At 70.7% G+C, this 44,878-nt stretch carries 32 protein-coding genes and 2 pseudogenes; 17 read left to right on the plus strand and 17 right to left on the minus strand.

Annotation, left to right across the window (positions count from 1 at the left end):
* A pseudogene (locus OO54_RS32795) lies at window positions 1-164 on the minus strand (aminopeptidase P family protein); the annotation flags it as partial.
* A 366-nt stretch (window positions 165-530) separates the two neighbouring features.
* Between OO54_RS32795 and OO54_RS32800 the strand changes: the two are divergent.
* The 4 genes from OO54_RS32800 to OO54_RS32820 all read left to right on the plus strand — a co-directional run bounded on the left by OO54_RS32800 (window position 531) and on the right by OO54_RS32820 (window position 6,002).
* Window positions 531-1,895 (plus strand): MFS transporter, encoded by a 1,365-nt coding sequence (locus OO54_RS32800; protein ID WP_234439532.1) that lies wholly within the window; start codon window positions 531-533, stop codon window positions 1,893-1,895.
* Window positions 1,896-1,960: 65 nt separating this feature from the next.
* Window positions 1,961-3,304: a hydantoinase/oxoprolinase family protein gene (locus tag OO54_RS32805; protein WP_033209721.1), complete on the plus strand. Its 1,344-nt coding sequence runs from the start codon at window positions 1,961-1,963 to the stop codon at window positions 3,302-3,304.
* Entirely contained in the window at window positions 3,301-4,422 is a 1,122-nt protein-coding gene (locus OO54_RS32815; RefSeq protein ID WP_078905460.1) for a DUF917 domain-containing protein, read from the plus strand. Before OO54_RS32805 ends, OO54_RS32815 begins: the two co-directional genes overlap by 4 nt.
* A complete protein-coding gene (locus tag OO54_RS32820) occupies window positions 4,416-6,002 on the plus strand; it encodes a PucR family transcriptional regulator (protein WP_033209727.1) in 1,587 nt (528 codons plus the stop codon). The genes OO54_RS32815 and OO54_RS32820 overlap by 7 nt, the downstream gene beginning before the upstream one ends.
* Here OO54_RS32820 and OO54_RS32825 read toward each other — a convergent pair.
* From OO54_RS32825 to OO54_RS32835, 3 genes are all read right to left on the minus strand, one after another.
* Window positions 5,991-7,670, minus strand: coding sequence for a hydantoinase B/oxoprolinase family protein (locus tag OO54_RS32825; protein WP_033209730.1), 1,680 nt, complete (start codon window positions 7,668-7,670; stop codon window positions 5,991-5,993). The two genes, OO54_RS32820 and OO54_RS32825, sit on opposite strands and share 12 nt — an antisense overlap.
* Window positions 7,667-9,715, minus strand: coding sequence for a hydantoinase/oxoprolinase family protein (locus OO54_RS32830; protein WP_033209733.1), 2,049 nt, complete (start codon window positions 9,713-9,715; stop codon window positions 7,667-7,669). The genes OO54_RS32825 and OO54_RS32830 overlap by 4 nt, the downstream gene beginning before the upstream one ends.
* 114 nt (window positions 9,716-9,829) lie before the next feature.
* A complete protein-coding gene (locus tag OO54_RS32835; protein ID WP_033209734.1) occupies window positions 9,830-10,306 on the minus strand; it encodes a YybH family protein in 477 nt (158 codons plus the stop codon).
* A 503-nt stretch (window positions 10,307-10,809) separates the two neighbouring features.
* Between OO54_RS32835 and OO54_RS32840 the strand changes: the two genes are divergently transcribed.
* Window positions 10,810-11,922: a tyrosine-type recombinase/integrase gene (locus OO54_RS32840; RefSeq protein ID WP_106970143.1), complete on the plus strand. Its 1,113-nt coding sequence runs from the start codon at window positions 10,810-10,812 to the stop codon at window positions 11,920-11,922.
* 967 nt (window positions 11,923-12,889) lie between these two features.
* Here OO54_RS32840 and OO54_RS32845 read toward each other — a convergent pair.
* Complete coding sequence (locus OO54_RS32845; protein WP_159391646.1) at window positions 12,890-15,772, minus strand: LuxR C-terminal-related transcriptional regulator; 2,883 nt, start codon at window positions 15,770-15,772, stop codon at window positions 12,890-12,892.
* Between the two features lie 729 nt (window positions 15,773-16,501).
* Complete coding sequence (locus OO54_RS32850; protein ID WP_051787403.1) at window positions 16,502-16,861, minus strand: DUF2255 family protein; 360 nt, start codon at window positions 16,859-16,861, stop codon at window positions 16,502-16,504.
* Window positions 16,862-17,577: 716 nt separating this feature from the next.
* Between OO54_RS32850 and OO54_RS42630 the strand changes: the two genes are divergently transcribed.
* The gene (locus OO54_RS42630; protein WP_078905462.1) at window positions 17,578-18,039 is read left to right on the plus strand and encodes an SsgA family sporulation/cell division regulator; all 462 of its coding nucleotides are present in this window, start codon (window positions 17,578-17,580) and stop codon (window positions 18,037-18,039) included.
* 598 nt (window positions 18,040-18,637) lie between these two features.
* Here OO54_RS42630 and OO54_RS32860 read toward each other — a convergent pair.
* Window positions 18,638-21,493, minus strand: coding sequence for an ATP-binding protein (locus tag OO54_RS32860; RefSeq protein WP_234439534.1), 2,856 nt, complete (start codon window positions 21,491-21,493; stop codon window positions 18,638-18,640).
* Window positions 21,494-22,512: 1,019 nt separating this feature from the next.
* Between OO54_RS32860 and OO54_RS32865 the strand changes: the two genes are divergently transcribed.
* Complete coding sequence (locus OO54_RS32865) at window positions 22,513-25,287, plus strand: AAA family ATPase (protein ID WP_063738351.1); 2,775 nt, start codon at window positions 22,513-22,515, stop codon at window positions 25,285-25,287.
* A gap of 162 nt (window positions 25,288-25,449) precedes the next feature.
* On the opposite strand, the gene OO54_RS32870 is transcribed toward OO54_RS32865, so the two are convergent.
* The 4 genes from OO54_RS32870 to OO54_RS32885 form a co-directional block, all read right to left on the minus strand.
* Complete coding sequence (locus OO54_RS32870; protein ID WP_051787409.1) at window positions 25,450-28,185, minus strand: ATP-binding protein; 2,736 nt, start codon at window positions 28,183-28,185, stop codon at window positions 25,450-25,452.
* A 531-nt stretch (window positions 28,186-28,716) separates the two neighbouring features.
* The gene (locus OO54_RS32875) at window positions 28,717-29,685 is read right to left on the minus strand and encodes a pirin family protein (protein ID WP_033209735.1); all 969 of its coding nucleotides are present in this window, start codon (window positions 29,683-29,685) and stop codon (window positions 28,717-28,719) included.
* A gap of 4 nt (window positions 29,686-29,689) precedes the next feature.
* Window positions 29,690-30,196 (minus strand): GNAT family N-acetyltransferase, encoded by a 507-nt coding sequence (locus OO54_RS48615; protein WP_324611699.1) that lies wholly within the window; start codon window positions 30,194-30,196, stop codon window positions 29,690-29,692.
* Window positions 30,085-30,390 (minus strand): SCO4225 family membrane protein, encoded by a 306-nt coding sequence (locus OO54_RS32885; RefSeq protein WP_033209737.1) that lies wholly within the window; start codon window positions 30,388-30,390, stop codon window positions 30,085-30,087. The genes OO54_RS48615 and OO54_RS32885 overlap by 112 nt, the downstream gene beginning before the upstream one ends.
* Before the next feature lie 218 nt (window positions 30,391-30,608).
* Between OO54_RS32885 and OO54_RS32890 the strand changes: the two genes are divergently transcribed.
* The 3 genes from OO54_RS32890 (at window position 30,609) to OO54_RS32900 (ending at window position 32,515) form a co-directional block, all read left to right on the plus strand.
* Window positions 30,609-31,082 (plus strand): MarR family winged helix-turn-helix transcriptional regulator, encoded by a 474-nt coding sequence (locus OO54_RS32890; RefSeq protein ID WP_033209739.1) that lies wholly within the window; start codon window positions 30,609-30,611, stop codon window positions 31,080-31,082.
* Window positions 31,083-31,185: 103 nt separating this feature from the next.
* Window positions 31,186-31,473: an Atu4866 domain-containing protein gene (locus OO54_RS32895; RefSeq protein WP_033209760.1), complete on the plus strand. Its 288-nt coding sequence runs from the start codon at window positions 31,186-31,188 to the stop codon at window positions 31,471-31,473.
* Window positions 31,474-32,008: 535 nt separating this feature from the next.
* The gene (locus OO54_RS32900) at window positions 32,009-32,515 is read left to right on the plus strand and encodes a hypothetical protein (RefSeq protein ID WP_033209740.1); all 507 of its coding nucleotides are present in this window, start codon (window positions 32,009-32,011) and stop codon (window positions 32,513-32,515) included.
* Between the two features lie 111 nt (window positions 32,516-32,626).
* Here OO54_RS32900 and OO54_RS44180 read toward each other — a convergent pair whose 3' ends face one another.
* On the minus strand, window positions 32,627-32,995 hold the full coding sequence (locus OO54_RS44180) for an RNA polymerase sigma factor (protein WP_425348025.1): 369 nt from the start codon (window positions 32,993-32,995) through the stop codon (window positions 32,627-32,629).
* A 73-nt stretch (window positions 32,996-33,068) separates the two neighbouring features.
* The gene (locus OO54_RS32905) at window positions 33,069-34,271 is read right to left on the minus strand and encodes an acyl-CoA dehydrogenase family protein (protein ID WP_051787411.1); all 1,203 of its coding nucleotides are present in this window, start codon (window positions 34,269-34,271) and stop codon (window positions 33,069-33,071) included.
* 335 nt (window positions 34,272-34,606) lie between these two features.
* Between OO54_RS32905 and OO54_RS32910 the strand changes: the two genes are divergently transcribed.
* The 5 genes from OO54_RS32910 to OO54_RS32925 all read left to right on the plus strand — a co-directional run bounded on the left by OO54_RS32910 (window position 34,607) and on the right by OO54_RS32925 (window position 40,137).
* The gene (locus OO54_RS32910) at window positions 34,607-37,555 is read left to right on the plus strand and encodes an AfsR/SARP family transcriptional regulator (RefSeq protein ID WP_051787413.1); all 2,949 of its coding nucleotides are present in this window, start codon (window positions 34,607-34,609) and stop codon (window positions 37,553-37,555) included.
* Between the two features lie 27 nt (window positions 37,556-37,582).
* On the plus strand, window positions 37,583-37,735 hold the full coding sequence (locus tag OO54_RS45330) for an ATP-binding protein (RefSeq protein ID WP_106970142.1): 153 nt from the start codon (window positions 37,583-37,585) through the stop codon (window positions 37,733-37,735).
* 105 nt (window positions 37,736-37,840) lie between these two features.
* Window positions 37,841-38,146 carry a hypothetical protein gene (locus tag OO54_RS42635; protein WP_157856546.1) on the plus strand — a complete coding sequence of 102 codons (306 nt, stop codon included), beginning with the start codon at window positions 37,841-37,843 and terminating at the stop codon, window positions 38,144-38,146.
* Window positions 38,143-38,607 (plus strand): hypothetical protein, encoded by a 465-nt coding sequence (locus OO54_RS42640; protein WP_033209745.1) that lies wholly within the window; start codon window positions 38,143-38,145, stop codon window positions 38,605-38,607. Before OO54_RS42635 ends, OO54_RS42640 begins: the two co-directional genes overlap by 4 nt.
* Window positions 38,608-38,736: 129 nt before the next feature.
* On the plus strand, window positions 38,737-40,137 hold the full coding sequence (locus tag OO54_RS32925; protein WP_033209747.1) for an amidohydrolase family protein: 1,401 nt from the start codon (window positions 38,737-38,739) through the stop codon (window positions 40,135-40,137).
* A gap of 72 nt (window positions 40,138-40,209) precedes the next feature.
* Here the strand turns inward: OO54_RS32925 and OO54_RS32930 are convergent, their stop codons facing one another.
* A complete protein-coding gene (locus OO54_RS32930) occupies window positions 40,210-40,575 on the minus strand; it encodes a DUF2255 family protein (RefSeq protein WP_051787415.1) in 366 nt (121 codons plus the stop codon).
* A gap of 226 nt (window positions 40,576-40,801) precedes the next feature.
* On the minus strand, window positions 40,802-41,089 hold the full coding sequence (locus OO54_RS32935; protein WP_051787417.1) for a DUF1330 domain-containing protein: 288 nt from the start codon (window positions 41,087-41,089) through the stop codon (window positions 40,802-40,804).
* 158 nt (window positions 41,090-41,247) lie between these two features.
* On the opposite strand from OO54_RS32935, the gene OO54_RS32940 reads away from it, so the two are divergent.
* Window positions 41,248-41,589, plus strand: coding sequence for an ArsR/SmtB family transcription factor (locus tag OO54_RS32940; RefSeq protein WP_033209748.1), 342 nt, complete (start codon window positions 41,248-41,250; stop codon window positions 41,587-41,589).
* On the opposite strand, the gene OO54_RS32945 is transcribed toward OO54_RS32940, so the two are convergent.
* Window positions 41,583-43,208 carry a S8 family serine peptidase gene (locus OO54_RS32945; protein WP_159391647.1) on the minus strand — a complete coding sequence of 542 codons (1,626 nt, stop codon included), beginning with the start codon at window positions 43,206-43,208 and terminating at the stop codon, window positions 41,583-41,585. The two genes, OO54_RS32940 and OO54_RS32945, sit on opposite strands and share 7 nt — an antisense overlap.
* Window positions 43,209-44,006: 798 nt before the next feature.
* Here OO54_RS32945 and OO54_RS32950 point away from each other — a divergent pair.
* Window positions 44,007-44,483 (plus strand): GNAT family N-acetyltransferase, encoded by a 477-nt coding sequence (locus OO54_RS32950; RefSeq protein ID WP_157856547.1) that lies wholly within the window; start codon window positions 44,007-44,009, stop codon window positions 44,481-44,483.
* Between the two features lie 74 nt (window positions 44,484-44,557).
* Here the strand turns inward: OO54_RS32950 and OO54_RS32955 are convergent.
* Window positions 44,558-44,725 (minus strand): annotated as a pseudogene (locus OO54_RS32955) (transposase); the annotation flags it as partial.
* Window positions 44,726-44,878 lie beyond the last annotated feature (153 nt).

Genomic DNA, 44,878 nt, shown 5'->3' on the forward strand with positions numbered 1-44,878 from the left:
ATCGGCTCCAGACCGCGCAGCTCGGTGTCGGCCCAGCCGGACTTCATGTTCTCGGCCAGCTCGTCGGAGACGCCCGGGTACAGGCCGTTCTTCCGCTGCCGGACCGGCTCCCCGGATGAGGGCACACCGCTCTTCGGAACCGGAGGGAGAGCATTCTTCTGCATCTCGTCCGAGACGCGCGTGTGCGAGTGGGTCATGGAGATCCTTCCATCCTTCATGAGCACGCCGCTTCCCTGTGAGCGCCGCTTCGGCCGCACACGATGTCCCATGCCATGGGCTGCTCCGCTGTGCCACATGCACAGCGGAGCGCGGCGAGCGGTGCGCCGGGCACGACGCGTGGAAGCCCCGCGACTCCGGCGATCACCCGAAGGCAGGGATCGTCGTGATCGGGTCGGTCCTGGGCGTTCGGCCCGGTCGCATGCGGCTCGCCTGTGCGCGGTGCACATGGCCGCCTCCCGGCTGCTTCCTAGAGTGCCGCCACCCCTCAGTCAGGAGGGACAGGGCCGATGATGAGGCATGGAGGGCAGTCGATGAGTGCCGTGCACGAGGCGAGACCAGGGGCAGTGGAGCAGGCGGGGGCGGCGCAGCCGCTTCCGGTCGGGCATTGGTTCGAGGACATGCCGCTCCGGCGCGCGCACCTCCTCGCGGCGTTCGCGCTCTTCATGGCGTTCGTCATCGAGTCGTGGGAACAGCTGGCCCTGGTCTACGTCTCCGGGGACCTCGGTACCGCCTTTGGTATCGGCGAGGGCCGGATCGGCTGGGCCCTGTCGGCGGTGGCGCTGGGGATGATCCCCGGCTGCCTGGTCTGGGGACCCGTCTCCGACCGGATCGGCCGCCGCGGCGTGTGCCTGTGGTCGCTGGCCGCATACGGCGTCTTCGCCCTGGCCAGCGGGCTCTCGCCGAGCTTCACCGTGCTCATGGTGACGAGGTTCCTGTCGGGCCTCGCCCTCGCGGGCATCTACACCGTCACGTTTCCCTATTTCCTGGAGCTGCTCCCGTCCCGGCTGCGGGGCCGGGCCGCCGTCTATCTGTCTATCGGATGGCCCGTCGGTGTGCTGCTTGCCGTGGGGGCCACGCAGCTTCTCGGTGGGCTGGGCTGGCACGTGGTCGCCCTCGCGAGCGGTCTCGCCGGGGTCTGGGTCATCGCGATCCGCGCCTGGGTGCCCGAGTCCCCGTACTGGCTGGCGGAACGCGGCCGCCATGCCGAGGCAGCCGCCGTGCTGCGCCGGCTCGGAGCCGACGTGCCCGAGGGGACGGTCTTCGCCTCCGGCGGTGACGACTCGGGCGGGCAGCGGCGTTCGGGGCGGACGACCGACCTCTTCCGCGGTCGGCTGCTGCGCCTGACGCTCCTGATGCTCGTCGTGAACTTCAGCTTCAACTGGGGCTACTGGGGCCTGCAGACCTGGCTGCCCACCCTTCTGCAGGACAAGGGGCTGAGCATGTCCGCCAGCCTCGGTTTCGTCGCCCTGAGCGCGGTGTGCATGATCCCCGGCTATGTGTCGGCGTCGCTGCTGACGGGCCGGTTCGGACGCAGGAAGGTCTTCCTGCCGTACGTCGCGCTGGCTGCCCTCTCCGGCGTGGCCTTCGCCTACGCGGACACCCTCACCGAGATGTACGTCGCCAACTTCGCCCTGTCCTTCTTCTGCCTGGGGGCATGGGGCGTGTGGAACACCTGGAACGGCGAGTTCTACCCGACGTCGCTGCGAGCGACGGGATACGCGTGGGCCACGGCCGCGCAGCTGGGCGCCACCTCACTCGCCCCGTCCGTGGTCGGCTACCTCCTCGGCCGGGCAACGGGCTACTCGTCGACGATCCTGTTCATCATGGCCTTCCTGGCCGTGGCCCTGCTGTGCGCGATGCCGCTGCCGGAGACCGAGGGCAAGGACCTGGAGTAGTGCGAGACGTCCAGGGCCCGCTGCGTGGATCGGTGGGTCCTGGACGTCGGTGGAAGGATGGTGGCGTGAGACTTGCCATCGACCTGGGGCGGGCCACCTGCGTGGCGGTTCTCGTCGACCGCGACGGGCGGACCGTGGCGGAGGCTGTCGTGGACAGCAGGCCCGGGGTGGCGGAGTCGGTACGGGGCGTCCTCGCGGAGCTGGGCCCCCTCGCCCCGGCGGCGGAGTCGGTCGTCCTCGTCACCGATCTCGCCCGGCGGTCCCCCCGTCCGCGGCGGGTCGCCCTGTTGCGCATCGCGCCCACCAGTCACCCGGCCCTCGCCCCGCTCGCCGACTGGCCCGCGTCGGCACGGGCCGCCGTCGACGCGCTGACCGCCCAAGTCCCCGGGGGCGCCACGCTGACCGGACGGCCGCCGGCGCCCCTGGACAGGGACGCTGTCGCCGCCTTCGCACGGCGCGCCCGGGAAGCGGAGATCTCGGCTTTCGCCGTCTGCGCGGCCGGGGCGCCCGCGGAGCCAGGGCCCGAGCTGGACGCCGCGGCCGCCCTCGCCGACACCGTGCCGGGCGCTGCCATCAGCCTCTCGCACGAGATCGGCTCCGTGGGCCTGCGGGAACGCGAGAACGCCACGGTCGTCAACGCGGCACTCGGCGGCTGGGCTACGGAGCTGGCCGTCGAGGCCACCCGGGCACTGCGCTCGGCCGGGCTGACGGCGCCCTTGTACTTCGCCAGGGACGACGGGGGTCTGATCTCCGCCGAATACTTCCGGCGCCATCCGGTGATCGCCACCGCTCCCGCCACGACCTGCGCCGCCCGTGGGGCCGCCGCCCGCGCGGGCGTCGCCGACGCGGTCGTGGTCGACGCCGGCGCCCGCTCAGTCCGCTGTCTCACCCTCGGTGACGGCCACCCGGAGCGCTCCGTGCGGCCCGGGCAAGGCCCGCTGGGCGTTCCCGTGCACCTCGGGTCCCCGGTGATCCATGAGGTGGGGCCGGGTGTCCGTGACACGCTGCCGGCCGACCCGAACGCCATCGCCCGCATCGCCGCGCGGCAGCTGGAGCGCGTCGCGGGTGCCGTACTCCTGCATACCGGCGGGGGAGCGGGTGACATGGGGGCCCCGCCCGCCGCAGCCGAAGTGCGCGCTCGGCTGACCGACGCCGCCCGGTTCGCCGCCACCTCGGTGTGCCGTATCGCGTCCGAGCGGCTCGTCACGGCGGCCGGACGCGCAGAGTTCGAACTGATGCTCGCCACGGCATGCGACCGTGCCCTGTCCCGCGTGGTGGCTGCGGGCGCGGCTCCCGCCACGGCCCGCATCGAGAGCGTCAGCCACGCGCCGGTGGCCTACCTGCCGGCCGGAGTGCACCGCGTGACGGTGCACGCGGTGGGGCAGCCGGCAGCGGGAGTGCCCGCATGAACGTCGCCCGGCCAGAGGCTCCCTCGCTGCCGATGCTGACCAGCACTGATCTGGGGCGGCTGGCGGTGGGGGCACGGGTGCTCGCCGCAGGCACGGAGGAATCCGCCTACCGAGTCGCCCTGGACTGGGCGGGCGCCGAACTCGCCGCACACGGTCCGGTGCCACTGCTGCCGCCCGAGCGGCTCGGCGGGGTCGGACTGTGTGTCTGCGTGACGCTGGTCGGCGCCTCGGCAGCCCTCGCCGAGCACCTCCCCACGGGCGTGGAGCCGCTCAAGGCCGTCGCCGCGGTCGAACGCGTCGTCGGGCGTCCCGTGGAGGCGGTCGTGGCCCTCAACACCGCCGCCGAGAACGCCCTGATCGCCCTGGCGACGGCCGCCCGGTGTCGGCTCCCACTCGTCGACGGGGACGGCTGCGGGCGCGTACTGCCCCTGCTGGAGCAGACCGTCTTCACCCTCGCGGGGGTGGCCCCGGCCCCGCTCGCCCTCGCCACCTGCGACGGGGACGTGATCACGATCGAGTCGGCGGGGAGTCGCGTGGAGGAACTGGTACGCCCTCTGGTGCTGGCCGTCGGCGGCTGGGCCGTTGCCGCCGCCTACCCCATGGACGGCACCGCCCTGGCCGGCTGCCTGGTGCCGTCCACCGTCAGCCGTGCCCTCGCGGCGGGCTCGGCGACCGAGCGTGAGCGGTTCGCACCGTGGCGGCCGAAGAGGCTGTGCCGAGGCCGGATCACCGCCGTGGAGCAGGCTCCGGACACCATGCACGACGAGGGATCCGGCGCGGCCCGCGGCTTCCTGGACGCCGCCGCACTGCCCTCCCGGCCGACCAGTGTGGTGATCTCCGAGGCCGAGGGGCTGCGTCGCCGGTTCCGACTGGAGGCCCACAACGAGGTGCTCCTGGCCCTCGGTGACGGCGCCGTCGTGGCCGCGGCTCCCGACCAGATCCTCATCCTGTCCGCCGCGGACGGAAGCGTCGTGGACGTCGAGCGTGCGGTCCCCGGAGCAGAGGTCGAGGTGGTCGTCATCGAGGCGGCGCCGCCCTGGCACACGCGTGACGGCCGGGCCTTGGCCCGGATGGGCGTACCGGCGCTGATGGAGCGGAACGGAGGTGGCCCATGGTGAGGGAACCGGTTGCCGCGGACCGCTACCTGACCCTCGCCGAGCTCGTCCAGCACGGGCCTCTCGCCGGTGTCACCGTGTACGGGCCGGCCGATCGCGCGGTCGACGTGCGGGCCGTACGCATCGCCGACCACCTCGACGCGCTGGACGAGCTGCAGCCGCACACCGCCGTCGTCCTGACCAGCCTCGCCGCGTCGGCGGCGTGGACCATCGAGATGGCCCTGCGCAAGGCGTGGGAGCACGCCGCGGCCTGCGTGGTCGTCGCTCGAGGCGCTGGCAACGCGGAATCCGCCGCGGATCTGGCCGAGCGGCTCGGTGTGCCGCTGCTCGTGGTGGCGGGCAGTGCCCTGGACGCCGCCGTGCGGATCGCCTCGGCCGTGGCCCAGCCCGAGGCGGGCCGCACGGCACTGCTGGCGACGGCGGCCCGGCGCATCACCGCGGCCGGACCGCGCCCGGTGCGCATCGTCTCGGCCCTGCACGCAGTGCTGCCGTCGACCGATGTCGCGCTCGTCGCGCCGTCCGGCGAGGTGATCGCGGGCCGGTCCGCCGCGCTCGACACGCCCGTCGGCGCGGTGGGCGTGCGGGTGGAGGTACCCGACCCTGAAGGCGGTCCGCTCGCCGTGCTGGCCGCGTCTTCCCGGTCCCGCGTCGCGGGCTGGGAGTCGACGGTCCGAGAGGTTCTGGGGCTGGCCGTCGCTCCGCTGACGGCCTGGGCGGCGCGGGAGCGCCTGACCTCGGAGCGCCTGGGCCTGCACGCGTCGGGACTCCTCGTGGAGCTCGTGGACCGGGGAGGGGCCGCGCCGACGCCACAGGACCATGAGCAAGGCCAGGATCAGGGCCGGCACTCGGCCCAGGAGCAGGAGCCGGGACCGGCCGAAGAGCGCGACCCGCTGCTCGTGCAGGCCGTGGCGCTGGGCTGGCCCGTGCGCGGTCCCTTCGTGGTGTATGTCGTACGGTCCGCAGAACAGGACCGCGGCGGCGCGCTGCTGGCCTCCTGGTGGAGCCGGACGGGCCCGGGCGGGCCGCTCGTGGCCTACGAAGGGTGCTGGGTGGCCTGGGAGCAGCAGGATGACCTGCCGCCGGCGCGGGACCCCCTCGCCCGTGCCGGCGACAAGTTGCGGGCCGCGCTGGTCCATCCGTCCCTGCTGGTGCCGCTGGCCGGGGCGGTGGCCGGTCCGGCCACGGACCTCGCGGGCCTCGGGCCGGTGTTCGCCGACGCGGTGGCCGCCGTGAGCGTCACGCGACCCGGCACGGTCGTGCGGGCCGACCGGACGGGCCCGGAGCAGCTCCTGGCCGCTGTGCCGCGTGACGTGCTGCGCGGCCCGGCCGAGTCACTGCTCGCCGCGCTGCTGGAGGCCGACAGGGACGGCAGTCTGCTGCGCACCCTCGCCGTGGTCCTCGACGTCGCCACCCCGTCGGCGGCCGCGGCCAGGCTGGGGGTGCACCGCAATACGGTCACCGCCCGCGTGGAGCGGCTGCGGGCCCTCGGCTGCGACCCCGAGGACCCGAGCCTGAGGCTGGCCCTGCACCTGGCCTGCCGCGTTCTGCTCGACGATCCTTCTGGCGGACCGTCAACGAGCTGACAGGTAGTCGGCCTCTGCCCGTACCGCGCTGAGCAGCCCCTGACGGATGTCATCGGCGACCGCTTCGACCGTGCGCTCCGACGCCGGACCGAAGCCGCCGCCCCCGCCGCTCTCGCAGCGCAGCACATCGCCTTCCCGAACCGGGAGGGCATTGGTCTTCAGCAGGGAACGCTCGTCGCCCCGGCCGGGGTTGAGCGTGACCCTGGGCGGGGCGCCCGCCTCGCCGCCGAAGAGGCCCCATGCCGGGGTCACCGACCGTTCCCACCACAGCGACAGGTCCTGGTCCGCGGTGAACCGGTACTGGCGTACGACGCCGTTGCCACCACGAGTGCGGCCCGCTCCCGCCGAGTCGACGCGGACGGCGTACTCCTCCACCCGCACCGGGAAGAGTGTCTCCAGGACCTCGACCGGCATGTCGCGCAGGGAGCCGTTGACGTTGTTGATCAGGCACGTCTCGCCGTCGCCGGTCTGCCAGGCGCCCCAGCCGCCGACGGTGGCCTCCTGGGAGACGAACAGCTTGTCGGTGCGCGGGTCGACCCCGGTGAACTGCACGATCATCGAGTCGCCGTACGAGGCCGCCGCCGCCTTCTCCGGCAGCGCGGGCGCGAGGGCCCTGACCACCAGGTCGATGACGAGGCCCAGGTGCGAGTAGTAGTACTGGCACGCCGCCGGCTCCACCGCGGCGAGCATCGAACCCGGCCGGGTAAGGACGTCGAGTGGCTTGAACGAGCCGCCGTTCAGCGGGACCTCGCCGCTGACCAGCAGCTTGTAACCGACCCGGCAGGCGGCGACGGTCTGTGCGGCGCCGCAGTTGACCGGCCCGGTGGCCTGGTCGGCGCAGTCGGTGACGTCCATGGTCATTCGGTCGCCGTCCACAGTGACCCGGACGGTGACATGCAGGGGCGTGCCGAGGTCGATGCCGTCGTTGTCGAGCTGCCCCGTGGCCTCGTACACGCCGTCCGGGATCGCGGCGATCTGCTCGCGCTCCAGGCGCTCGGTCTGCTCGAAGATCGCGTCACGCGCTGCCAGCAGGGTGTCCGTGCCCCAGCGCTCCACGATCTCCCCCAGGCGTCGGCCGCCGGTGAGCGCACAGGCGACCTGGGCGCGCATGTCGCCGAGCGTGGGCTGCGGGAAGCGGACCTGCCGGGCGATCAGATCCTGCGTCAGCACGCAGGGCACGCCGCGCTCGTAGATCTTCAACGGCCCCATGCGCAGGCCCTCTTGGTAGATCGTCGTGGAGTCCATGGACCCGCCGGGGTCCTTCGACCCCATGTCGATCCAGTGCGCCCGGGACGCCGCGAAGCCGACCAGCTCGCCGCCGACGTGGATGGGCGCGTAGACGGTGACGTCGTTGAGGTGGGTGCCGCCGATGTAGGAGTCGTTGAGCACCCAGACATCGCCCTCCTGCCACACCTCCCGGCCGTACATGCGCTCCGTCGCGCGCGTGCACTCCTCCAGGTTGCCGAGGAAGATCGGCAGTCCGGACGACTGGCCCAGCACGTGGTGATCCCGGTCGAGGAGCGCGACCGCGCAGTCCTTGGCCTCGTAGATCGTGGGTGTGTAGGCCGACCTGATCAGAGTCGTGTTCATGTCCTCGGCGGCCTGGAGCAGGGCGCAGCGGATGATCTCGGTGGTGACCGGATCGATCACGGGGGTAGGGGCGTTCACGCGTTGCCTCCGAGCTTGACGACGAGAAAGCCGTGCGGGTCGACGGCGACGGTCGCGTCCGGTGGGACGACCGTGGTGGAGGTGGCTTCGACGACGACTGCGGGACCGGCGAACTGATCGCCCGCCGCGAGGTGTTCCCGCCGGAGCACGGGCGTCTCGTACGCCCGGCCGCCGAACACGACGGGCTTGGTGCGGCCGACCCAGGGGTCTTGGCCGTCCTGCGGCCCGTACACGGTGGGCTCGGTCTCGGGCAGGGCGCCGAGCCCCGTCGTCCGCAGCGTGACGAACTCGACCGGGGCATCGGGGGTCGCGTGCCCGTAGCGGCGCTCGTGCAGCGCGGCGAACCTGGCCGCGGCGCGCGCGAGGAAGTCCTCGTGCAGGGGTTCCTCGGCGGCGTCGAGCGGAACGGTCAGGGTGTAGTCCTGGCCTTCGTACCGCATGTCGGCGGCGTGCTCGACCCGGCTGCGCCCGGCGGGCACACCCTGCTCGGCCAGCGCGGCCAGGGCCTGCGCCTGCAACTCGCCGAGGGCTTGCGCCATCGAGGCGCCGTCGAGGACGTCACCCGGGGTGAAGAACTGGCGGGTGAGGTCGCGACGCACCTCGGTGCCGAGCATGCCCCAGGCGGAGAAGGCGCCCGGGAAGCGGGGGACGACCACCTCTTCGACGCCCAGTTCACGAGCGATCTCCACGGCGTGCATGGGTCCCGCGCCGCCGAACGCGAGGAGCGCGAACTCCCCGGGCTCCAGGCCGTGCTCGACCGTCAGCGTGCGAATGGCCTGGGCCATCTTCGCGTTGGCGACCTCGCAGATCCCGCCTGCCAGCTCCACGGGTTCGATGCCCAGCTGTCCGGCCAGCTCACCGACGGCTCGGTGGGCCGCCTCGACGTCGAGCGTCATGTGCCCGCCCGCGAACCACTCCGGATCCACCCGGCCCAGTACGGCGTTGGCGTCCGTCACCGTGGCGCGGGTGCCGCCCCGCCCGTAGCAGGCCGGTCCCGGAACCGCTCCGGCCGACTCGGGCCCCACCCGCAGCCCGCCCGCCTCCATGTACGCGATCGAGCCGCCTCCCGCGCCGATGGTGTGCAGGTTGACCAGCGGCATGAGCACCGGAAAGCCGTCCGCCGAGCCCTCGTTGGAGATGTCGGGCCGCCCTTCGAGCACCAGCGACACGTCGAACGACGTACCCCCCATGTCGACACAGATGGCGTTCGGCCTGCCGAGGAGCGCCGCCGCGGCCACGCCTCCCATGGTGCCCCCGACCGGTCCTGACAGAAGGGTCTGCAGTGGGTTGCGGCGCGCGAAGTCGGCGTTGACCACTCCACCCGACGACTGCATCACCTGGACGGGCACCCCCAGCCCACGCTCGGTGAACCGCTCCTCGATCCGCCCGAGGTAGCGCCGCACGACGGGCCCCGTGTACGCGTCCAGGACGGCGGACGAGGTGCGCTCGTACTCACGCCATTCACTGGCCACCTGGTGTGAGAGGACGATCATGACGTCCTCGTCCTTCAGCTCCTCGGCGAGGATCTCGCCGGCCCGTACCTCGTGAGCCGGGTTGACGTAGCTGAACAGGAAGGAGACCGCGACCGCGGTGTAGCCCTCGGCGCGGATCCGCCGTGCTGTCGCCCGTACCGCGTCCTCGTCCAGCGGACACAGCTCCTCACCGCGCCAGTCGAGCCGTCCGCCGGCCTCGGCGGTGGCCCGGCGCTCCACCAGGGGCACGGGCTTGCGGTAGTGCAGGTCGAACATGCGGTCCCGGTTGCCGCGCGCTATGTGGTAGATGTCGCGCATGCCCGCGGACATGAGGAGCAGGACGCGGGCGCCCTTGCGTTCCAGCAGCGCGTTCAGCCCCTGAGTGGTGCCGTGCACGAAGAACGAGATCGCGGCGGGATCGTCCACCACCCTCCCGAGCGCGGCGAAGACCCCCTCGGCCAGATCACCTGGCGTCGTCGGGGCTTTCGCCGCGATGTACGTGCCGCGCGTCTCGTCGTACGCGACGACATCCGTGAAGGTGCCACCGATGTCCATGGCCACCCTGTACGTCATTTCTGCCTCCCTGCTGTCCGGAGAATGGACGGACGTTAACCAGGGCGGCCCGGGACGCGAGTGTGCGGCGTGCACGGATGGAGGGGGTCGGTCAGGCGCGCCGCACAGGCGGCGTCAGACGTCGACTGCGGGTACCCCGCCCGGCTGCAGGACGTCTTCATGGAGATGCACGATGAGCCAGCCGCCGTCGGCGTCCCTGCGCAGCACCGCCGTGTTGCGCACCAGCTCGGGACGTGTGGCGGCTCCGTCCGGTCCCGGGGCGAAGTCGACGCGCAGCCAGTAGCGCAGCAGGGCCGTATCGCCGAATACGTCGACGACCGGGTCGTAGGCGACGAGACCGGTCTCCACCGGACCGCTTCCAGGCCCCGGCCGCTCGTCGCGCAGCCGCTCCAGGTCAGCCCTGCCGAGGAGCAGCGGATCGGCTGCGGAATCCCAGACCGTCGCCTCCGGGTCGAGCCGCGCGTCGACGGCCGTCCGGTCCCCGGCCATGTATGCCTCGTACATTCCGTTGATCACCCCCCAGACAGCGTCGGCGTCCGAAGCGGAGGCGCCGGGGCGTGCGAGCGGGCCGGACGGGGTGCGTGACGACATGGGACGGCCTCCGAGAGCTGCTGTGTCGAGTGGGGCGCCACTGTAGCCAGGCACCGCCCCACCGCCGGCCGTGGCTCGGGACGCCGCGTACCCGGCTCCTCAGGGCCCGGGTCACAGAAGGCCGCGACCCCCGACCGCACCTGGCGATGTGTCGGAGGAGTCAGCAGCGGGTCAGCGTGAGGTCTGCAACACCTGGGGGCAGCTGACCGGATATGTGAATCGCTGTAGGCTCCGGAGACCGCCCTTGACCTGCGGGAAGCAGGCAGGGAGCAGACATTTCGGGAGTTTCTTCATGCTTCGTACCATGTTCAAGTCCAAGATCTGACTGTTTGGCGTCGCCGCAGGTCAGGGGCATCATGTGCCCCCCTCAGGTCAGCAAACGGTCAGCATGCGTCCGGATGGTGTCCCCGCTTGCTGACCTCCGACCTGCGATGCGGTGCCTGAGCATGATTCTTGGGCTGGAACGGATGGTGCGTGACATGGCCCGACAGCTCGCCCGCGGCATGGGGTCCTTCTTCAAGGACTGCGGCGGCGCGAAGCCCACCCGCTGCCCTCACCCGTACTTGATTCGTTTCCGCGACGCGCTCGGCAGGCAGCGCGAGGAGTCCGGATATGGCACGCAGGGCGATGCGATCGAGCGCCTCACGCAGCTGTATGCGGAGAAGAAGACCACGGCGCCGTCCGTGGCGGCGGCCCGCTGGGAGCTGGGTCAGCTGACGGTCGGGGAGTACGCGAAGCAGTGGCGGCCCCGGCAGCGCAGGATGACGGATTACTCCACGGGTGAGCACGTCGACAGCTCGATCAACGTCCACATCGTCCCGCGTCTGGGAGTGCGGAAGCTGAACTCGGTCACGCCGATGGTCGTGGAACGCTTCCTGGACGAGATGGAGGGCGACGGGGTCGGCCGGGGGAACCAGGTGAACATCTTCCGGGTGCTGAAGACCATCCTGCGGGATGCGTATGCCAAGGGGGCGATGGTGGACGACCCGGTGAAGGGAGTCCAGGAACCGGAATACGTGCGGGGAACGGTCGCCATCCCATCCCTCGCCTATGTGAAAAAGGCGCTGAAGGTTGCCGACGAGGACCTTGCGCTGGAGATCGTCATGATGACGGGATGCGGCCTGCGGAACGGCGAGGCGCGGGCGGTGAACGTCGACAACGTCGTGGCGCAGGACGTGTACCGGGTGTGCGAGCAGATCCATTCCAGCACGCTGAAGCCGGCGAAGCTGAAGCACCGCAAGGCGGGGGAGTTCCGGGAGGTGCCTCTGCCGCGATCGGTCCGGGAGGCGATCGAGCGGTACGCGGAGAAGAACGGCACCACGGCGGACGGCTACCTGCTGCGCGGCCCAGGCGGCTACTGCACCGAAGGCATGGAGCGGCGCCGCGTGAGGAGGCTCTTCGCGGACCTCCCGCCGGAGGAGGGCGTGGGGATGTACGGCTTCCGGCACTACTTCGCCTCGAATGCCCTGGGGAACGGGATCCCGATCACCGATGTGGCGGAGTGGATGGGCCACAAGTCCATCGAGGAGACCTACCGGACCTACCGGCACCTGATGCCGGGCAGCATCACCACGGCCGCCCGGATCCTCGATGTGGGCCTTTGGGAAGCCGCCTGAGGGCGAGAAGGGCGACGCCTGGCCTTCAAGGTGGGCGAGGATATCTTCTTGAAGTCCTTGCCCTCGGGGCGCTGACCTGCGCAGATCGGGGGCGGGTTGACCCGGGAGTTTGCAGCTTTCCGGGGCCTTCATGGTGACGCGGTTTTACGCAGTCGACTCTCCCCAGCCGCTCCCCAGAACGGCCCGTTCTCCCCAGCCACAGCTGGTCTGAGGGGCGGATCGCGGCTGGTCAGGAGTGGGTCCGGCGTCCCGCTCACGTTGCGCAGCGTAGCGAGTCCACAGGTCTGCGGGTGGAGCCCAGGGGCGGCCGCCGCGACCGTCCGAGCGTCGGATTCCGCCGAGACGTCTGAGTCCGGCGGCCTCGCCCCGAAGCGTGACCCCTGCCCGATCTCGGCGAGCTGCTTCTCGAAGAAGCGTTCGGAGGTGTCGCGCCATTCGCTCGCCCAGTGCGGCCGGCTGCCGCTGAGGGCGAAGCGGAGGCGTTCGAACGGGGCGTAGTCGAAGCTGGGGATCCTGATCCAGGAGTTCTTCTTCGTCTCGACGAGTTCCTTCTCGGTGGCAAGGTGTGCAGTTCGGTCCTGTTCCTGAAGGACGAGGGACTCCGCGGTCTGCCCTGTGCGGTGATGCTGAAGTGGGCAGACGCCCTGCGGAGGCGGTGGGGCGGGGGTGCGGAGCCGGTCTGTCCCGCCGAACTGGAGTGTCCTGAGGCCTCGGCAGCGGTGATCAGCGCCTGGATAGGCCTGAGGGTGAGTCCTTGGACCAGCTTGGTCAGGCCCAGCGGCTGGGGGTTCGTTCTGCATGGCCCGGACCACGCTTTGCGGCCGTGTGAGTCGTGAGGGCACAGGACGGGTTTGAGGATCCCCAGGCGCCAGGCGGGGATGTCGACGAGTTTGCTCTTGTACCCGCCACGGCGCCAGCCCCCGCACCACCGCATGGTGAAGTTCTGCCCTGGCAGCGGGCCTGGCTATCAGGCCGTTCCCGTGTGCCCTGGAGCGCTTCCGTCCCTTCGCTGTGGCGGACTCGACGCGCGACGTCCGGTGTTCTCGACGCGTGACCGCAGCTCTTCGGGAGGCAGTACTGACGCGTCCCGTAGCTGACGGCGAGAGGAGACCCCCAGCTTCCGGAAGATGTTCCGCAGGTGGGCGTCGATGGTCCGCGGGGACAGAACCAGCGCTGTGGCCACCTCCTTGGTCGTCGCCCCGCCCGCCACCGCACGTGCGATGCGCTCCTCCTGCGCGGTCAGCGCCGCCCTGGTGCCTGACACGCCCGATTCGGGGAGGAAGCCCGCGGCGGCCAGTTCACCCGCCGCGCGCTCGGCGAAGGCACGTGCGCCCGCACCCAAGAACGTCTCATGGGCTGCGCGTAGCGGTATTCGGGCCAGCACCGTCCGGCCGTTGCGCCGTAGCCACTCGCCCCACAGCAGCCGCGTCCGCGCCGCTTGCAGTTCAGCCCCGGCGACGTCCAGACGCTCGGCCGAGCAGCGGTAGAGCGCGTCAGCACGTGTGTCGTCGGCAAGTAGGGCGAGGGCCCGCAGGTGGATTCCGCGCGCCCAGTCGGTGTCGGTCAGCCGCGCGCAGGTGGCCAGCCGTTCGGCGACGGCTTCGGCCTCCTGCACGTGGCCGGTGCGCGCTGCGGCCTCCAGCCGTTCCGGCAGCAGCCAGGGCCGAAAGGCGGGCTCATCCAGAGCCATGGCGGTGCCGGTGAGTTCGAAGGCACGCGGGTAATCGCCGAGAGCATTGTGCAAGACGGCCTGGGCGTACTCCACGGTGCTCAGCAGGCGGCCCTCGCCGCGCGCCTCGGCATCTCGCCGGCAGGCGGCGGCGAGGGCCTCGGTGCGGTCCCGGTCGCCGCGCCAGGCGGTCAGAGTGAGCACGGCGTGACCCGGTGACACGGCGCCGATGGTCGCGCTGATCGCCTCGGCCTCGGAGACCCGGGCAGCTGCCACGTCCAGCCGGCCGCGGTGGAGGTCTGCGAACGCCTGGTGGACCAGTGCCGCCGGAAGCACGCTGGTTGCTCCCGTCGCGCGGGCGGCGGCCACGGTCCACTCGGTGATGGTCTCCCATGCCGCCGCATCCCATAGGTCGACTGCCGCGTGGCACAGCAGCCAGTTCCCGTTCGTATCGGGGTACGGCTGTGACGGGTGACCCGCCGCGAGGTGCGCATCGACGGCGCGGCGCAGCAGGGGGACCGCCGGGCCGTATCCGTGCCGAGTCCGCGTGTGCAGGGCCTGGAGCAGCAGGGCGCGCGTCTCGGGCAACTGCGGGCCGCAGGACTCCGTACGCATTCCCGCCGCCCCTGCCACTGCCTCCTGTGGTGGGTGCAGGCGGCCGGCGAAGATCTGGGCGGTCAGTGCGTCCAGCGCGGATACGTCGCGAATGTGCCGGTGGCCGGATACGGCTGCGTGGCGGGCGGCTTCGTTCAGCGAGCGCACCGCAGCGGTGTCGCGGTGCACGCCGTACCGGGTCTGGGCGAGCAGGATGGCGGCCTGGGCCCGTTCAAGGGCCGGGAGGGGAGCGGTATGCACGTCGGCCAGTAGGTGCAGGGCCTGCCGCAGCGAACCGGTGCGGTGCCGGACGCGGGCGCCGGCAAGCAATCGCAATGCGCGCGTCTGCCGGTCGGGCGTCAGGGAGGCGGCCAGCTCCCACAGAGCGGCCGTCGTGGCTCCGGCGGCCAGGCCGTCTGTCAGCTCCGCCGCATCCTGCAGCTGGGTTGCCACTGCCTCGTCCAAGGTGACCGCGGCCTGTCCGCGGTGCCAGGCCCGCCGTTCGGGGGAGTCCTCTTCGGTAGGCATACCGCCCGCGAGGGCGGCGTGGATTCGGCGCCGCTGCGCCACCGCAGCCCGTGCGTAGACGGCTGTGCGCAGCAGCGGGGTGGCGAAGCGCACGTGGGGGGTCAGAGCGAGGAGCCCGGTGGCCTCGATCTCATCGACGGCGTCCCGGCCGATGCCCAGGCGCTCGGCGGCCCGCAGCACGGTCACCGACTCTCCGAAGGGCTCGGCGGCTGCGAGTACGAGCAGGTCCCGGGCCGACGCGCCGAGCCCGTGCAGCGCGGTATTCAAGGCCCTCTCCCAGTCGGCGGAAAGGGAAAGCCGAGGCTCGTCGGGCGTGCAGAACGCCATTTCGGTCGGCCCGATCGAGCGGGCCGCGTCGAGCAGCGCCCGGGGATTGCCGCGCGCCTCGGCCACCATGCGGTCGCGGACGCGGGGATCGAGCGGGGCGTGCAGACGCGTCGCGAGCAGGGCATGGGCTTCCGGGGCCGAGAGGCCCAGCACGGTCAGCCGCTCAAACCGCTGCAGCTCACCGAAACGGGCGGCGTCGGGCAGCGCGAACACGAAGGCGGTCTCGCCGTTGCCGCACCGCCGTGCGGCAACGGCGAGACTCGTGCGGGAAGCACGGTCCATCAGATGCGCGTCGTCGAGCAGGCACATCATCGCTCCCGCGCCGCCTACACGGGCGAGCAGCCCGGCCACGGCCGTGCCGACGTGCACCGGGGAGGGCACGGGCCCGTCACGCAGACCCAGGACGACGGCCAGCGCGTCGCGGTAGGCGGGTGGCAGGTGGCCGAGCTTGCCATATAGGGGCGCGCACAGCCGCTGGACAGCGGCGAACGGCAGCTCGGTCTCGCCGGCCACTCCGTTCACGCGCAGGATCCGCATGCCCCCGCCCCGTTCCTCGAGGTGGTCGAGAAGTCGGCTCTTGCCCGTCCCGGATTCCCCGTGCAGCACCAGCGACCGCCCGCGGCCCGCCCGGACGTCCGCCACCAGGGCGTCGAGCACGCGGGTCTCGGCCGCGCTGCCGCGCAGGTCAGCGTCCTCACTTCTCTTCTGCGGGACCACAACGACGGTGTCCATGTCCGCTTCCCCCTGCTGACCACGGCCGCGCATCCTGCTCCGGTCCTCTGTCCTGCCTCCCATGGTGTCCCGTGGCTGTCTACGAATCGTCAACACCGCGTCTACGTCTGCCGTGGTTTCACGTCCTTCACGGCGCGGTCCCGGTCTGTTCGCGCCCATGAGGTGTACGGACGACCTGGTGGGACCGGTCGGCGAGGACTTGAGCGTCGTTTCTCATGGCGGCTTCCGGCGCCGGTGAGGTTCCCCCTTTCCAGCAGTGACGGCATGCCAGTGGGCCGGACGATCGTGGAGTGGATCTGCACCAGCCAGTCGGTGTCGCCGCCCGCATCCGCACGGGTCTGGATCTGCTGCCGGCCTGCCGCTCCGGCGGGCCCGAGGGGCGGTGCCCCTGCCCGACGGGGGCCGCGTCCGAGTGTGGGCGCCGGACGCCGTGCCTCCTGTCGGACGGGCATCGGGCGGTGCGGCCCGGCGCGCGCCGCCGGGGGAGAGGAGATCGTGCCGGGGCCGAAGCAGGGAATCCGCGGCCTTCGGCACCGGGCGATCGCGCCAGGACGGGGTTGCCGGCACCGTCCCTGCACCCCGTCGTCGCCGCCCCGAGGCCGCGCTCTGGCGGGGCGAGTCGCAGCGCGGGCACTGGTGCGGCGTCATGGCTCCATGAGTCCCCGGCCGGACCTGCGACGCGGGGCTCTCCCCCTGCAGCATGGTCACGCCGATTCCGCCGCCACGCGGTCACACCGCAGCGATCCGCATCGTCGTCGATCGTGCCTCGGCGCCCGTCATGATCCGGACGGGACCGGGCCAGCCTGGGCCGTACTTGACCCGGTAGGCCTCGGACACCCGGTCCTCGAGCGCGCTGTCGAGGACGGGTTCCAGCCGGACGGGGAACAGCCCCCAGGGCGCCTCGACGCGCATGGGCGCGCCACTCAGTGCACTGCGCAGCCACTGGCTGCGCCTTCCGAAGGCGGCGCGCACGTACCCCTCGCCGTCCACGCCGACGATCCACAACGGGCGACTCGTCCAGGAGCCGTCGTCCACCCGCGTGCGGAGTTCGATCTCCCTCAGCCGGTGCAGTCCTGCTCGGTCGTCCATGACGCAACCTTTCCGGCGACAGGGTGGGTGACGATGACTGCCGGACTGGCTCCTGCCGCCGGCGGCACGTACAGGCTCTTCGAAGGCGAGTGACCTTCCTCAGCATGCGTCCGGAACCCGAGCGTTCGCGTCGGTCGTTGTCACCTAGGCCGGTCGGTCCGGATCCCTTCCACCGGCCGAGGTTGTCGAGGTGCCTGACAGCGGCACCGCGACGGGACCGCAGTGGATCCGCCTCCCCGAGAAGTGCGGACGGGCCGTCGATGAACCCGAAAGCGGGTGTTCTTCGCTGCACCGGTCGGACAGCAGACACCGACGACGACCTCAACTGTGCTGTCCCGGAACACTCCACCATCGTGCGCGCGCACACCAGCATGCGGCTGGGCCGGCGAAGAGGCCGCTGGACAGGCGCACCGGCAGGTCACGCCATCGGTCGGACCTGGAGCGGACTGACCGCGAAGACACACGCTCAACGCAGGCCACCGGCCCTCGTGTCCACCGCGGGCCGGGCCGGTGACACACCTGCCTTCGCGAACCGGACTCGGACGAAATCGCCTGGACCCCGACCACATCTGCCGTACAGGAGAGCGCGCCCTTCGCAGCGGGCGGGCTTCGCGTACAGGTTCTAGGCGTCACGTTAGGCCCCGGCCGCCGAGACGAGGAGCTGTGCCCCTGCGCCAGAGTGATGTGCGTCAGCAGTCCGCATCGAGGGGAACGTTATGAGCAGCCAGGCAGGCGAGACACCGACGACTGCGCAAGCGGAACGGGCGGTGTCCGCGGAGGGCATTGGCGCCATGAGGCGGAAAGTGCGCACCGTCATCCTGACGGCGCAGGACCCCGTCGCCGTCGAATCGATCCTCGAGTATTCCCGGCACGACCCTCTGGTCGTCACCTTCGTCCTGTGCCTGCCGGGCAGCGGGAACGACAGACGCTGGGCCCTCGCGCGGGATCTCCTCGCCGAAGGCCTGCGTTCCGCAGCCGGGTTGAGCGACGTGCAGGTCTGTTCCGTCGCCCCCGAGCAGGTACTGATCGAGCTGTCCAACCGGAGCGGCTATGTGGCCTTGGCCCTGCACAGCGCGGATGTGCGCGCCTTCCTGGACCAATGTGACCTGATGGTCCCGGACGGCCGGGAAATCGTCCGGCAGAGCCTCGACGACTTCCTCGCCACTCTGCTGCCGTAGGTGTGCGGTGCCGCCTCGGACGCCGACGAGCAGTCGGCGACCGCTGACAAGCCCTCGACAGCGCCGAGGTCGCGTCGGCCGAGGCAGCCGTCGGCCCGCCGGACGCGAGAGCGTCGTCCCGGGACCGGTGAGATCGGCGCCCCTCTTCTGCGACGCGCCGGTACGCCGGACGCTGTACACCGTTTCCGATCGAGGGAGGTCATGGAATCTCTGGTGAACGTGGCCGTCATCTCCTACGCGGTCCCCGGCAACGACTTCGAGTCGGTCTAGGCCGTGGCCGTGAGGGCGGAGAAGGCCGACGCTGACGTACGGCTCCGTACGGTGCACGAACCGGCCCCGCCGATGCGCTTGCCTCGATCGAGGGTTGGCCCGACGACACCACCACCCCTGGGCATCGGCCCCATCCGGTTCCGGGTGGGTGACCCCTACGGCACGAGCCACGTGTCCAGGGCGGCGAAGCTTCCCCGGCGGGACGAAACTCGCGACTGCCTGGCCCGCGGACCGTGCGGATCACCATGCAGCTCCAGCATGGCCGGCTCCAGCGCACGCATGCGGCCGTCGCTCGCCACTCCCGCTGCGAAAGCGGGCGGTGACGCCGTCACAGGCGGCTCATCGTGTCGGGGCCGGGCAGGACACCAGGCTCGCCGAGGGCTGGAAGGTCCCGCAACTGCTTGCGCGAGCGAATACCGAGCTTTCGATAGACGTTCCGCAGGTGTGCCTCGACCGTACGAGGGCTCAGGAACATTCGTTCGCCCACCTCGCGGGAGGTGGCGCCCGTGGCGACCAGCCGTGCGATGACAACCTCCTGCGCGGTGAGCAGACCGGCCGCCGACGCGGTCGGGTGGCGGACAGGCTGTTCGCCCGTCGCGCGCAGTTCCCGCGCGGCGCGTTCAGCGAACGCCTCCGCGCCGAACGACCGTAGCGTCTCGTGAGCCGTCCGCAGCTGGGCCTGCGCCTCACGGCTGCGTCCCTCGCGCCGCAGCCACTCACCGTGCAGCAGCCGGGCGCGCGCGGCGTGCACACGCCCCTCGCTGCGGTCGAGCCGGGCGACCGCCTCGCCGAACAGCTCGTCAGCCTCCGCCCCGTGACTCAGCAGGGCCTGGGACCGCAGCCTCATGCCCACACCCCAGTCGGTGGGACTCGACCGGGTCCGCTCGGTCAGCCGCTCGAGCATGCGCTCCGCCTCCTCGCGGCGGCCGCAGTGCACCGCCGCCTCCACGAACTCCGCCGGCACCCAGGCGTGGAAGCCCATCTCGTCCAGTTCGCAGACAGACCGGCACGCCGTCAGCGCGGCCTCGTACCGCCCGAGGCCGTTGCACAGCACGGCCTGCGCGTATTCGACGGCGGTGGCCAGCCGTCCCTCGCCCCGCTCTGCGGCATCCGACATGGCCGCACTGCTCAGTTCATCGGTGCGAGTCTCGTCACCACGCCAGGCGGCAAGGGAGACGTCCACGTAGACCAGGCCCGGGGCGCCGACCTCCGCAGCGATCGCATAGGACTCCGCCACGAGCGCTGCCGCGTCGCTGAACTCCCCGGCGTGGATGTGGGCAAGGGCCCGGTAGCTCAACGTCATGGGCAGGGCCGCCAGAGCACCCGCTTCACGGGAGGAACGAATCTGCTCGTCGGCCAGCATGCGCCAGGCCATGTCGTCCCACAGATCCATGGCCGCGCTGCACGCCATCCACAGTTCGCCGGGGGAGTGGGCGCTGTCGCCCGGACGCCGCAGGTACTGGTCGACCACTCCCCGGAGCAGTGGGGCAGCCGCCTCGAACCCATCACGCACCTGGGTGGCGAGACCATCCAGCAGCAGGTCGAGCGGCCGGGCCGGCGAGGGCGCGGGCGGCATCGCGAGGGCGGCCTGTGCCGCTTCACGCAGGCGCGGACCCTCCGCGAACCGGCCGACGAAGACTGCCGCGGCGAGTGTCTCCAGGATGATCTCCCGGGCTGCGGACGTATCGAGGGGCGCCGTCGACTGCGCCGCACGCTGCAGCTCGGCGACCGAGGCGTCGTTGCGGTGTCGATCGAAGGCGATTCGCGCGCGCAGCGTCTGGGCACGCGCACGCGCAAGATCACCCAATGGTTGCGCATCGGCCACCGCGAGCAGTTCCAGTGCCGCATCCGAGGCGCCGACGTCGCGCTTCGCGGAGGCCGCCGCGAGTGCGCGCTCGGCACGGTGTCCCGCGTCGGGTGTCAGCTTCGTCGCCGCTTCCAAAAACGCCGCGGCCGCTGCCGCACCCCCGCGCGACTGTGCCCGGTCGGCGGAGCGCTCCAGAGCCCTGGCCACTTCCTCGTCCGGGCCCGCGGCCGCCTGGGCACGGTGCCAGGCCCGCCGGTCGGGCTCGTCGGCCTCGTTCATCACGTCGGCCAACGCGCGGTGCACCGACCGGCGCTCGGCCGGCGACGCGTCCCCGTACACGGTGGAGCGCACCAGGGGATGACGGAAGCGCACCCACAACCCGATCGACAGCAGTTCCGCGTCCAGCGCCGGCGTGGCGGCCGCGGCGTCGATGTCCAACAGATGTGCCGCGCGCCAGAGCACCACCGGGTCGCCTGTCGGCTCGGCGGCGGCGATCAGCAGCAGCTGCCGGGTGTCGGGCGGCAGCGCGGTGACGCGTGCCCGAAAGCTTGCCACCACCTTGGCCGACGCGGTGGTCGGGTCGGTGCCGCTTGCTCCCCTGGCGCCGTTCGTCCCGCTGTTGGTCATCCGAGGGGCGTTCTGCTCCGGGAGGGCGAAGCCGCCCGCCAGGTCGATGGTCCGCGGCAGTTCCAGCAGCGCCAGGGGATTACCCCGTGCCTCGACCACGATGCGGTCGCGCACCGGGGAGTCGAGAGGGGCCCGGACCCGCGCGGCGAGCAGGGCGCGTGCCTCGTCGTCCGGAAGGCCGCCCACGGCCATGCCGGGCAGCCCCGCCAGGTCCTGGCAGCCGCTGATCTCCCGCACCGCGAACAGGAAGAGCACCGGCTCTGTCTGCGCACGCCGCGCGGCGAAGGACAGTGCCTGGGCCGATGCCTGGTCGAGCCACTGCGCGTCGTCCACGACGCACACCAGTGGTCGCTCCGCAGCGGCCCGGGACAGAAGGCCCAGGACTGCCAGGCCCACCAGGAAGCGGTCGGGGACGTTGCGGGTGCCGAGCCCGAAGGCCGCTTCCAGAGCGTGCCGCTGGGGCATCGGCAGCTTGCTGAGCCGATTCATCACCGGTGCGCACAGCTGATGAAGTGCGGAGAAGGCGAGGTCCGTCTCGAACTCGACTCCGGCGACCCGCAGGACGCGCACCCCGCTCAGTGTGTGGACCGAGTCGAGCAGCGCGGTCTTGCCAATGCCGGCTTCCCCGCTCAGCACCAGCGCGCCGCCCCGGCCTTTTCCGGCGGCGCTGAGCAGCAGGGCGAGTTCCTCGCGCTCCTGCCGTCTGCCGATGAGCTCCGTTGCTTTCCCCGGGTCACGGCTGATCCGCACCGCGTCCCACCTCTCCGCATTCCCGCGATTTCCCACCAAGTCCTCCGGCCGGCATCCGAGATGGAGTCGGCCCGAGGCCAGAGCGAGCCCGTCCGGTGGAAAGGCCGCCGCGCGGTCCGGCGGCGACTGCTTGCACGCCCGACGGTGGATTCCAACCCCTTTGATACCAACATCATCGCATGCCCGCGGTATCGCGCTTTTTTCCTGCTCCGGCCAGCGAGGCGGTCGCTCTCCGTGAAGCCGGTGGGGAGAACCCACCGGCGCACGCCTCTGCGAGCTGTCACTGCCGATGTCGAAGTCCTTTGCCTCCTGCCACTTTACCCACGTGCTGCACCTTGCCTTCCGGGGTCCCCGGGCTGGTGGGGCAGGGCCTCCAGGCGTCTCGTGCCTCCGCCTGCGCGGCAACGCCGGGGACCGAGCGGCCGACCCCGCCCCCCCGCCCCAACTCCCCTACCGGGGGTCAATCCGGGCCGTATCCACCAGCGCCGAACCGGTCAGGCCGCTCATGGCCAGGGCGGCGGCACGCGCCGTGAGGAGATCGGTCGGCCGTGAAGCCGCGAGCTCTTGGCGCGCTCGCGAGCCCCCTGACCATGCTCGAAGAAGCTCCCGGACCGCATGCGTGCCGCCATCGGTGAAACACACCTAATCGACAGTGCCCACAGAGGAGTGCGTCCCTCTCGGCGAAAGGCGCTGGGATTCACCATTTCAGCAGGTCAAAAGCCCTTTCGGTCCATCTGGAAGAGGGTGACCGGTCACCCTCTTCATCGCTGACGTACAAGAGGGCCGCGGATAGAGTCGGATCGCCGACCCGGCAGCTTGAGTCGACGACGGCCGGGAGGGGGCCACCCCACAACGGCCCACCGCCCAGAGCAGCCGACCCGGCTCCACGATGAGTCATGAGCTGTGCACCACGAGGTCAGCACGTGCCACCGATCCCCACGCATATCACGGTGGTAGCCGCTGTTGTTGCCGCGCACCGACGCCTGCGCGCGGGTCAGCAACCTGAAGAAAGGGGAGCGATGATCACGCCGTCAGCGGCCGAAGCATCTTCCAGACTGCTTGGTAGGGGCAGGGAGACCGCAGCCCTCAGGCGCCTGCTCGGAGCGGCCCGGCGGGGCAACGGCGGCGCCCTTGTCCTGCGCGGAGAGCCTGGTATCGGCAAGTCGGCTCTGCTGCACCAGCTACTGGAGCACGCGGAGGGATTCTCGGTCCTGCGCGTGGAGGGCTACGAGTTCGAGACGGATCTGGCGTTCGCGGCTCTGCACCAGCTCTGCCGTCCACTGATCGACGGCATCGCCCAGCTACCCGGCGCGCAGCGCACCGCGCTGGAGGCGGCGCTCGCCCTGAGCGAGGAGAGCGCCCCGCACCGCTTTCGGGCGGCCTTGGCCGTACTGAGTCTGCTCGCCGAGGCGGCCGCCGAACAGCCTGTTCTGTGCCTCGTGGACGACGCCCAGTGGCTGGACGAGGAGACCCTGCACACCCTGTGCTTCGTCGCGCGCCGCCTCGGCAGCGAGCGCGTCGCCTTGGTGATCGCCGCCCGGGAGACCGACAGAGCAGCAGTACTGGCTCCCCTGCCCTCCCTCACCGTTGCCGGCTTGGACGACTCCACTGCCCGGGCCCTCCTGTCCTCCCACGTGCTGGGCCCGCTCGACCCACGGGTGAGCGACCGCATCGTCGTGGAGGCGCGCGGCAACCCACTGGCTCTGCTGGACCTCTCACACAGCACCACCCCCGAGCGGCTGGCCGGCGGGTTCGCCATACCGCCGATGCGCTCCGTGACGATGACGCTGCAGGACGACTACCACAAGCGGTTGGACGTCCTGCCCCTCGATACCCAGTTGCTGCTCCTGGCCGCCGCCGCCGAACCCACGGGGGACAGCAGCCTCCTGTGGCGAGTGATCCATCGGCTGGGCATCAACCCCTCGGCCGCGGAAGCGGCCCAGGAAACCGGGCTCGTCACGATCGACACCCGGGTGCGCTTCCGCCACCCGCTGGTGCGGTCCGCCGCCTACACGTCCCTCTCCGGGCGGGAACGCAGACAGGTGCACCAGGCCTTGGCCGACGAGACGTCCGCCGCCGTCGACCCCGACCGCCGGGCCTGGCACCGCGGCCAGGCCGCCCTAGCACCCGATGAGGCCATTGCCGCCGATCTCCACGCCGCCGCAAACCGGTCCCGTGCCCGAGGCGGTGCCGCTGCCGCGGCCGCCTTCCTCACCCTCGCCGCCACTCTGACGCCGGACCCGGACCGCCGGGCAGCGCGCATGCTTGAGGCCGCCCAAGCCAAACACGACGCCGGTTCGCCGTCTGTGGCCCTCGACCTGCTGCGCTCCCTGACCGTCCCCGCCGGTGCTCCCTTCCTGGCCGCCCGTGCCCAAAGCCTGCGCGCCCAGATCGCCTTCGACAGCCGACGGGACGACCCGTCAACGCAGCTCCTGCTGCGCGCGGCCCACACCATGGCCCGCCTCGACGGCGAGGCCGCAGCCCGCACCCTGGTCGAAGCACTCGCGGGAATGATCTTCGTCGGCCGATTCACTCCCGCCGAACGCAAGCAAGACATCGCCCGCGCAGCCGCGGCATTGCCCCCGGGGACAGTGCCGCAAGGAGCGCTCGACACGCTGTTCCGCGGGACGATCACCCGCCTGCTGGACGGACACGTCGCCGCCGCGCCGCTGCTGCGCCAAGCAGTACGGGACTACGGCCGAGACTCCGAACACCAGCACAACGTGGGCTGGCTGTGGATCGTCGGTAGCGCGGCCATGGACCTGTGCGACGAAGAGGCCTGGGCGGCTCTCATCGACCGTCACGTGCAACTGGCCCGCCGGGCCGGTGCCCTCACCGCGCTCCACGTCGGGCTGAGGTACCAGACGCTGGTTCACCTGCACGCGGGCGCCTTCGATCAAGCCTCCGCATGTGCCGACGAGGCCGCCCTCATCGCCGAGACCATCGACAGCCCACCGCTGTCCGCGTCGGACCTCACCCTGGCCGCCTGGCGCGGTACGGAGGAGCACCTGAGCACCCGGCTGAACCTGCGGCTCATGGAAGCCGAGACAGCACGCGAGGGCCGACTGGTGACGGTCGGCCACTACGCGCGGGCTGTGTACCTCAACAGCATCGGCCACCACGGGGAGGCGCTCCGCTCTGCCGAATCGGCGGCCGCTCACGACGAGATGGGCTTCCACACGTGGATCACCCCCGAACTCGTCGAGGCGGCCGCCGCGACCGGCCAACCGGAGCGGGCACAGTCCGTCATCGCGGACCTCCACGAGCGCACGGTGGCCAACGACACCGACTGGGCCCGGGGCCTGGAACTGCGATGCCGGGCTCTCCTCGCGGACGGGGCGGAGGCCGACGCCATGTTCCGTGAGGCCCTCGCCCACCTCTCACGCAGTGCGGCGCGCGCCCAGTGCGCCCGCACCCACCTGCTCTACGGCGAATGGCTGAGCCGTCGCGTCCACCGCCGCACCGAGGCCGGCACCCACCTGCACACCGCCCACGCCCTACTGACCTCCATGGGCGCCCACGGCTTCGCCGCCCGAGCCAAGAAGGCGCTCAAGGCCGTCGGCGAACAGCCCCACGCCGTCGCTGCGCCGACAGTCGACCACCTGACTCCGCAGGAGCGGCACGTCGCCCGCCTCGTGGCCACCGGCCTGACCACCAAGGAGGCCGCCGCCGAACTGTTCGTCAGCCCTCGCACCATCGATGCCCACCTGCGGAACATCTTCCGCAAGCTGGGCATCGAATCCCGACGGCAACTCAGAGGTGTGGCCGGGCTGGTGCCCCGGCTGCCCGTCTGACCGCCGCCGACGTCATCGCGACCAGAGCGGCGAGTTGCCGCTGCACGCACACCCGACGGCTGGAACCCGCTCGGTCGACCTGTACCGGGGACGCAGACCGTACGCGCCGGGCGGTCATCCACTCGGCGCGAGCCGGACCGGGTGACCCGCGCCTCCCGCGGGTCACCCGCTCGGCAGCTGCGTGTGCTGCGGATCCCCCTGCTGCGCCGCCAAGTCACGCAGCTGCCGACGGGAGGTGATGCCCAGCTTGCGGAAAATGCTGCGCAGATGCGCGTCGACCGTGCGGGGACTCAGATGCAGATGCATTCCGATCTCCTTGGACGTGCTGCCGTTTCCCGCCAGCTGAGCAACGCGGGCTTCTTGGTGCGTGAGCTGATCCGGGCAGTCGCCCGGAGCGCGCCGCACTGCCAAGGCCCCGGTGGCGCGAAGCTCCGCCGTCGCCTGGGACGCGAACGCGCCGGCACCAGCGGCAGAGAACATTCGCGAGGCCGTGCTCAAGTGCGCCCGGGCGTCCTGCCGCCGTCCCTGGCGCCGCAACCACGCGCCGTATTGCAGGTGCGCTCGGGCTGTGGGCACGACCGCGCTCGTCCGTGTCAGCGAGGCCAGAGCCTCCTCGTAGTGCTGCTCCGCCCCTGTGCCGTCTGCGACCAGCGCCCGTACGGCGTGTCCGATCCCTTGGCCGATCGGTGTGACCGCAACCGCGGTCCGCGCGGTCAACTGCGCCACGGCCGCCTCCGCCTCGTCCGGGGCGCCGCACCGTACCGCCGCCTCGACCAGTTCCGTCAGGGCGAGACAGGTGATGCCCGGTTCGCCGGCTGTGACAGCGGTGCGGGCAGCCGTCAGAGCGGCGGCGTAATCACCCGTGCTGTTGTGCAGCAGCGCCGTGCACCACCAGGCGGTGGCGTACAGCAGACCTTCGCCCGCTTCGTGCGCCTGGTCGGCAGCCGCGGTGAGCAGGTCGCCCGCGCCGGGCCCACCCTCGAGGGCCGTCAGGTACAGCCGTGCGTGCGGCAGTGGGGCCGTTCCTGTGGCCTCGGCGAGGGCCTCGGTCTCACGGACGAGTTCCGCTGCCGCCTTGGTGTCCCCAGCGAGGGCCGTGGCCAAGGCCAACACGGTGAGGGCCTGGGACAGCCCGGTGAAGGGGCCGTACCGCCGCGCCGTCACGACATGCTGCCGTGCCGCGCCGAGCAGGGCCTCCCACTCCCACGACTCCGTCCACACCAGTGCGGACAGCACAGGGTGTCGGACGCCGATGCGAGGATCACGTCGGAGCGCGTGCAAGGCTTCTCGCAAGTCCGGCGTATCACCGCGAAGCCAAGCGGTCAGGCGGTCGAGGAAGGTATCGGCGGCCGAAACAGCGACCGTGGGCTGCGGTGCAGACATGGTGGCGAGTGTCTGTCGCATGGCCTCGCTGCCTCGACCAGCCAGCACGGCCATCCCGAGCGCATCGAGACGGGCTTCGCTCGCCAGGTGCGGCGCCGTAGCCTCGGTCCGGTGGGCGACCCGCACCAAGTGCAGCACAGCCTCGTGCTTCGAGCACAGCACGGCGGCGATGCGGGCGCGGGCCAAGTGAGCCCGCGCCCGCTGCCGGGCATCGAGAGGACCGGCCTCGGCGGTGGCGAGCAGGTCGAGCGCCGTGTCGCGCTCGTCGGCAGCGGTCTTCTCCTCGGCGGCCGCCAAGGCGCGTTCGGCCTTCCGTGCCGGGTCGGGACTGAGCGCGGCGGACCGTTCCAGGAACGCGCCTGCGGCGGCGACGCCGGCACGTTGCCGGGCCAGGTTCGCCGCTTGCTCCAAGGCGGCGGCCAGTCCCTCATCGGGTTCGGTGGCTGCCTGAGCTCGGTGCCATGCGATCCGGTCGGAATCCGATGCGGAGTCCATCACGTCTGCCAGCGCCAGGTGTACACGTCGGCGGTCCTCCGCGTGGGCAGCTCGGTACACGGCTGATCGCACCAGCGGATGGCGGAAGCGCACATGTCCGCCCACGTCCAGGAACTCCGCCATGGTCAGCGCCTGGACCGCACTGTCATGGTCGACTCCCAGCTCGACGGCTGCCCGCCGCAGCAATTCCGGATCCCCCGACGGGTCAGTGGCTGCCGCGAGGAGGAGCGACCGGGCCGGCTGCGTGAGGAGTGCGGCCCGTTCCTGCACGCTCCCCTCGATCCGGGCAGACAGAACAGTACGGGCGTCGGGGCGCTCCGTGAGGTCGGCGTACTCGACACTGCGCGGCAGTTCCAGCAGGGCGAGCGGATTGCCGCGGGCCTCGGCCAGGACCCGCTCGTGCACCCGCTCGTCGAGGGGAGCGCGGAACTCCGTCCGCAGCAGGGCACGGGCGTCCCGCTCAGGGAGACCGGTGAGCGTCAGGCGCGGCAGAGCCGCGAGGAAAGCTGCCTCGTCCGAGTCACGAGCGACGAGCACCAGCACGAACCCGTCCGCCTCGGCACGGGAGGCGGCGATCTTCAGGACGTGTGTGGAGGCCGGATCCGCCCACTGGACATCGTCCACCACGCACACCAGGGGCCCACGCGCTGAGCCGGCGGCCGCGAGCGAGGCGAACGCCGACGCCAGCCCCACCGCGTCGGGTGCCGTACCGTCCCGAAAGCCGAACGCCCTCTGCAGGACGATCAGATGGCGGCTGGCTTCGTCATCTGACGGGACCAGCAGCGGTCCGCACAGCTGATGCAGAGTCGCGTAGGCGAAGTCGGTTTCCCACTGTGAGCCGCTCGCCCACAACACCTCAACGGGTTTCGAGACGGTGGCCAGGGCGTGCTTCAGGAGCGTGGTCTTGCCGATGCCGGGCTCGCCGCGGACGGTCAGCGCGCCGCCGTGCCCGGCTTGGGCCCTCGCGAACAGCGTGTGCAAGAAAGTCAGTTCCTCGTCACGGCCGTAGAACCTTGCCACGAGCCACTCCGCTTCCCCGGGGCCTGATCCGTCTGCGTCACTCCGGGCCGTGGCGCGGTCGCCTCCGGCCCCGGCAGGTCATCCGCCCCGGCGGCCCGCGTTTCAGCATGTCAGTGGCGGTTGGCGGCAGCATCGGCAATACCTACGTAGAACGTGGGCGTGACGTGCCTCGTACCGTCGCCTGCAGAGCTGCCGTGTCACGACCTGGTCTGCGTGAGCACACCGACAGGTGCGCGGGGCGACGGATGATCCCGCAGACAGCCAGGCCCCGGGCTCCTTCAGCGCGCGCGACGCGATCCCCGCTCCAGCCGGGGCAGCGGCGCGGGGGCCGGCACGCCGCTGACCAGAGCGCTGAACACCTGGGCGTCGCGCCGGCGCCCGGCGCTTATCTGCACCGTCGCAGCGGTGGCGGCCACGACCGACTCCGCCGTACCACTCTCGGTCGAGGGAGACCGACGGAAACGAGCCGATGGTCGCGCCGAAGGGGTGAGTGTGTTCTTCACACTTCGAGCTCAGACCGTCTCATTGTGCTCAACGGACACGGCCTCGGGCCTTGAGCTGTGCCTCAGGCAGTTCCGGAGCGGGCGTGGGGGCGCCGTCGAAGCCGTGGACGGTGCCGAAACCCTGTCCGGCGTTCCAGTCCGTGCGGGCCCGGGCGATCTCCTCGCCGGTTCGGCCGATGAAGTTCCACCACATGATGATCTTCTCGTCGAACGGCTCGCCACCCAGCAACAGCAGGCCGCTGTCCGTGGACGCCTGCAACGGTAGCTCCCGGCGGCCGCACCCCAGGTACAGCATGGATCCGGGCTCCAGCGGGACGTCGTCCACGTGGCAGGACCCGGACATGGTCAGCACCGCGTACTCGAAGTCGGGCTCCAGCGGAAGTCTCACGGAGGCGCCTTCAGTGAGGGAGAGATCCACTCCCACCAGGGGCGAGTAGGTGGTCCCGGGGGAGGCGGCACCGTCGACCTCGCCGAGGATGACCGTTCCCCGCAGTCCGGAGCGCGCCGTGATCCGGGGCAGATCGGTGTGGTGCTCGAAGGCGGGGGAGACGTGGCGATGGGCGTCCGGAAGGGCGATCCACAGTTGAGCCCCGTGCAGGAGCGGTGCGTGCGCGCGGGGAGACTGCTCAGCGTGGGCGATGGCCCGGCCCGCCGTCATGAGCCCCAGCTCGCGGGCGCGGATGGTCTGCAGACTGCCGACGCTGTCGCGGTGCAGGACGTCACCCTCGTGCAGCCAGCTGACCGTCTGCAGACCGGTGTGCGGATGGGGAGGGACCCACATTCCGGGTTCGTCGGCGATGTCGTCAGGGCCGTAGTGGTCCACGAAGCACCAGGCTCCCACCATCCTGCGCCCGAGGTTCGGCAGGAGCCTGCGGACGACGGTGCTTTCCCCGAGGGGAGTGGTCCTCGGCTCCAGCAGCTCGTGGACGGGGCGGGCGGAGACCTCTTCCCGGCCTCCTCGCGTGTGGACGGCCGGTGCCGTTTCGAGGTTGCTCACGAGGTCACAGCCCGAACCGGGCGCGGTCGTCCTGCGGGACCAGGTCCGTGTACTCCGGGTGCTTGGTGATGTACCCGCGCACGAAGGGGCAGTAGGGCAGTACCTTCAGGTGGCGTTCTCTTGCCGTGTCGAGAGCGGTTCCGATGAGCCGGCCGGCGAGACCTCGGCCGCCGAACTGCTTGCCGATCTCGGTGTGCAGGAAGGCGATCTCGTCCTTGAAAGCGTGGTACTCCGCGAAGCCGGCCAGCTTCTCGTCCTCGTGCAGTTCGAAGCGCGATTCCGACTGGTTGTCGATCACGACGGCGGTCATGGGGGTCTCCTGGTACGAGAGGGTTGTGAGGTCTTCGGCAGCGCGTTCGACGTTCGGTTCCGTGGAGGTCCCCTGTCCGCGCTGTACCGCTAGTGAGCGCTGTTGATCCGGCGCATCCCGAGTCCGATCAGCCAGGCGTTCAGCAGAGCGCAGGCGATGACGATCAGCGGAAGAGCCCGTCCCGAGAGGGCGTCGATCCACAACAGTGCGACGCTCACCGGGGCGGTGGCGATGATGGCGTAGATGCCGACGAATGATGCGTCGGCCTGAGCCACGAAGGCCGCGTCCACATAGGACCAGGCCAGCAGGACGGCTACGACAGCCAGGTAGACGCGTGAGACCCAGTTGCCAGTGGCTGTTGTGAGCAGCGACCGGAAAGGGGGGGTGAGGCTCATGATGTCCTTCGGTGTGCGAGGCGTGCAGATGTTCTGAGTGGTGCCGTAGGGGCATCCCGCATCGACACTTGCACGGCGCCGCATCCGGCCGCGTCGGCGGCAACCGCCTAGTTCCCGGGTCCGGCCGGTCAGGGCATTTCCTGGGTGTTCGACACCCGTGCGGTACATGCCGGACCGATCATTTCGGTGACATGTCAACAATATGGTACGCTTCCGTCATGACCGAACCGCAATGGCTGAACGCGGAAGAAGCCGATGTGTGGGCGAAGTACCGGCGCCTGCGCCGCGACCTGCACAAGGCTCAGGAACAGCAGCTCTTGCGTGATTCCGGGCTCTCCGCAGCCGACTACGCGCTGCTCGCCCCGCTGTCCGAAGCCCCCGAGGGCCTGCTGCGGGCCCGGGATCTGGGGGCTGAGGTCGATTGGGAGCGCAGCCGCCTGTCCCACCAGGTGAGCCGTATGGAAAAGCGGGGCCTCGTAGCGCGTGAAGCATGCGCCGACGACGCACGCGGCTCCATGGTCCGTCTCACCCCCGCCGGACGAAAGGCCATCGAGGAGGCCGCTCCCCGCCACGCGCAGACCGTGCGGCGCCTCTTCTTCGATCCGCTCGACGCCGAAGAGGTCCGCCTCCTCGGTCAGTTCCTCGACCGCATCCTTGCCGCGGTCGAGGCCGAAGCAGGGGAATCCTTGTAATCCGTGCGGACGCCGGCCTGCCGGCGAGCACGGAAGTGGGTGGGGCACACCCAGGATAGGCGCGGCCTGGTACGCCGCAGCGGTGCGGGACACCGTGGACGTCATGGACACCAACGACACTCCCGCCACCACTCCGCACCCCTTCGTCGGCATGTGGGTGACCGCGGACGGCCATATCCGTCAGGAGCTGCTCCCCGACGGGCGCTACGACGAGGCGCGCGGCACCCGTCAGAGCGCCTACATCGGCAGGTACACCGTCACCGGCAACCACATCGACTACGTCGACGACACCGACTTCACCGCGACCGGCGACGTCCGTGACGGCGTTCTCTACCACGAGCACCTGGTCCTGTACCGGGAGGACCCCGCGCCCGCCCGCGACGACCGCTGACCGGGGTGTCCTGCCATGACAGTGGCAGGACACCCCTCCTCCGGTGTCGGTGGAGGCGGCCGTGAAGAGCAATGGACTCGTCGCCCGGGGCGGCCATGGCGTCGGTCGGTACGTCGCCGAGGGGCTGCTGGAGCGTGACGCCGTCGAGGCGTACGCGACGGCGCGCCACCCCGAACTGGTCGACGTGCCTGGCACCGTGGTCCTGTGCATGGGTAGGCCTGGGGCCGGTCTGGAGTCAGCAGGTCGGGGGTGCCGTCGCTGGCCTGTATCGGGCCGAGGGCCTGGCTGGCGAAAACGGTTCCGGGGCCGAGGTGGCCCTGTCTGCTGATTCCGGTGGCCTGTACTCGCAGGTCGTGTCGGCCGTCTGGCGAGATGGAGCGTCAGTTCGATTGCTCCGCAGTGAAGTTGCTCGACGTTGCGACGCGTCATTTGTTGACGCATCAACAGAAGTGGGTTAGATTTCAACTACATCGAGGCGGGGGAGGCCCGGAATCCTCCTGGACCGCCCGCCTCGGACGTTGACTGGAGAATCGTCATGAACAAGCAGTCCCTCATGCCGCGCGTCGCTGTCGTGCTCGCCGCCCTGGGAGCCGTCATCGCCGGCACCGTCTTGTCGGCCCACGCCGTGACCCCGCAGCCCCAGGCCCATGCCGTCTCCACGGTCGCCCAGGCCCAGGGCGAACTCTTCCCCGAGCTGAACGGTCTGCGGATCAAGGCGGTCAACACCGGTGACGTGTACCTCGTCCTCGACGGCAAGCGGCACCTGATCCCCAGCACCGTCACCTACAACGCCCTCTTCCGCACCACCGACGGCGTACGTCTCGTCCTCACCACCGCGAACATCACCGACGGCGGGCCGCTCACCGCCTACGCCTACCTCGCCCGCAGCATCGACGACACCACCGTCTACCTGGTCTCCAACGGCTCCAAACGCGAGATCACGCCCGCCGCCCTCGACAAGTTCGGCTTCAACACAGCCGCGGTCCGTACGACCTACCCGTCCGTTCTGGCCGCCCTCCCCACCGCCGCCCCGCTCACCTGACCGTCACGGTGGCGGCCCGTCCCTGCCCGGTCGCCCACGAACACCGGAGGAGCGGGTGGACACCACGGCCCGTCAACGCACCGACGGTGCCCACTCGCTTCTCCCCGCCGTTCACCGCTCCTCCTGGGGGGGGGCAACCGGTTGCTGTCCGCTGGGAGAGGGGCGTCCCGATCCTTCTTCGGAAGCCGGCGGCCGCCCCGCAGGTTCGGCGCGGCGCGCGAGTTCCACCTTGGTCAGGCGGCGTAGTCGCTCCCGGGCCCGGGAAAGCCGGGAGCGCGCGGTGCTCACGGGCACGCCGAGGGCCGTGGCGGCGGCCGCGTAGCTCAGATCCGACCAGACGCACAGGACGAAGACCTCCCGCTCGCGCGGGCGTAGCTTGTCCAGTGCGGCCCGGGCTGCCGCGAGTCGTTCGGCGTCCTCCATACGACCCGCCAGCACTTCGGCCCAGTCCGGTGTCGTTGCCTCGCCGCCTCTGGTCAAGAGAATGTTCCACGCTCGACCCTGTCCGCCTGCTCCTTTGCGTTCCGATGGTGACCGTCACATCGGTGAAGGCTCACACCAGGAGAGAGACCGGGGACTCGATGCCGACGGCAAGCCGGCCGTAGTCCTCGCGCGTGATGAACGGGTTGAACTGCACGTGACGGCTTCCGGTCTCCATGTCCCGCCAGTACCGCTGCAGCGGATGCGACTCGGAGAAGCCTGAACTGCCGTTCAGGTCGAGCAGTCTGCTCATGGCGGCGCGGGCATCCTCGATCGCCGCGACCATGTCCATCCGCAGCGCGGACCGCTCCCGCAAGGACAGCGGACCGCCCGCCATCGCGGCATCGGCGGCATCGGCGACCGACCGGGTGAGCCGGACCGCGCGAGCTGTCAGATGGTCCGCCTCACCCAGCCACATCCGCGCGGCGGGGGAGTCGGTGGTGTGCCGGTAGACGGAGGCGATGACTCCCCGCCCGGAGCCCAGGACCTCGCGTACGGTGTCCAGTCCGCCGAGCGCCGCACCGATCACCGGTGCCAGCAGGTTCAGTGTCGCCCCGATCTTCAGGGCCGCCGGAAATCCGGCACCCGCGCCGCCGCTCGGTGTGACGGCCGCGCTGATGACACGGTGCTCCGGGACCCGGACGGCGTCGGCCACCAGACTCTGGCTCCCCGTCCCCCGCATCCCCGCGACGTGCCACGTGTCCTTCACCTCCAGGTCGTCCAGCGGAACGAGAACGGTCGCCGCGGAGGGCGGACCGCCCGCGGTGCCCGGCAGGGGGATGCCGAGCAGGGCCCAGCGTGCGTCCTCACACCCGGAAGCGGCAGCCCAGGTCCCGGAGAACCGCACACCGCTCTTTGTGCGGACCGCCTCCCCGTGCACGCTCGCCACGGAGCACACCGTCACGTCGGGGCCCTCGCGGTAGAACTCCTCACGCGCGGCATCCGAGAGCATCAGAGTCATCGGCCTCACGCCGTTGAAGATGCCGGCGACCCACGCGGTGGAAGGACAGCCGCGCCCCAGCGTCAGACCCACCTCCACCTGCGTACGGATGGACGCCCCGAAACCGTCGAGCGTGGTCGGCGCCGTCAGCCGGAGCAAGCCGGAACCGCGCAGCCCTTCGAGATTCTCCGGCGCGACGCGGCGCTCCCGCTCCGTCCGTTCCGCGTTCGCCCGCAGAACGGGAACGAGGGCCGAGGCCCGGGCGGCCAGTTCTGCGTCCGACGGGACGGTGCCGGAAGCATGCGAAGCCTCGGCCGATTGCTGGAACGACGACACGGAGACAATCTCCCTCAGTGATCAAGCCCGTTCACGGCGCCCGGGGGAAGGCGTACACCGCTTCCGCGCAAGGCGCCGTGCGCTCGCGCAGGACAGGAAGGGCGCGCGCAGCGTGCCCTCCACGCTCACAGCGCGAGCGGGCCCTCGCATCGGCAGCCGGTGCCTATACCCCCGCCCGGACGGCCGCCGCCCTGCCTCTAACGCGAGGCCGACGAGAGCCTGCTGAAGCTTAAGAAACCGCAGCTCAGGAGGGTTTCGGCGAATATCATGCAGTAGGTTCTGCGAAGTCACCACCTGATCGGTTCCGCGACCGCGGAGCCGGACAGTTCCCGAGCATGATGAGGTTCACCATGGAGGCAACGGGGATACCGGGCACCCACTTCTCGGTGCTCGGCCCGCTTCGGGCGCGCCGAGGCGATACCGAACTGGATCTCGGTTCGCCCCAGCAGCGGGCCGTGGCCGCCGTCCTCGTACTGCGGCACGGTCGTGCGGTGAGCGTGGACGACCTCGTGGGCGCCCTGTGGGAGTCTCCGCCGCGGCGTCCGGAAGCCGTCGTACGTACCTATGTCTGGCGGTTGCGGCATCTGCTGGAGCCCACGCACGTGCAGGGTGAGCCGTGGCGTCTGCTGCAGTCCGTGCCCGGCGGATACTCGCTCCGCCTGGCCGACGGCGCCCTGGACTGGGAGTTGTTCGAGCAGCGTGTCGCCGAGGCCCGGGCCCGCAAGGCGGCCGGCGAGACGGCGGCGGCCCGTCAGCTCTTCGACCAGGCCCTGGCCCTGTGGCGGGAGACGACCCTGAGAAGCGTGCCCGGCCCGTTCGCCGACGCTGAGCGCTCCCGGCTGGAGGAGCGCCGTCTGGACGTGGTCGAGGCACGGCTGGAGACGATGGTGGAACTCGGTGACTACGCGGACGCGGCCACCGACCTCGCCACCCTTGTCGAGACGCACCCGCTGCGCGAGGGCCTGCACTACCTGCTGATGCTGGCCCTCCACGAGACCGGCCGGCAGGGCGAGGCACTGGCCGCCTACCGTCGCGTGCACCGACTCCTGGCGCAGGAGCTTGGCATAGAGCCCAACGCCCGTCTGCAGCAGTTGCACGCCGACATCCTGCGCCACACCGCGCCGTCCGTCAGTCGTCCCGAGGTCCTCACCCGCCAGGAACGAGCGCCCCGCCAGATCCCGAACGCGGTGCCCGACTTCACCGGCCGCACCGAAGAGACCGAACGCATCCGGGACACCTTGCTGCACCCCTCGCCGGAAGCGGTGCCCATCGTGCTGGTCACCGGCATGGGCGGCACCGGAAAGACCTCTCTGGTCATGCACAGTGTGCAGACCGTGCTCTCCGCGTACCCCGACGGGCAGCTCTACGTCGACCTCCGGGGAGCAGACGGGTCTCCCGCCGACCCCGCCTCCGTCCTGGCGTCCTTCCTCCGCACCCTGGGCGAACACGACGCCTACATTCCGACTGATATCGCCGAACGCGCGGCGCTCTACCGCTCCCGGCTCGCCCAGCAGCGCGTACTGATCGTCCTCGACAACGCCGCCGACATGCACCAGGTGATGCCCCTGCTGCCCGGCGCCCCGACCTGCGCGGTGGTCATCACCAGCCGGAACGGCCTGGCGACCCTTCCGGTGAGTCTGCGCGTCGTTCTCGGCGCCATGTCCGATGAAGTGGCGATGAGACTGTTCACCCGGCTGATAGGAGCCGCCCGTGCCGATGCGGAACCACACACGGCTCACCGCATCCTCACGGCCTGCGGCGGCCTGCCGCTGGCGGTGCGCATCGTCGGGTCCCGTCTTGCCGCGCGTCCCGAGTGGTCACTGGCCGACCTGGCCGGGCGCCTCGCGGACGAACGGCATCGGCTGTCGGAACTGACCGTGGACTCCGTCACCGTGGAGGCCAGCTTCGCACTGGGGTATGGCCAGTTGGACCCGCACACGCGCCAGACTTTGAGACTGCTCGCGCTGCCGGCTCACGGTGTGTACGACCTGCCCACGGCGAGCGCTGTGCTCGACATCCCGAACGAGAACGCGAAGAACCTCCTGGAACGGCTGGTCGCCGTCGGACTCCTGGAGTCACCCGCTCTGGACCGGTACCGATACCACGACCTGGTCCGCCTGTTCGCCCGTCGGCTGGCTCTGGGGACGGACAACGACCGGACCCGTCACGCGGTTCTGGGCCGCCTCCTCGACCAGCACCTGGTCGCTGCGGCCGAGTCCTACCGTGTCATCCGTCCTGGGCACACGGTCGCACGGACGCTGCTGCCCCAAGTGCCGGGAGCGAGACGCTTCGACAGCGTCAACGAGGCTCTCGCCTGGAGTTCGTCCAGTCTCGACGACATCCTGATGCTTCTGACGCAGACGGCTTCCTCGCACACCGATCGTGCCGCGACACTCCTCCTCCTGCTCGACGCCGTCCTGATGAGTTCCCATCTGTGGCACCAGGTCATTCCCGTCGCCACCCTGGTCGCCGACGCGGCCTCTCGCGCCCGCGACCCCCGCTCGGAGGGTCGCGCCCGCTACATCCTCAGCGGCGCGCTGGCGCAAGTCGGCCGCCTGGACGAGGCGGAGGACCAGGTGAACCGAGCACTGGAAGCCTCACGCGACATCGAGACGGATGTCCACGCCCTGTCGCTGAACGTCAAGGCCTTCACTGTCGGGTACCGCGACCCGGCTGCTGCTCTTCAGTTGCTCAGAGAGGCCGCAGCTCTGGCGCTGGCGCTGGGCAACCTCTCTCTTGAGGCGATGTTGCTGGGAAACGGCGTCCAGACTCGACTGCGCAGTGAAGGCATTGACGAACAGACGGTATGCGATTCGGTGCGCCAAGTGCGGTTGTTCCGTCAGCTTGGCGATCGGCAGGGGGAAGCGTTCGCTCGGTACCGCCACGGTCAAGTCCTGGCACGCCAAGGATTGTTGGATGAGGCGGTGTCCGGCTATCGGCAGGCCCTGGACATGCTTCAGGAGGGAGAACAGGACTTTACTCGGGCCGCCTGCTTGATTCGCCTCAGCGAGGCCTACGGGCAGCTGGATAGATATCGATCAGCGAAGGATTGCGCCGATGCAGGTTTGCTCCTCGCCAGAGCAGTCAGGCATGAGCAACTGGAGGGACTGGCACTGCGCGCTCAAGGCGACGCTTTGTTCGCGACGGGCCGAGTGGAGGAAGCAGCGCATCATTGGCGCAAGGCGCTGGCCATTTTCCAGTACCTCGGGGCCCAGGCTGATGCCGGCAGCGTGGAGAAACGTATCGCCGACGGTTCTCCCCGGCGTGACACCGCTTCGGACTGAAGCCGACACCGTGCGATGCTCTGATACATGATCAGCCAGCCCCACACACCAAACGGCCTCCTGGCGCGCGAACGGGAAGTGGAGAAGATCCGGACCACGTTGGCCGCCGCTCACGAGGGCGACGGCAGCGCCCTGGTGCTCGAAGGCGACCCCGGCATCGGCAAGACCGCTCTCCTGTAGTTCGTGTGCGACACCCTGTAGGGCGAGCGTCTCCTGAGGGTCACCGGGCTGGAGTTCGAGGCAACGTTCAGCTACGCCGCGCTGCACACGCTCTGCGCTCCGCTGATGTCCGGCCTGGAGCGGCTCCCAGAGCCGCAACGAGAAGCCCTGCGCGTGGTTTTCGGGCTGGCCGAGGGCGAGGCGCCGAGTCGTTTCCTGGTCGGCCTCGCGGTGCTGGGGCTGCTCTCCGACGCGGCCGAGGAGCAGGCCGTGCCGTGCGTGATCGACGATGCCCAGTGGCTGGACCCCGCGTCCGCGCAGACGCTCGGGTTCGTCGCGCACCGGCTGGACGATGAGCGGATCACCATGGTGTTCGCGCTCAGGGAGCCGGGCAGCGTACCTGAGCTCGTGGACTCCCGGGCCTGTGCTTGACCGGCCTGCCGCACGGAGCGGCCCGCACTCTCCTCACGTCGGAGTTCCGCGCGCCCCTGGACGAGCGGGTCCGCGAGCGGATCCTCGCGGAGGCGCAGGGAAATCCCCTGGCACTTCTTGAACTGCCGACGACGGTCGGCCCCGGTCGGGCGGCGGGGGGCTTCGGACGTCCCCAGGCGGTGCCGCTGTCCCACCGCATCGAGGAGAGCTTCGAACGGCGCTTGCGTCCCCTGCCGGAACCGCCCCGCACGCTGCTGCTGATCACCGCCATCGAAGCGACGGGTGACGCGGCGCTGGTCTGGGCCGCCGCCGACCGCATGGGGGTGAGCACCGACGCGCTCGCCGCGGCCGGTCTGACCGCCACGGACGGCACCGTCCGCTTCCATCAGTTCGCACAGGCTGGCTTAGCGCGCTCCCCGACAGCTTCCGGCTGCGGCCGCTCCTGTCCCCAGGGCGGCTGATTCCTGGGTGTGGCGCTCCCAGGTGAATGGCGGCCTGTTCCTGTGCTGCGGCAACGAGGAACGTGGTACGTGGCACCGGCCGGACAGACGGTCGGTGGTGTCGCCGCTATTGGATTGTGGTTGTGCGTCATGTACGTCGAGGGTGCGGTTCGTGCGGGTCTGCTGGAACGGCTTCGGGCGTCGGCCGGTGACCGCGGCCGCAAGGTGCTGCTGACCGGCGCGACGGTGGTGACGATGGACCCCGCGTCGGGGGTCCTCGACAAAGGGGACGTCCTGATCGAGGGCGACAGGATCGCCGCGGTGGGCGCGGACCTGGGAGCGCAGGGCGCCGAGTCGGGCGCGGTGGTGATCGACGCGACGGGATGCATCGTCGCGCCGGGTTTCGTGGACACGCACCGGCACGCCTGGGAGGCGCAGCTGCGCAGAATCATGCCGGACGTGGATGACCTGGCCGGTTACGTGACGACGACGCTTCTGGGATACGCGCCGGTGTACCGGCCGCAGGACATGTACGTGGGGACCCGGCTGGCGGCGCTGACGGCGATCGACAGCGGGATCACGACCATGCTGGACTTCTCGCACAACTCGCGGACGGCCGCGCACTCGGACGCCGCGGTCCGGGCACTCGTCGACACGGGGATCCGGGGCGTGCACGCGGCGATGGCGCCGCACTTCGGGGACTGGGACAAGCAGTGGCCGGGGGACGTGGCACGACTGCGGAAGGAGTACGGCAGCGACCTGCTGTCCTTCCGCATCGCCGCGCTGGCCACCGGGGAGATCGCGGGGCCGGAGCGCGAGTTCGGGCCGGCGCTGGCGGCCGCGGCGCGCGAGCTGGGAGTGGGGGTCAGCGTGGACGCGGTGTTCGGGGAGGCGTCTTCGCAGGCGATCCTGGAATGGGAGCGGCAGGGGCTCCTGGGACCGGATCTGACGCTGATCCACTCGACTGGTCTGACGCGTCAGGCGTGGCGGGCGATCGGGGAGAGCGGTACGACGATCGCACTGGCGCCGACCTCGGACGCGCAGATCGGGCTGGAGTCGGCGATTCCCGCGGTGGACGAGGCGCTGGCTGTCGGGGTACGGCCGGGACTGAGCATTGATGTGGAGGTGGCTCTCGCCAGCGACATGTTCACTCAGATGCGGGCGCTGCACGCCATCCAGCGGATGAGGGCGGTGAACGCCGTCTACGGCACGGACGCCGAGCCGCAGCGCATCAGTACGGTCGACGTCCTGGACTTCGCCACGGTGCAGGGGGCGCGGACGAACGGGCTGGGAGACGTGACGGGTTCGCTGACCCCGGGCAAGCAGGCCGACCTGCTGGTGGTGCGGGCCGAGGACATCAACAACATGCCGCTGAACGACGCGGTGGGCACGCTGGTGCTGGGTAGCGACGCTCGCGACGTGGACACCGTGTTCATCGCCGGGCAGGTCCGCAAGTGGGACGGTCGTCTCCTGGACGTCGACCTGGCCGCCCTGCGTGACGAGGTCGCCGCCTCCCGCGACCACATCCTCACCACGCACGCCGGCGCCTGAGCCTCGACGGCTCGTGAAGCGGAGAACGCGGCGTCGCCCCCTCCGGGGCGGCGCCGCGTTCTCCGATGCTGCTCAGGCCTTGTGCTCCCTGACGACGCGGAGCGTGGCCCCGCGTGCTTCGGGGGCGATGATGAATCCGACCGGGCCCGGCCAGCCGAGACCGTACTTATCTTCGTAGGCGGTGTCGATCCGGTCGAGCAGGGCGGTCTCCTCGACGGGTTCGAAGCGTGCCCGGACGATGCCCTCCGCGCACCACAACTGGGCGGTGGTCATGGTGACCTGTTGATACCACCACGAGTCAATCCCGGACAGTGCGCGGAGATAGGCGTGGTCGTCCACGCGGACGATCCACAGTTCGAAGGTACGTGTCCGCTCGCCCGTTCCCTCGACGTACAGGGTGACCTGTGTCTGGTGTCCCAGGTGAACCGCCGGTTCCACGCGCGCCCTCCTCACGCCCCGTCCGGTGACCGGGCGGATGCCCGGTGGGGTGGCCGGAACGCGCGGCGCGGCGGGAGGGGCGAGCCTGCGGGATCGCGGACTCGTCCCCCTTCCGCCGTAATGCGCACGGGCTGCCACTGTGACGTGGCACAGGGGGCCGTCGCTTCGGTGATTCTCACCTAGCGGCGGTCATCCCTCGTCCTGCCGGGGCGGTGTGGGGTGCCGGTCAGACGGAGTCGACCACGAGCGCGCTGGCGGTGGCGAAGGTGTGCCGGAACTCCTTGAGGGGCTTGTAGTCCTCGGAGTTGTAGAAGTCCAGCACGGCCTGCTTGTCAGGGAACTCCAGGATCACTCCGATGCCGGGGCGCTGGTCGGCCTCCAGGACGAGGCAGTCGGCGTCGCGGGCTATGGGCTTGCCTCCGTGACGCGAGACCACCTCGAGTGTCCTGGACTCGTAGTCCCGCATCTTCTCGTCGTCCTGGGGGGAGACGCTGATGACCATGTAGGCGCTCACTGACACTCCTGTTAGTTCGTTAGTTCGTTAGTTCGTTAGTTCGTTAGTTCGCGAGTACGTGAACTATTGAACTGCGAGGGCCGGTCGAACGCAAATCCCCGGGGTGCGAGCCGCGACATGATCCTTCGATCCTTCGTCAACACGCGTACAATCGAAGTGTGAAAGCACTGACACATCCCACCCGCGCCGACCTGCGCATCGAGTCCGTGCTCGACGCCATGGCCAATCCCACCCGGCTGAAGATCATCGAGCGTCTCGCCGACGGTGAGGAACTCACCTGCTCGACCACGCTGCCGGATGTGTCCCCCTCGACAGCCAGTCGGCACTGGAACGTCCTGCGTGAGGCCGGCATCCTGCGCGCCCGCCGGGAAGGCCGCATCATCCTGCACAGCCTGCGCCGCGACGATCTCGAGCAGCGCTTCCCCGGACTGCTCGACAGCGTACTGAGAGCCGTCAGGGATGCCCCGCCCGCGCAGCTGGCCGGCTCAAGCCCTCACTGACGCTGGTCCCCGGTCGCCGGGGCTGAACAGCCTGCGGCGAGAGCCAGGACGTCGCCGGTGTAGACGGGCGCTTCGAGACTGTAGGTCCCGCGGGCGAGTCGCATAGTGACCTCGTCGTTGCCGGCCTGCGGCATCTCGAACACGTCGTTGTCCAGCCCGACCACTGTGGCTCCGGCCGCGGCCGGAGCACCGTCGGCGTCGACGAACCTCATGGTCACGTCGTAGGACTCGGCCTCACGGTTCACGACCAGCGCAGTGCGGACGGACCGGTCGCCCGCGGTGGCCACGACGACACCGCCATAGACGCCGTCCGGCATCTCGGCCGACGTGTCGACGGCGGCGGCCACTTCGGTCGTACCGCGGGCCGGAACGGTCACCTGTCGGGCGTCCAGGCTGAACAGGCCTGCGGGCACGGCCTCGCCGTCTGGCCCCGTCGCCTCCACGGCCAGATCGAGGGTGACCGGAGCGTCCGACAGGTTCCGGTAGGTGAGGCGCCTGACCTCGACCTGGTCGTCGTCGTGCGGCCACCGCTGGAGACCGAAGTCCAGGGAACCCTGATCGCCGACGACGGTCTGGTCGACGGCCCGCGCCACGTCCAGCCGACCGCTGCCCTGAAGGAACGGCCCGGCATTCCGGCCGGCTGCGGCCGACGAGGTCAGTGCCTGCTTGATCCGGCGGCCGCTCCAGTCCGGGTGCTGCTGAGCCAGAAGAGCCGCCGCGCCGGCGACGTGCGGGGTGGCCATGGACGTTCCCGACATGGAGACGTAGCCATCCTCGGCCGGGTCCCCCTGATAGCCTTCCGTCGCCTTCGCCGCGACGATCTCCACACCCGGCGCGGCGATGTCCGGCTTCAGCGCCCCGTCGGCCGTCGGGCCCGTGCCCGAGAAGCCTGCGACGGCGTCCACACGGTCCACGGCACCCACCGTCAGCGCCTCCCCGGCACTGCCCGGAGAGTCGAGCGTGCCCGCGCCCGGTCCGCTGTTGCCCGCCGCGACGGCGAAGAGCACCCCCTCTTCCTCGCTGTAGCGATTGATGGCCAGCTCCAGCGGATCCAGCCCCGGAGCGTCCGGCGCGCCCAGGCTCATGTTGACGACACGGGCGCCCTCGGCGACAGCCCAGTCGATGCCAGCGAGAATGCCCGAGTCGTAGCCCGTCCCGTAATCGTCCAGGACTTTGCCGTCGAGAATCTCGGCGTCGGGCGCCACACCCCGAAAGCGGCCCCCGGAGCGGGCACCAGACCCGGTGATGACGGATGCCACATGGGTGCCGTGGCCGGCCCGGTCCACGCTGTCGGGGGACTCCGAGAAGTTCTTCTCCGCCACCTCCGCATCCGCCAGGTCCGAATGGGTCTGATCCACGCCGGTGTCCAGTACCGCGACCCGGACACCCTTGCCCGACCAGCCCGCCTGCCAGGCCTGCGGCGCGCCGATCTGCGCGGTGCTCCGATCCAGGCTCGCCCGGCGTACGCCGTCGAGCCAGATCGCGCGGACGCCGGAGGTCCGGCCGCGCTGACCGGCTCCCGAGCTGTCGGTCAGGGCATTCCATGCCTGTGTCGCGGATTCCTTCTGGACGCTCAGGGACGCGCCGTCGATGGCCGGCAGAGCCCGCGTGACGGTCACGCCGACGTCGGTCAGCGCCGACCTCGTCCGGCTCGCCGACGGAGCGTAGGACACGATCAGCGGGAGCGTGTCCCGGTGCGTGTCGTCGTAGCCGGACTCGACCAGCTCCGTGACGTTGAAGAGCCGACGGTCCAGTGTCCCGGAGCCCAGCAGCCGCGAGGCGTCGAGCGGCACCACATAGGTGTGCCCCTGCACGATCCTCCGTGAGATCGGTATCCCCTGACGCCCTTTGCCCGGAGTGACGCCGGTGACCCGCCCCCGGGCATCGACGTGCGCCCGGTCACCCGTGATCAGGGCGACCGTACGGGAGACCGTGCTCGACGCCCCCGCCGTTCCACTGGTCCAAGACGCGGACGGAACGGTGGGCGCGCTGTGCGAGCCGTGGGCCGAGCCCAGCGTCAGCACTGCCGCCAGTGCCAAGGTCAGGCCGGTGGCTCTTCTGAAGACGGAACGAGACAACTTTTCCCCTCCCACGAACGGCGGGGAAACCGGGTCGGGCGTACGCGCGGCGAAAACCTGCGGCGTGCGTCGACACTGGCGACCCTCCCGCGCCTCTTACGGGTCCACGCTGACAGCACGCGCCGGCCGTTCTCATCGGCGATCACCGCCTACGTGAGGTGCGACTCTTCGGAGCTCGTCGGGAAACGCCTGGCGTTTCGGCCGGTGCGCTCCCATGCTGTCCCGGACCGTTCGCGAAAGACCTGACCACCCCGGGAGCCCAAGGTGTTCTCCGTACGACCCGCCTCTCCGGACGACGTGCCGGCCCTCACCGACCTGATCGTGAGGAGGGCCGCGTGGATGCGTGAAAGGAAGCTGGAGGACTGGGAAGGGTGGTCGAGCAGCGCCGGCCTGATGGCGGCGCGTGCCGCCCGCCCTCGGTCACCCGCGTGGGTGCTGGAGCATGACGGGGGCGCCGTCGTCGGGTGCACCATCGTGTCGGACAGGCCTCTGGACGAAGGATGGACGGACCCCGAGCGCGGCGAAGCCGCCCTGTATCTGAACACCACGGTCACCGACCCCGCATGGCGCCGTCACCGGCCCGGGGCGCTGCTCGCCGCGTGGACCCTGCACCGGGCGGCCACCACGGGGAAGTCATGGGTACGGCGGGGTTGCGCCAACGACGGACTGCTGCGCTACTACCGGGACGTTCAGGGATTCAGCCTCGTACGGACGGTGCGCGGTGAGCACGCGGTGACGCACCTGCTGGCCCGGCAGGCCAAGGAGTCGGACGAGTCCGACCCGCGGGGGCGAGAAGCGGGGTCCCGGGAAGCCTGAGTTGCTTTGTTTGCAGCAGTTGCAGCAGTTGCAGCAGTTCATGACGACCTCGACGTGGCAGGTGGGTCGACACCGAGCCGTTCAGCCATCGGCTGCATCGACTTCCTGCGGCCGTCCAGCAGCAGCCCCCGCAGATACAACGCGCCCTTCGCCCGCTGGTCCCGACGCACCGACGGCGCGAACACCTCCGTCGCGAACTCCTCCAACCGGCCCCGCATCGCAGCAAGCTCCCCAGCCCTCATACAGCCAGCGAACTACCAACTACCCACCACGACAAGACCACCTAACAAAGCACTACTAGGTCCTGTCCGGCCGATCAAGGCCGGCCCTAGGGGTTCTGCAAGGATGCTGGGATGCAGCACCTGCCGGATGACCCGTCGCTCCTGCCCGCCCCG

Origin of the sequence: Streptomyces wedmorensis, from assembly GCF_000716445.1 — a bacterium.
In the GTDB taxonomy this organism is placed as follows: Bacteria; Actinomycetota; Actinomycetes; order Streptomycetales; family Streptomycetaceae; genus Streptomyces; species Streptomyces wedmorensis.

Excerpts from the sequence above, each read along its gene's own strand:
- OO54_RS32950 (WP_157856547.1), top strand. The coding sequence starts at position 44,007 with ATGCGTGAAAGGAAGCTGGAGGACTGGGAAGGGTGGTCGAGCAGCGCC.
- OO54_RS42630 (WP_078905462.1), top strand. The coding sequence starts at position 17,578 with ATGAGCAGCCAGGCAGGCGAGACACCGACGACTGCGCAAGCGGAACGG.
- OO54_RS32840 (WP_106970143.1), top strand. The coding sequence starts at position 10,810 with ATGGGGTCCTTCTTCAAGGACTGCGGCGGCGCGAAGCCCACCCGCTGC.
- OO54_RS32925 (WP_033209747.1), top strand. The coding sequence starts at position 38,737 with ATGTACGTCGAGGGTGCGGTTCGTGCGGGTCTGCTGGAACGGCTTCGG.
- OO54_RS32885 (WP_033209737.1), bottom strand. The coding sequence starts at position 30,390 with ATGAGCCTCACCCCCCCTTTCCGGTCGCTGCTCACAACAGCCACTGGC.
- OO54_RS45330 (WP_106970142.1), top strand. The coding sequence starts at position 37,583 with ATGATCAGCCAGCCCCACACACCAAACGGCCTCCTGGCGCGCGAACGG.
- OO54_RS32865 (WP_063738351.1), top strand. The coding sequence starts at position 22,513 with ATGATCACGCCGTCAGCGGCCGAAGCATCTTCCAGACTGCTTGGTAGG.
- OO54_RS32835 (WP_033209734.1), bottom strand. The coding sequence starts at position 10,306 with ATGTCGTCACGCACCCCGTCCGGCCCGCTCGCACGCCCCGGCGCCTCC.
- OO54_RS32890 (WP_033209739.1), top strand. The coding sequence starts at position 30,609 with ATGACCGAACCGCAATGGCTGAACGCGGAAGAAGCCGATGTGTGGGCG.
- OO54_RS32845 (WP_159391646.1), bottom strand. The coding sequence starts at position 15,772 with ATGGACACCGTCGTTGTGGTCCCGCAGAAGAGAAGTGAGGACGCTGAC.
- OO54_RS42635 (WP_157856546.1), top strand. The coding sequence starts at position 37,841 with ATGTCCGGCCTGGAGCGGCTCCCAGAGCCGCAACGAGAAGCCCTGCGC.
- OO54_RS32815 (WP_078905460.1), top strand. The coding sequence starts at position 3,301 with ATGAACGTCGCCCGGCCAGAGGCTCCCTCGCTGCCGATGCTGACCAGC.
- OO54_RS32850 (WP_051787403.1), bottom strand. The coding sequence starts at position 16,861 with ATGGACGACCGAGCAGGACTGCACCGGCTGAGGGAGATCGAACTCCGC.
- OO54_RS32895 (WP_033209760.1), top strand. The coding sequence starts at position 31,186 with ATGGACACCAACGACACTCCCGCCACCACTCCGCACCCCTTCGTCGGC.
- OO54_RS32820 (WP_033209727.1), top strand. The coding sequence starts at position 4,416 with ATGGTGAGGGAACCGGTTGCCGCGGACCGCTACCTGACCCTCGCCGAG.
- OO54_RS32910 (WP_051787413.1), top strand. The coding sequence starts at position 34,607 with ATGATGAGGTTCACCATGGAGGCAACGGGGATACCGGGCACCCACTTC.
- OO54_RS32830 (WP_033209733.1), bottom strand. The coding sequence starts at position 9,715 with ATGACGTACAGGGTGGCCATGGACATCGGTGGCACCTTCACGGATGTC.
- OO54_RS32800 (WP_234439532.1), top strand. The coding sequence starts at position 531 with ATGAGTGCCGTGCACGAGGCGAGACCAGGGGCAGTGGAGCAGGCGGGG.
- OO54_RS32900 (WP_033209740.1), top strand. The coding sequence starts at position 32,009 with ATGAACAAGCAGTCCCTCATGCCGCGCGTCGCTGTCGTGCTCGCCGCC.